Genomic DNA, 57671 nt, shown 5'->3' with positions numbered 1-57671 from the left:
CCGGGTGGAGGTCCTCGTCGTCGAGGCCCACGCGGAGGCCGGCACGATCCCGCCGGAGGTGGTGGAGCCGGTGCGCAAGGCGCCGCCGCCGACGCCGGAGGCGGTGCACGAGATCGAGGCGGTCACGCAGCACGACGTGATCGCCTTTCTGTCGGCGTGGGCGGACAACACCGAGCCGCGGGAGGCCGCACGGTACGTCCACTTCGGGATGACGTCGTCCGACCTGCTGGACACCGCGCTGGCGCTGCAGCTGGTCGAGGCCACCGACATCCTGCTGGAGAAGGCCGACCGGCTGGTGGCGACGCTGCGCGACCACGCGCTGGAGCACCGGGGGACGCTGCGGGTCGGGCGGACGCACGGGATCCACGGCGAGCCGGACGTGTGGGGGCACCGCGTCGCCGACTTCGCGTTCGCGATGGCCCGGTCCCGGGACCGGCTGCGGCGGGCCCGGGAGGCCGTGGGCGTCATGGCCATCTCGGGCGCGGTCGGGACGTACTCCAACATCGACCCGGCGATCGAGCTGCACGTGGCGCGGAAGCTGGGGCTGCGGCCGGCGGACGTGTCGACGCAGGTCGTGATGCGGGACGGGATCGGCGAGTGGGTGTCGTCTCTGGCGATCATGGCGACGGTGTGCGAGGCGATCGCGCTGGAGGTGCGGCACGGGCAGCGCACCGAGGTCCGGGAGCTGTGGGAGCCGTTCGGGAAGGGCCAGAAGGGCTCCTCGGCGATGCCGCACAAGAAGAACCCGATCATCTCCGAGCGGCTCGCCGGGATGGCGCGGATCGTGCGGGCGCAGATCGTCCCGGTGCTGGAGGGCATCCCGCTGTGGCACGAGCGCGACATCTCGCACTCGTCGACGGAGCGGATCGCGCTGCCGGACGCGGCCATCGCGCTCGACTACATGCTGAACCTGACGAACCGCCTCATGTCCGGAATCGTGGTGGACAAGGCGCGTATGAGGGAGAACCTGGAGTCGACCGGCGGTCTAATCTACACATCGACGGTGCTGCTGGAACTGGTCGAGGCGGGCATGTCGCGCGACGACGAGGCGTACCCGCTCGTCCAGAAGGCGGCGATGGAGACGTGGGAGACGGGGACGCCGTTCCGCGAGACGCTGCGCAAGCACGCCGCGGAGGCGGGCCTGGCCTTGGACGAGGAGCGCCTGGACGAGGTATGCCGACCGGAGCGCTTCGTCGAGCGGCTGGGCCCGGTGTTCGACCGGCTGGCCGCGCTGAGCTGACGAACCGCCGGGCCCGCTCCGCGGGCCGAGCCGACACGGGCCGGGCAGACACGGCGCCGGCCACGCCGAGCCGACACGAGGAGGGGCCTTGACGGGGACCCTGACCGAGCTGAACGCCTACCCGCTCAAGAGCGGCGGCGGGACCGCGCTGCGCAGCGCCGAGCTGACGCCCAGGGGCCTGCGGTTCGACCGCGAGTTCATGCTGGTCCGCCCCGACGGGCGCTTCCTGTCGCAGCGGGACCTCGCGCAGATGGCGCTGCTGCGCCCGTCCTACGACGGCGAGGTCCTCACGGTGGGCTTCCCCGGCGCCGCGCAGCTCGTCCACAAGGCCGTGGACGACGGCGAGGTCCTGGACGTGACCGTCCACCGCAAGGAGTGCCAGGGCATCGACCAGGGCGAGGAGGCCGCGGCCTGGTTCTCCGAGCTGCTCGACACCGAGTGCCGGCTGGTGCGCTTCACCGGTCACCGGCCGACGTCGCGGGGCGGCGGCGAGGTGATGTTCGCGGACGGGTATCCGCTGCTGGTCATCTCCGCCGAGTCCCTGGCCGACCTCAACGCGCGCCTGGACGAGCCGCTCCCGATGAACCGGTTCCGGCCGAGCCTCGTCATCGAGGGCCTCGGCCCGTACGGCGAGGACGACGTCCGCCTCCTGCGCGTGGGCGAGGCCGTCATCGAGATGGTCAAGCCGTGCGCCCGCTGCCTGATCACGACCACCGACCAGGAGACCGCTGAGCGCGGCCGTGAGCCCCTGCGGACGCTCGCCGCCTACCGGACCCGGGACCGCGGCATCCAGTTCGGCTACAACGCCGTCCCGCGCGCGCTGGGCACTCTCGCGGTCGGCGACGGGATCGAGGTCCTCGAAGCCCGCTGACCCGCCGCCCGGCCGGGCGGTTCCGCATAAATGATCACGTTTGCCGCCCCTGGGCGGGACGCCGCCCCTAGGCTCACCTTGGGAAATTTCCTGGGGGAGTGCGAACTTTTTGCGCCGAGCGAAGGTCTCACCAAGCAGACTGACGCCAGCGTGCCGCGGCCGGACGGCACATGTCCGGTCCGGTGGTTTACTGGGGTCGCGTTGGCGCAGAGGGGGGACACCGTTCGGCGCGCCGGCCCTCGTGCTCCCACTTGATGGCAGGCACCTACCCGCACCCGAGAAGGAGTAAGGCGGCATGAGCATGGGCCACGAGGTTCGTTACCGCGTGCGCGGCGGCAGGCGGCTGCACGGCACGGTATTCATCCAGGGGGCGAAGAACGCCGTCCTGCCGATGATCGGTGCCTCGCTGATGGCCGCCAAGGGGCGCACCGTCCTGCGGAACGTCCCGATCATCGAGGACGTGCGGCGGGCGGTGGAGCTGGCCCGCGCCGTCGGGGCCAAGGCCGAGCTGCACGAGACCGAGCGCACCCTCGTGATCGACGCGTCCTCGCTGAACAGCCCGGTGCTGCCCGCCGAGATCGCGTCCCGTTTCCGCGGCTCGTTCCTGTTCGTCCCGGCGCTGCTGCACCGGCTCGGGGAGGCGGTCATCGAGGGCGTCGGCGGCTGCAACCTCGGCAGCCGCAACCTGGACTTCCACTACAACGGCTTCAAGCGGATGGGCGCCACGGTCACCGAGCACGTGGCCGACAACGGCGACGGCATCATCCACATCAAGGCCGGCGACCTGCGCGGCGGGACGCTCTACTGCGACACTCCCTCGCACACCGGCACCGAGAACCTGATCATGGCGGCGGCGCTGGCCCGCGGCACCACGCTGATCAAGAACGCGGCGCTGGAGCCGGAGGTGCTGGACAACATCGCGATCCTGCAGGCGATGGGCGCCAGGATCAGCGGCGGCGGCACCGGGTTCGTCACGGTCGAGGGCGTGGACGAGCTGACCGCCGTCGAGCACACCGTGATGCCCGACCGGATCGACGCCGGCGTGTTCGTGATGGCCGCCGCGATCACCGGCGGCGACCTGAACCTCGTCGGCGCGACGCTGGAGCACCTCGGCGTCGCCGCCGACAAGCTGGAGCAGATGGGCGTCGAGTTCCGCCAGCAGGGCGCCGTCCTGCAGGTGCACCGCGACCGGACGCTCCGCCCGATCAACGTCATCACCGACGAGTACCCGGGCTTCGCCACCGATCTGCAGTCGCCGATCATGGCGCTGTCCTGCCTCGCCGAGGGCCAGTCCTACATCTACGAGCGGATCTTCGACGGCCGGTTCAAGCTGGCCGGCGAGCTGGCGAAGATGGGCGCCGACATCGAGGTGGACGGCAACCGCGCGAAGGTGAACGGCCCGCGCGCGCTGCGCGGCGCCGAGGTGGAGGCGCACGACCTGCGCTGCGGCAGCGCGCTCGTGCTCGCCGGCCTCGCCGCCGAAGGCGAGACGACGATCACCTCGGCCTACTACCTCGACCGCGGGCACGCGCACACCGCGGAGCGGCTGTCGCAGCTGGGCGCCGAGATCGTCCGCGAAGCGGAGTAGCGCCGCGCGGCGGGCGGAGTAGCGCCGCGCGGCGGGCGGAGTAGCGCCGCGCGGCGGGGCCGCGAACGGCCGAATGTGGCCCCGTCCTGACCAACTCCGCGTTCGCACCTGACGGGGCATGTAACGCCGGGGCCGGAATTTTCAGAGCTTAGAGTTACGGGACAACTACGCAGCGGTGCGGCAATGCGCCTCGCGAGTCGCCGATCCGGACCGCTGACCTGGGAAGAAACCCCATGGAACGCTCCGGATCGGATGGCCCGTAACCCGGTAAATAATCACCGAGCCTGATCATCGCGGGCCGCGGGACGGATCGTTCGTCTTTCCGGCGCGGCCGGCGTCGACTCGTCCGGATTTCGGCCCGCAGGTAAACCAAACCGGTACTCCAGGGGTCCTTCCTGTACGTGAGAGCGTCAGGAGGGGCCCCGAGCCGTGTTTTGGGGTCTTGCCTTTCAACTTCGGACATCCGAAGATGCTACATCGAGACTGCCCGAATGGTGACAAATTACTGACCAGGGGGTCGCGTAGGTTACTTTTTCGCCGCACTCTTGATTCGATTTCGCGTCTGGGTGTCACATCTCGTCACCCTGACCCGATCTCCCGGCGGAGGAGCCTTCCTCCGCTTCTCGGCAGGTGGGGCTGCGGGAAGGCGATCGCGGCGCCGGGTCAGGAGGCAGGGGCGACGAGCCCATGGAGTCAACCGTTGGGCGAGACGTGCGCGAACAGGTGGCCGGGGCGGCGCCCCCGCCGAGAGGACGGACCGGAAGCGAGCGAGCATCGATGACGGCGGCACGGACGGGGTCGGTCACGCCCGATCTCACAATCGGCGTCGTGGGCCCCCACGACCTCGTTGAACGGGTCATGCTGATGGGCCACGGCCCCACTCCGGTACCGAGCCGGCTCGTGGCCGCCGCGTACCGGGACGAGCAGGAGGCGGCCGACAAGGTCGTGCGGCTCGGCTCGGGCGTGGACGTGTGCCTGTTCGCGAGCCCGGTCCCCTACGACTTCGCCCGCAAGGCCGGCGTGCTGACGATGCCCGCCACGTACGTCCCGCTGAACGGCGCGGCGCTGCAGGGCGCGCTGCTGCGGGCGTCCCTCGACGAGCGCTTCGACCCGGCCCGGGTCAGCATCGACGTGCTGGGCCGCGCCGAGGTGGAGGAGGCCTACTCCGAGATCAACCTCGGCACCGAGCAGGTGCACCTGCGGGAGGAGGCCGCCGGGCCCGGCACGCTCGCCGCGTTCCACGAGCGCCTCTGGCGGCGCGGCGCGACCACGGTGGCGATGACCTGCGTGCACGCCACGGCCGAGCGCATGGAGATGGCGGGCGTCCCCACGATCCGCGTCCGCCCGACGGGCGCCGCGATCCGCAGCTCCCTGCAGACAGCCGCCCTCCTGGGCGCGCACCACCGGCTGGAGGAGTCCCAGCTCGTCGTGGTCCTGGTGGACGTCCCGACCCTCCGCGAGACGCCCCGCCGCGTGACCCCGCGCTACTGGCGGGACGAGCTGAAGCTCGCGCTGCACCGCGTCCTGCTCCAGGAGGCGCACCGCATGAACGCCTCGGTCTGGCCGCTGGACGACCACAGCTACCTGGTCATCGCGACACGGGGCTCGGTGACGGCCTCCACCGAGGGCTTCCGCACCCCGCCGTTCGTGGAACGCGTCCGCGAAGAGCTGGGCCTGGCCATCGAGGTGGGCATCGGCATGGGCCGCACGGCCCACGAGGCCGAGAACCACGCCCGCGCCGCGCTGGCCCGCTCCCAGAGCTCCCAGCGCGCCCAGGGCTTCGCGCTCGACCGCGACGGCCGCGCCCTGGTACCGGCCCCTCGCACGCCGCCGCGCACGCAGCCCCAGGCCAAGCCGAAGGGCCTGGAGATCCTGGCCCGCCTGGCCGACAAGCTGGGCGACCAGGAGCAGCCCCTGATCGTGGACGCGGAGAACGCCGGCAAGATGCTCGGCGTGACCCCCCGCACGGCCCGCCGCCTCCTGCGAACCCTGGTCGAAGAGGGCCTCGCCTGGCCGCTCCCGCCGAACCGCACTCCGCAGCCGGGCCGCCCCCGCCAGCTCTACCGCCTCATCGTGGAGAAGCTGGGCCCCGCGAAGGCGGGCTAGGGCGGAGACGGGCCGGGAGCCTCGCGGTGCCCTCCGAGGCCGGACGCCCGCGCGCCCGGCCGCGGCCCGGGGGACGGGTCAGTTGCGGTGGGGGAAGGACTTCGCCACCGCCAGGAAGGCGTCGTTCTCCTCGGGGGAGCCGATGGAGACGCGGGCGCCCTCGCCGGCGAAGGGGCGGACGCTGACGCCCTGGGCGTCGCACGCGTCGGAGAACTCCATGGTCCGGTCGCCGAGGCGCAGCCAGACGAAGTTCGCCTCGCTCGGCGGGACCGTCCAGCCGTCGGCGAGCAGGGCGCCGCGGACGCGGTCGCGCTCCTTCACCGTCCCCTCCACGCGTTCGAGGAGCTCGTCGGTGGCCGCCAGGGACGCGACGCCGGCGGCCTGCGCGACCGAGTTCACGCTGAACGGCAGGAACGTCTTGCGGATCGCACCGGCCACCTCCGGGTGCGCGACGAGGTACCCGATGCGCAGCCCGGCGAGGCCGTACGCCTTGGAGAACGTGCGGAGGATCGCGAGGTTCGGGCGGTCGCCGTAGAGGGTGAGGCCGTCCGGGACCTCGTCGTCGCGGACGTACTCGCGGTACGCCTCGTCCAGGACGACCAGGCAGTCGGCGGGCACGCGGTCCAGGAACGCCTCGATCTCGGCGCGTCGGACGACGGTGCTCGTCGGGTTGTTCGGGTTGCAGACGAAGACCAGCCGCGTGTTACCGGTGATCGCGTCGGCCATCGCGGCCAGGTCGTGGGTCTCGTCCTTCAGCGGCACCTGCACGCCGGTCGCCCCGGAGAGCGACACCAGCAGCGGGTACGCCTCGAACGACCGCCACGCGTAGACGACCTCGGCGCCCGGCTCGGCGACGGCCTCCAGCAGCATCTGCGTCATCCCGACGGAGCCGCAGCCCACCGCGACGTGGTCGGCGGGGACGCCGCAGAACGACGCGATCGCGTCGGTCAGCGCGGTCGCGTTGTTGTCGGGGTAGCGGTTGACGTTCCGCGCCGCCTCCGCGATCGCGTCGACGACCGACGGCAGCGGGCCGTACGGCGACTCGTTGGACGACAGCTTGAACGAGCGGCCCTCCGGTGACACCGCGACCTTTCCGGGCTTGTATGCCACGAACCGGTCGAGGACGGAGCGGAAGCGCGGAGTGGTTGCCTCGGACACCGTTGTCCTCCAGATCGCACATGGGGGTGATGACCCCTCAGCCTACGCAGCGTCCCTCATCATCCAGCAAACGGCCACGATGCGGACGAACTCCCAGTCCCGCGGGTCGTCGGGCCACCAGCCGCGGTTGAAGGCGTCCTCGGCGAAACCGTGCAGGTACTCCATGAGCTCCGTCTCGCCAGGGCTGCCCAGCTCGTCGCGCAGGGTCGCCACGTGCTGGTCGACGGCCGCCGCGAGCCCGGGGGAGCCGGCCATCTCCGCGACGCCGGCGGCGCCGATGTCGCGGACGAGCGGGCCGAGCGCTTCGTCACCGTTCATAGGGGCCGAAAATAGCAACCGACCGGCGGTGGTCGCGACGCTCGCCCCCCAGGCCGCGGGCCTGGGCGGGGTCACGGCCGCGGGCGCAGCATCGGCGGGCGCAGCTGCTCGGCGTCGCCGCGCCGGTACAGCCGGGCCGGGCGGCCGCCGTCCCGCGTCGTCGTCCGGTCGGTGGGGATGAGGAACCGGTCGGCGCCGGTGACCTTCCGGTGGAAGTTCCGCGGGTCGAGGCTGGTGCCCCACACGATCTCGTAGACGCGGCGCAGCTCGGCGACGGTGAACTCGGGCGGGCAGAACGCGGCGGCGAGCGAGGTGTACTCCAGCTTCGCCCGCGCCCGCTCGACCCCGTCGGACAGGATGCGCCGGTGGTCGAACGCGGCCTTGTCGTGGTGGAGCAGGTCGTCCACGGCCGTCCACAGCACCTGCGCGCGGCTGGACGCGGGCAGGTCGGGCGCCAGCCCCAGGTAGGCGACGCTCACCACCCGCTGCCGGGGGTCGCGGTCGGGGTAGCCGTAGGTCGCGAGCTGCTCCAGGTGGATCCGCACGTCCGCGAGCCCGGCCCGCTCCGCCATGAGCCTGGACGCGGCGACGGGGAGGTCCTCCTCCAGCTGGATGAACCCGCCCGGCAGCGACCACGCCCCGGCGTAGGGCGGCCGGTCCCGCCGCCACATCAGCGCGCACAGGCGCTGCTCCCGCACGGTGAGGACGACGAGATCGACGGAGACGGCGAGCCGCGGCACGGACATGCATCGAACTTAGCGTCAGCCGGCGGTCCCCAACGCCAAGAAGGCCCGGCCGGGCGGCCGGGCCTTCGTCGGGTCGGGGGTGTCAGCCGTCCTCCTTGGGCGCCTCCACCGGGACCGTCGCGGCGGGGACGCCGTTGTGGCCGTTGGCGGCGGCGCCCTGGGCGCCGTTCAGGTTGGCGAGGAGCTGCCGGGCGACGCCGAGGCCCGTGCCGCCGAGCGTGAGCGCCTTGGCGAGCATGTCCTCGACGCCCTCGGCGCCGTTGAGCACGACCATGTTGTCGACGTTGCCGAACACGCCCGCGCCGGCCTCGACGATCTGCGGCCACTGCTCGGCGAGCTGCTGCGCGATGACGGCGTCGGTGTTCTTCGCCAGCGCCTCCGCGCGGGCCTTGATCGCCTCGGCCTCCGCGAGCCCCTTCTGCCGGGTCGCGTCCGCCTCGGCCTCACCGAGGATCCGGGTGGCCTCCGCCTCGCGCTGCGCGCGCAGCTGGATCTCGGTCGCCGCGGCCTGGGCCTGCGCGATGCGCTCCTCGCGCTCGGCCTCGGCCAGCTTCACCTGCTCGTACGCGCGGGCGTCGGCCGGCTTGCGGATCTCGCTCTCCAGCCGCTTCTCGGTGCGCTCGGCCTCCAGCTCGGCGTTGCGGGTCTCCTTGAGGATGACCTCCTGCCGGGCCTGCTGCGCCGCCTGCTGGACCTGGCCCTCGTACTCGGCCTTCTTGATCTCGGTGTCGCGGATGACGGCGGCGTTCTGCCGCTCGGTCTCCTGCTCGCGCTCTGTGGCCTCCTGGTTCCTCTCGGCCTCCGCGATGCGGGCCGCGGCGGCCACCTTCGCGGCATGCGGACGGCCGAGGTTCGTGATGTAGTCCGTCTCGTCGTCGATCTCCTGGATCTGCAGGGAGTCGACGACCAGGCCCAGTTTGCTCATCTCATCGGCGGCGGAGCTGCGCGTCTCGCTCGTCAGCCGCTCCCGGTTGAGGATCAGGTCCTCGACCGTGAGGTTGCCGATGATCGAGCGGAGGTGGCCGGTGAACAGCTCGTGGATCGCGCCGTCCATGGACGACTGCTGCTCCAGGAACCGCCGTGCCGCGTTGGCGATCGACACGAAGTCGTCCCCGACCTTGTAGATCACGACGCCGCGCACCTTGACCGGGATGCCCTGCTGCGTCACGCAGTTCACCTCCAGGTTGGCGGCCCGGCTGTCGAGCCGGAGGCGCCGCGCGACCTGGAAACCGGGCAGGACGGACGTCCCCTTGCCGGTCACGATCTTGAATCCGAGGCTGTCCACGCCGTCGATCGGCTTGGATCTGGCGCCGAGCCCGGAAATGATCAGAGCCTCGTTCGGCTCCGCGACCCGCCAGACCATCTTGAACAAGATGATCAGCACGATGACGGCGACCACGACACCGATCGCCACGGCGACTACGGGCATACGGCCTCCTCTTCAGATGTCAGTGCGCGTTTCCCCTCAGACGCACGGGAGGCGCGTTCGGTTCTCGGCGCGGATGGCCTGTTTGCGCCACCTTCCGCAGGCCGGGATCGGCGGGCCGGGCTCACTGGGGCAGTGCGGGCGCCACGTACACCGTCCGGGGCGGGTGGTGCTCGACGACCACGACGATCGTTCCCACGGCGATCTCGTCCTGCGGGTTCACGGGGTGCGCGTAGAACGCCTCGACCCCGCCGCGGACAGGGATCATGACCTCCCCCACGAGCCCCGGCCCTATCCGGCCGGTGACCCGCCCTTCTTTACCGATCAATGAGACTCCCGGGAGAACGGCGCGCCCGGGGCCGCGTCCCGCGACCCCGTGTAAGCCGAACCGTATCCGCTGATCCGCCGCGCTCGCACGGCCGGTTCACGGCAGGACGCGTTCCGCCTGCGCGTGCGCCTCGCGCGCGAGGCGCTCGGCGTCCTCCCGGGTGACGGACGGGCCGAAGACGCTGACGGTGGCGAGGTAGTGGCGGCCGCGGAACACGACGTACCAGGTGCGGGTACGCGCGGCGCCGCTGGTGGTGGAGACGCCGACCGTGCGGGAGCCCTCGCCGATGTCGCCGCGCGGCGTCTGCACGACGCGGTGCTCGGCCCAGTGCGACCCGACCTTGGTGCGGAACCGCAGGCAGCCGGCCGGTACGCGCGCGTTGATCTGCTTCTCGGCGTCGGCGGGGGACATGCCCATCAGCGTCTCGGTGGCGGTCTGCCCGGCGCTCCCGGTGAACGAGACGAGCGCCGCCGGGACGTCGCCCGCCACGGCGCCGCCGGGCCGGGCCCTTCCGCACCGCGGCTTGTCGAGGGTGGTCTCCCGCTGCAGCCTCGCGGCGTTCTGGATGGCCTTCAGCGACCCGTACTCCCCCGAATCCGGTTCCCCGGCCCGCCGGTACCCGGGCGCCTCCCCGAGCAGCGCCTGCGCGAGCTGGTCGGAGGTGTACCCGATGCCCGCCACCTCGGCGCGGGCGGTGCTGTGCACCTCCCGGGCGCGTTCGCCGCCGCCGCCGCACGCGCTCGCACCGGCGGCCGTCACCAACAGGACGATCGGGAGAAACCTGTGCACCATGGCCGCGACATTACGGCCCGCTCCCCGTCCCGGCCCCCCGGCGACACGCCCCCGGCGGCAACAGTTCCGCGCGCGGCGGCCGGAGCCGGAGGCCCGCGCCGCGGAGGGCTCCGCTAGCTCTGCTCCGCGCGCTCGTTGTACTCGCCGGCGTAGTCCTGGCCGGACATCTTCTGGATGGTCTCGACGATCTCGTCGGTGATCGCGCGGCGCGCCTTGGCCGGGGGCAGGTCGCGGTAGTGGGAGAAGTCCATCGGCGGGCCGATGCGGACGGTGGGCCGGGGGCCGAAGACGCGCGGGAACGCGGCGCCGATGGGCTGGATCTTCTCGGTGCCCTCGAGCGCGACCGGCAGGACGCGGGCGCCGGATTCCAGGACGAGCCAGCCGACGCCCGTCCGGCCGCGGTAGAGGCGGCCGTCGGGGGAGCGGGTGCCCTCGGGGTAGATGGCGAACGCGCCGGCGTTCTCGAGGACCTCGGCGGCCTGTTCGAGGGCGCCCATCGCGGCGCGGCGGGCGCCGCGGCGGACGGGGACGTGCCCGAGGTTGGTCAGGAACCAGCGGACGAAGCCCTTCTTCAGCCCGCCGCCCTCGAAGTAGTCGGCCTTGGCGATGTAGGTGACCGGGCGGGGGACGGCGAGCGGGATGATGAAGCTGTCGATGAACGACAGGTGGTTGCTCGCCACGATCAGCGGCCCGTAGCTCGGCACGTTCTCGCCGCCGACGACGCGGGGCCGGAATAGCAGCCAGAGGATCGGCCGCACCACGCGCGTCATGAACGTGTAGAACATCCAGCCTCCCGAATTTCGCCACCGCCACTGTAACCTCTGCGCCGATCCGGGCCGGAGTCAGCGTCGGCCTTTCGCGCCGGGAGGCCGGTAAGAAATGGCCCAGCCGCAGGTCAAGGGTCGGCCGAGTGAGATTGGACGCCATTTCTTACCATCGGGTAAGTTTCTCTTGAGTAAGTTATTGCCCCCGTTTCCCGGATGTCCCCGGACGCATCCGGACGGCCCGGACGGCACGTCGGGTAGAGTCTGCACGGGGGACCGGCCGGGCGCCCGGGAGGCGTTACGGTCCGGGGCGCGGGCCGCGTGCCCGGTCCCTATTCCCGGTGAGAGCTTGGAATGCGGGCACGGGTGCGCGATCCTGTGGAGTCACCTGAGATGGCCGGGTACCACCGGAGTGGGGCGTGAGGTGACCATGGACTTCGACATCAGCCTGATGCGCGACGACCGCTGCACGGTCGTCCGCGTCCAGGGCGACATCGACGTGGTGTCCCGGACGCGTTTCGAGGAGACCCTGTTCGAGGTCGTCGACACCGGAGAGCCGATGGTCGTCGACATGCGCGAGGTCACGTTCTGCGACTCCACCGGCCTGAACGCGCTCGTCGCCGCGAACCGCCGCGCGCGCGAGCACGGCGGCCACATCGCGCTGGTGGCGCTCCCGCCGCGCGTGCAGCGGGTGTTCCGCATCACCGGGATCGACAAGTTCATCCCGATCTACGACACGTTGCGCGAGGCGATCGTCGCGTTCCCGTCCACCACCACGCCCTGACCTCAGGTACAGCCCTCGAACTGCGGGACGCTCGTCGTCAGCTTCAGCCCCGACTTGCCGAACCACTTGGTGAGCAGGCGCTGCGCCGTACCGTCCTGGTACATGGCGGTGATGGCGCGGTTGACCTCCTCGCAGCCCTTCAGGTCGCCCTTCTTGAGGCCGACGCCGTACTTCTCGTCGGTGAACGGCGCGTTGATCATCCGCCCGGGGCGGCCGGCCGCGAACCCCGCGAGGATGAGGTCGTCGGTCGAGACCGCGTCGAGCTTCCCCGCCGCGAGGGCGTCCATGCAGGCCCCGTAGGTGCCGACGGTGACGGGCTTGGCGGCGACCTTGCGCTCCTCGATGACGCGGCGCCAGGAGTTGGAGCCGGTCACCTCGCAGATCCGCTTGCCCTTGAGGTCGCGGACGTTCCTGATGGACGCGGCGCCGGCGCGGACGAAGGTGTCCTGGTGGGCGACGTAGTAGGGGCCGGCGAAGGTGACCTTCATCTTGCGCTTCGCGGTGATCGAGTAGGTGGCGACGATCATGTCGACGGTGCCCTTGGCCAGCGCCTCCTCGCGGACCGACGAGTTCGTCGTCTTCCACGTGATGCGGTCCTTCGGCACCCCCATCTTGCCCGCGATGTAGGTGGCGACGTCGACGTCGAAGCCCTCGTACGTCCCGTCCGGGCGTTTGACGCCGAGAGCCGGCTGGTCCGCCTTCACGCCGATGACCAGGGAGCCCTTGTCGGCGACGGACTCCTCCTCGGTGCCGCCGAGGCTGCAGCCCGCCAGCACCGTCGCGGTCAGGACGGCGGCGGTCGCTCGGGTGGCGCGCATGGTCTCTGCTCTCCTCCGGTCAGCGGAACTCGGCCAGCCGGGGACGAACCCCCGCGAGGATCAGGAGCGCGATGACGGCGGCGGCCGCGGGCGGGACGGCGTTCCAGCCGCGCAGCCCGCCGTCGGCGTCCCGGATCGCCTCGTCGAACGCGTCCTGGTGGACGGCCGTCAGCGCGCTGAGCGAGGCGTCGAACGCGCCGAAGTCGCGGATGGCGCCGGACGTCCGCCCCATCCGGTGGTCGATCGCCCCGGCGCGGTTCCCGGATTCGGCGAGCTGCCGCATCCGCTGGTCGTTGCGCTGGACGGTCCGGTACGCCTGGAGCGTCTTCGCGAGCGCGTCCGCCTCGCGGCCCTCGTCGACCGTGCGCGCCTCGTCCCCGAAGAAGCCGAGGAACGGCACGGCGCCCTGGCCCGGCTTGTACGGGGCGACCTTCTGCTCCAGGCCCGCGTAGTAGTTCTCCAGGTTCACCGGCTTGTCGCCGAGGTCCGGGTAGATGACCGACAGCGACTTGTCGAGGTAGGTCTGCTCGTAGGTGTCGGCGCGCCCCGGGTCGAGGAGGTAGCGGCTCTCGTCGGCGAACGCGCTGTGGCTGATCGCCCGCGCCCGCGACAGCTGGAGGATCGAGTCGAACCCGTCCTCCTTGGCCTTCCTGATGTGGCCCGCGTGCGCCGTCAGCAGGCCCGCGCCGACGGCGGTGAGGACGACGGTCGCGAGCGTCGCCAGCACCAGCGCCGGGTTGAGGAGGCGGCGGAACGTCCGGGCCAGGTACAGCTGCGTGGCGATCAGGAGCAGCAGCGCGACGAGGCCGGTGACGGCGACCCAGGTGCGTCCCGCCAGCACCGCCGACCGCTTGACCTCGTAGGACTGCCGGACGTGCGCGCCGCTGTCGAGCGTGATGTTGTACGCCTTCGGCAGCAGCTGCAGCTTCATCAGGTCGGTCGCCTGCCGGTACGCGTCGATGACCGGGCCGGGCAGCTCGCCGGGCGCGTGGTTCGACTGGGCGTCGAGCTGCATGGCCTGGCCGACGAGCCGCTCGTACTTGCCGAGGCCGTCCAGCACCTCCTGGACGGTCTGCTTCAGCGCCGGGTCGCGCCCGGCGAGCTGCGCGGCCTGCACCGCCGCGGCGTCCGCCTCCGCGCGGCGCTTCTCGTACACCCGCAGCGACTCGTCGTAGCCGATGCCGAGGCCGTGCTCGCGCCCGATCAGCAGGATGCTGGACACCTGGGCGTCCATGTCGCTGAGCGCGAAGTACAGGGTGCCGGTCGCGACGACCTGCGGGCCCGCGTCGTGCCCGATCGTCTGGACCGAGTCGCGCGCGTTCCCGATCGCCACGGACAGCACGGCGAGCAGCGCGACCAGCGCGGCCAGGCACAGCACCACGTGCGCGCGGATGCGGCCCGGGATCGTCTTCAGCCAGCGGCCGCGGAAGAACGTCCGGAGCCGGCCGCCGCGCTGCCGCCGCGGGACGGGCGCGGCCGGTCCGGGCACGGCCGGTCCGGGCGGATCCGGCGTCCGGGGAGCGGGAGCCGCCGGCTGCGCGGGACTCATCGTCATGGCGGGCCTTCCTGCAGGGACAGCGTGATGGTCGTCCAGGCGCCCACGTGGATGCGGTCGCCGTCGGCCATCGGGAGCGGCGCGTTCACCGGGATCGGCTCGGTGCCGCCGTTGACCGTCGTGCCGTTCGTCGAGCCGGGGTCGACGAGGTTCCAGGTGCCGTCCGGCTGCGCCAGCAGGACGGCGTGCAGATGCGACACCCCCGGGTCCTCGGGCGGCGCGCTCAGGTCGATCTCCGGCACGATCCCGCGGGACGCGCTGCGCCTGCCGATGCGGACCTCCCCGCCGCGCAGCGGGACGCGCCGCTCCGGGCAGTACGGCGGGAACGTCAGGCCCTGGGCGCCGGGCCCGAGCTCGGCGACGACCGAGTCGAAGTAGGCGCGGTCCGCCGCGACCAGCGCGTGCGGGCCGGGCGGCGCGACCGGGGCGCTGCCGGTGCGCGGCTGCGGCACCAGCGGCACCGCGTGCGCCGCGCGGTCGATCGCCAGCTCGACCGTGTACATGGTGCCGGTGTCGAAGTCGTACCCGTCGACCTCGCAGAAGCGGCCCGAGCGCGGCGTCCCGCAGTGCGGGCACGCCGGCGCGCCGCCGGGCCCCGGCTCCGCGGCGGGCGCACCGCCGATGAGGTCGCCGCACACGTCGCAGTAGTCGGCGGCCTCTGAGGCGTGCCCGCTCGGGCAGATCGGCATGGGCCTCAGCCCCCGGGCCTGTCGTCGTCGGCGTGCCGGGTCCGGACGGTGCGGACGGAGCGGGTGTCGAGCGACATCTCGTCCGCCTTCGACACGTCGCGTTTCAGCCGGACGGTGCCGGTCGCCTCGTCGACGACGTCCACGACGCGGTCGAGCAGCCCGGAGATCTGCTCGTTGCCGACCTCCCGGGCGAGGACGACGGCGCGGCCGAGCCGGGCGGTCGCGCGGTCCTCGTCGCCTTCGCGGCGCGCCTCCAGGCCCTCCTGGATCGCCTCGGCCAGCTCCGACTGCCCGGTGTGGATCGCCACCCGCTTGTTGATGCGGGTCGAGCGGGCCTCGTCGTCCGTCCACTCGGCGAGGACGTTCCCGGAACCGAGGACCTGCTCGCCCGCGAGGAGCTTCACCCACGCGGCGCGCATCTGCCGTCCCACGTCGCCGGGCGGCACCTCGACGCACAGGTGGTACTCGCGGATCTCGTTCCCCCACGCGCCGAGCGGGTAGTCGCCGGTCTGCGGCCCCGACTCGACCCGGCGGCCGGTGAGGTCCTCCACGGCCGGGACCATCTGCTTGAGGAACCGGAGCCGCGCCTGCTGCGGCGTCCACACGCGCAGGGCCACGTCGGCGACCTCCTTGCTCATCGCGGCCCGCGTCATCGCCAGGAAGTCGGCCTCCAGGTCGGCGGGGTCGGGGACGTCCAGGAACCCGCCCAGCAGCGCCGAAGTGATCTTGCGGAGCTCGGCGACGTCCCAGTCGGTGCCGACGCCGCGCGCGTCGCAGAGGAACCGGCCCTCGCACACCCGCAGCGCGGCCTCCAGCTCCTCGGGGGTCTCGTGCTGGTTCTTGCCGTCGGTGAGCAGGATGGCGTGCCTGACCGCGTCGTCGTGCCCGGTGAACAGCCGCTCGGCGAGCCGCAGCCACGACCCGATCGCCGTCCCGCCGGCCGCCTCCAGCCGCCCGATCGCGTTCACCGCGCTGCGCCGGGACGTCTCGTCCGCCGCGACGAGCCGCTCCCCCTGCGGGTAGACCATCCGCGGCCGGTTCGCGCCCGCGACCACCGCGAAGTGGACGCCGTCGCGCAGCACGTTCACCGCCGCCCGCGCGGCCCGCTTGGCCGCGGTCATCTTCCCCCGGTACGACATCGAGCCCGACGTGTCGATGAGGATGATCTCCGCCGCGGGGGCGCCGCCGCCGCCCGAGCCGCGCGCCGTCACGGTGACGATCGCGTGCATCTCCCGCCCGCCCGCCGGAAGGTAGGCGTTCTGGTCGACGCGGACGGTGAACTCCGGAAACCCGCTCATCTGCCCCGCTCTCCACCCCGCGGCGGCCAGGGGAGCACCGCCGCCGTGACATTGTCGTGCCCGCCCGCGTCCAGCGCCGCCCGCAGCAGCCGCCGCGCGGCGCCCATCGGGCCGTCCGCGCCGCCGAGCGCCACGACCGCGAGGTCGGCCGCCTCCGGCAGGTCGTTCCACAGCCCGTCGCTGCACACCACGACCAGCCCCGGAGCGTCCGGGCGGAACGCGGCGACGTGCGGCTCGACGGGCCCCGCGTCGGCGCCCAGCCATGCCGTGATCAGGTGCGCCCGCTCGTCGGCCCACGCGTCCGCGGCGGTCATCGCGCCCTGCTCGATCATGGCCGCGGCCCACGAGTCGTCCCGCGTCAGCGGGCGCGAGCCCGTCTCCGCGAGCCAGTAGGCGCGGCTGTCGCCGACCCAGCCGACCGTGACGCCGGCGGCGTCGGCGACGGCCGACGCGAACGTGCAGGCGGGCGACGCGTCCGGGTCGTGCGCGAGCGCCGCCACGACCTCGGCGGCCCGCGCGACGGCCGCGCGGGTCGCGCCCCGCGGGTCCATGCCGGCGGACACGCGCCCGGTGAGCACGGCCAGCGCCGCGTCGGCGGCCCGCCGCGCCGCCTCCGCCGACCCCGGCGCCGTCGCGACCCCGTCGCACACCACGGCGCACGCGCCCCGCGGCAGCGCGGCGATCGCGAACGCGTCCTCGTTCCCGGTGCGCCGCAGCCCGCGGTCGCTGACCGCCGCCCCGGCCTCCCCGAGATCGGTCTCGGCGTGCTCCCGGCCGCCCGTCTGCCGCAGCCCGCAGTGCTCGCAGAACCCGTCCGCCCCGACGGCCGCTCCCCCGCAGTCCGCGCATCCGACCGCCGGGGCGGGCGCGGCGGACGAGGTTCCGCCGGGGTGGGGCGGCGGGGCCGCGGGGCGCGGGGCGGAGGGGTCGGGGGTGCCGCAGCGTTCGCAGAAGCGGTCGCGGTCGTGGGCCGGCTCGCCGCAGGTGGGGCAGGCGGTGGCGGGGGCGCGCTGGTCGGTGCTCATGGTCAGAAGAGCGTCCTCGGGCGGACGGCGTTGGCGCGCTTCACCATCGCGTGCCGGTGCCCGGCGTCGTCGGCGAGCTTGGCGAGCACGCGGTAGGTCTCCTCCAGCCTGGCGCGCAGCGCGGGCTCGTCCAGGTCGGTGCCGAGGATCTGCTGCCGGAACCCGGCCGGGACCGGGGTGCGTTCGGCGCGCAGCCAGCCGAGCGCGGCCTCCAGGACCTCCGCGGTGAACGCGGCGGCGCGCTCGGTGTCGAGGCGCAGCGACGCGAGGCGGCGGCCCGCCCCGATGAGCGCGGCGGCGTCCAGCTCGCCGGGGCTGCGGCCGCGGACGGCGGTCGCGACGGCGGCGAGCTGCGCGGCGAGGTAGTGGCTGGACACGCGGGGCACCGAGTCGAGGACGCGTTCGGCGGCGGCCCGGTCGCCGGCGGCGAGGCAGGAGCGGGCCAGCCCGAACGCGGCGCTGACGTGGGTGGGGTCGGTGCGCCAGACCGTCTCGTAGAAGTGGCTGGCGTTGCCCATGTCGTCGAGGGTCTCGTAGCAGAAGGCGAGCGCCAGCTTGGGCGCCTGCTCCCCCGGGGCGAGGTCGTACAGGTCGTTGAAGACGGCGACGGCCTCCTTGGCGCGCCCGCCGGCGAGGGCGCGGACGCCCCGGTACCAGTCGACGCGCCAGTCGTCCGGGGCCTCGGCGGCGATCTCCTCCAGGAGCCGCGCGGCGCCGCCGAGGTCGCCCAGCAGGATGCGGACGCGCAGCAGCGCCAGCCGCACCTCGCGCGACGCGACCGGGGCGGAGCCGAGCGCGGCGGCCAGGTCGCCGGGGTCGCGGGCGGTCAGCCCGGCGAGGAACGCGGCGGCCGGGTCGAACGCCGACACCAGCGGGACGGGCAGCGCCGCCGCCGCGGCGGGCGGCTCCAGCGGCGCCAGGATGGCGGCGCCGTCGAGCGCTGCGCCGTCGAACGCGGAGACGATCTCGGCGCCGGCGGTGTGCTGCTCCGGCCCGAACAGCGGCGACGGCGCGGGGCGCGGCTGCCCGTCCTCGGCGGACAGGACCTCGCGCAGCACGCCGGTGAGCTGCTCGGCCATCTCGGCGGCGCTCTGGAAGCGGCGGGACGGGTCGGGGTGCGTGGCGCGGCGCAGCAGCCGGTAGTACGACTCGTGCCGCTGGAACAGCGGGACCTCGTCGCGGGGCGGCAGGCTGCGCAGGTGCCGCCCGGTGTAGCCGCGGAACGGGAAGCTGAGCACGGCGAGCGCCCGGCCCACGGTGTACAGGTCGGACGTGACGGACGGGCCCTGCGAGCCGATCTCGGGGGCCTGGTAGCCGGGCGTCCCGAAGATCGGGCTGTCCGCGTCGAAGGCGCGCCGCACCCCGCCGAGGTCGATCAGCTTGAGCTGCTCCTCGGACTGGATCGCGTTGTCCGGCTTGAAGTCGCAGTACAGCAGCCCGACGCCGTGCAGGTAGCCGAGGGCGCTCAGCACCTCCAGCCCGTACGCGATGACCTGGCCGAGCGGCAGGGACGCGTGGTCGCCCTGCTCGGCGCGGACGCTGAGCAGGATGTCCTTCAGGGAGCGCCCGCCGACGTACTCCATCACGATGTAGCCGGAGTCGCCGTGCCGGACGAAGTTGTAGATCTTGACGATGTTGGGGTGCTCGACCTCGGCGAGGAACGCCCGCTCGGCGGTCGCGGCCGCGAGGGAGTCGGCGTCCCCGGTGTCGAGCAGCCCCTTCAGCACGACCCACCGCTCGCTCACGTTGTGGTCGCGCGCCAGGTACACCCAGCCGAGCCCGCCGTGCGCGAGGCAGCCGAGCACCTCGTACTGCCCGCCGACCAGCTCGCCCGGACGCAGCTTCGGCGTGAACGAGAACGGGTGCCCGCAGCTGCGGCAGAACCCCTCGGTGCGGCCCGGTCTGCCGTTGCGGCTGCGCCCGACCTTCTCGTCGCAGCGGCTGCAGAAGCGCCGGTTCTCCGGCACCTCCGGGTTCTCCATGATCGCCGAGGCGGGGTCGCGGGCCGGGACGGGCGGCACCTCGACGAGCCCGGCGCCGAGCATCCCGCGCCTGGTCGAGCCGCTGGAGCCGGTGCCCCGGGTGCCGCCGCGCGACGCCGTCCGGCCGGACCCGACCGTCCCGCGCCCGCTGCCCGCCGAACCGCCGGACGTCCCGCCGGGCGCGTCGCGCCCGCTCGGCGCCGGCTCCCTGGTCGTCGGGGGCGCGAAGGGCGTCTGCCTGGTGGGCGGGGCCGGGGCGGGGATGCGCGCCGGCGCCGCCCGCGAGTACCCGGCCCGCGCTCCCCGGTCGCCGACGTGTTCGCGCACCGGCAGGACGGGCGCCCGCACGGGCGACACCCGCCCTTCGGGGTACGGGGGCTGCTCGACGGCGCTGGACGGCGGGGCCGCGCCGGCCGACGGGTCGGCGGGCACGGGCGCCGGGGCGGGCGCCATGCCGCAGACGTCGCAGAAGCCGTCCGCGTCGATGTGGCCCGCGCATCCGGGCTGGGTGCATCGGTTCATCGCCGCGTCCCCGTCTCGCTCTCGCTCGCCCTGATCACCCGCTGGAGCTCCGCCAGGATCGCGGTGGCCCGGCGCAGGTCGCAGGGGGCCGTCCACAGCACCTCGCGGGCCTCGCCGTACAGCGCGGTGAGCCGCTCGTCCTCGATCAGGCCGAGGCGCGCGGCCTTCGCCCGGTACGCCTCCAGCCGCCCGCGCAGCTCGCCCCGCCGGTCCAGCAGGCCGGCACTGAGACGCAGCTCCCCGCGCGCCCGTTCCAACGCCTCCTCGGCGGCGCGCTCCAGCTCGGCGAAGCGGCCCGCCATCTCCACCCAGCGGCCCGCCTCGCGGAGCCGCTCGAGCGCGGCGAGCCGGTCGCGCAGGGCGGTGCCGAGCCCCTCGGACGGCGCCGGCAGGTTCGGCGAATGGATCTTGGCGAGGACGGTCTCGTACGTCTCGCGCGCCCGCCGCTCGGTCTGCTCGGTCTCCTCGATCACCGCGGTGACGCGGGCGACGAGGCCGGGGTACTCGTCCCGCATCCGGGCGACGCCGGCGAGCTCGTCCCCGACGGTCCGCAGCGCGGCGCGGACGCGGTCGAGCCGCCCGGTGTCCGGATGCCCGTTCTGCATGAACGACAGCGGGTCGGTGCGGACGAGCCGGCCGAGCGCGGTCAGCTCCCGGCCGACCCGGTCGAGTTCCGGGTGGCGGGTGCCGTCCAGCGTGTGCGCCAGCCGGGTCGCCTCGCGCCAGCTCTCCTCGGCCTCCTCCAGCGGCAGCAGCAGCGCCGTCCAGGCGGAGTCGGCGGCGGCGACCTCGCGGGCGACGAACTCGAAGGCGTCGGACATCATCGCCACCGCCTCGTCCAGCGTGATCCGCCGCTCCTGCGGGCCGAGCAGCGTGCGGTGCTCCAGCGGGATCTCCCCGTCGGGCAGTTCCACCGAGCACCCCGACAGCAGCCCCGACAGCTCCGCCAGCGTCGCCGGGTCCGGGCGCGGGGACCGGCCGCGCAGCTCGCACGCCGCCTCCAGCACCCGCTGGTAGGCGTCGAAGATCTGCCACAGCGTGCCCAGCCGGGACCGCGCGTCCTCCCACCGCCGCCACGTCTCCCCGGTGAGCCGGGCGCCCTTCAGCAGCCGTATACCCGGTTGGCCCTCGAGTTCGACGAGCGAGGCGGAGATGCGCTCGCGCTCCTCCCGGAGCTTGCGCAGGGCATGGTCGACGCCTTCACGGCTCATGGGCGCGGCGGCCCCGGCCCCGCTCTGGTCCAACGTCTGCCCCGCGATCGCTTCTCCGGTCCCCCCGCGCATGTCCCGATGGTGGGCCGGTCTGGGAGCACGGACCGGTCCACTATGGGACGTACGCTCTCATACAAGTGTGATCCGTGACACTAACCGAGACAAGGTGCTTTCGCCCAGGGCCGCGCGCCTCCGGCCCCTCCCGCCGCCGCGGGCGGTGCGCCGCGCGCGGCGATGTGAGTACCGGTGTGAGTACCGACCCGTACCCTCTCCCCCGGGAACGTCGTTGTTCCAAGCGACGTTACGACAGGTAGTTCGTTCACGAGAGGAGTGGTGAGTCCGCGGTGTCGGACCCCAGTCATAGACCCGGTGCCCCGTGCTGAGCGCGGCACTGGGCGTACTCGCGGTGATCCTCCTCACCGCCGCCACCGGATACTTCGTCGCCCAGGAGTTCGCCTACGTCGCCGCCGACCGCGCGACCCTGGAGCAGGCCGCCGCGCGCGGCGACACCGCCGCCCGCCGCGCCGTCAAGGTCATCAGCAGGGTCTCGTTCATGCTGTCGGGCGCCCAGCTCGGCATCACGATGACGACCCTGGTCGTCGGCTTCATCGCCAAGCCCGCCCTCGCCGAGCTGATCCGGCCCCTGCTCGAAGTCGCCGGCGTCCCCGCGGGCGCCACGGGGGCGATCGCGCTGGCGACGGGCTTCGTGCTGGCCACGCTCATCCAGATGCTTCTGGGGGAGCTGTTCCCCAAGAACCTCGCGCTGGCGCGCGCCGAGTCGCTCGCGCGCGCTCTGGCCGCGTCCACCCTCGTGTACCTGGCGGTCGCCGGGCCGGTGATCCGGCTGTTCGACCGGTCCGCCGAGCGGCTGCTGCGCGCCGTGGGCGTCGAGCCCGTCGAGGAGCTGCACAGCGGGGCGACGCTGGAGGAGCTCGGCGACATCATCGGCAAGTCGCACAGCGCCGGGCACCTGCCCGCCGACCTGTCCCGCCTGCTGGAGCGCGCGCTGTCGTTCGGCGAGCTGACCGCGGACGAGGTCATGGTGCCGCGCCCGCAGGTCCGGACGCTGCCGGCGACCGCGACCGCCGCCGACCTGATCGCGCTGATCCGCGAGACCGGGCACAGCGCCTACCCCGTCTACGGGACGGAGGTCGACGACGTGGTCGGCGTCGCGGGCGTCCGCGAGGTCGCCGACGACACCCTCGACCCCGCCACCCCGGTCGGCGAGATCGCCCGGCCCGCGCTGCTCGTCCCGGGCAGCCAGCCGCTGTACGGGGTGATCGAGCACATGCGCGAGTCCAGGCAGGAGTTCGCCTGCGTGGTGGACGAGTACGGCGGCCTCGCCGGCATCCTCACCTTCGAGGACGTCGCCGAGGAGCTCGTCGGGGAGATCACCGACGAGACCGACGGCCTGGCGGAGGCCCCGACGTCCGGGCCGGACGGGTCCTGGGTCGTCGACGCCGGCATGCGCATCGACGAGGTCGGCCGCCTCACCGGGCTCGACCTGCCGGAGGGCGACGCCTACGACACGCTCGGCGGGCTCGTGATGGCGGAGCTGCGTCGGCTGCCGTCCGCCGGCGACCGCATCACCGTCGGCCTCGACACCGGCTCCGTGGAGCTGGAGGTCGTGAGCGTGGCGCGCCGCGTCGCCGAGAAGATCCGGATCAGGACCGCGACCGTGCCTGCGCCGCGCCCGCCGGCGCCGCCGTCCCCGTCCTCCGCGGTGGAGGTGCCGTGAACCTGCTGCCGTCGCTGCTGATCACCGTCCTCCTCCTGATCGGGAACGGCTTCTTCGTCGCGGCCGAGTTCGCGCTGGTCGCGGCCAACCGGCCGCAGCTGGAGCGGGCCGCGGCCAAGGGCAGCCGCCCGGCCGTGGCCGCCGTGGCCGGCGTCCGCGAGCTGTCGCTGATGCTCGCCGGGGCGCAGTTCGGCATCACGATGTGCTCGCTGGGCCTCGCGATCGTCACCGAGCCCGCGTTCGAGCACTTCCTGGAGCCGCCGCTGCACGCGCTCGGCGTCCCCGAGGCGGGCGTGAAGGCCATCGCGCTCGGCACCGCGCTCGCCGTCGTCACGTTCCTGCACATGGTCGTCGGGGAGATGGCGCCGAAGTCGTGGGCGATCTCCCACCCGGAGCGGTCGGCGCTGATCCTGGCGCTGCCGTTCCGCGCTTTCGCGAAGGTGTCCCGGCCGATCCTGTCGGCGCTGAACGCGGCGACGAACGCGCTGCTGCGGCTCTTCCGCGTCACGCCGAGGGACGAGCTGGACAGCCACACCGACCCCGCCCGGCTCAGCCACCTGGTCGGCGAGTCGCGCCGCCTCGGCCTCATCGGGCGGCGCGACCACGAGCTGCTCCGCCGCGCCATCTCCGCGCGTGAGGCGACCGTCGGGCGCCTCGTCGTGCCCGCCACGTCGGTCACCACGATCGGCGCCGACGCGACCGCCGCGCAGATCCGCCGGACCGCCACGGCCAGCGGCCACAACCGGCTGCTCGTCCGGTCCGGGGACGGCGCGATGACCGGGATCGTGCACGTCCGGGCCGCGATCACCGAGCCCGACGGGGACCGGCGCGCGGACGAGCTGGCGCATCCGGCGCCCGTCCTGACGGCGGAGACGACCGTCCTGGACGCGGTGAGCCGCATGCGCCGGGACCGCGCCCAGCTCGCCGTGGTGAACGACGAGCGCGGCGAGTTCGCGGGCATCGTCACCCTGGACGACCTCCTCGCGGAGCTTCTGGCGACGAACCCGCACTGACGCAGCGCGCGTACCTGCGACAACAGCGCAGTTGTCGAGATGCTGCAACGGGATTCGTGGTCCATCGTGGACCCATGAGCGGACACGGGCACGGGCACGGACACGGGCACGGACACGGACACGGGCACGGGCACGGGCGTCTCCGGCACGTCCTGCGGCCGCACTCCCACGAGGCGGCCGACAAGGTGGACTCGGCCCTGGAGGCCAGCGCCCAGGGCATGCGCGCGCTGTGGATCTCGCTGGCCGGGCTGGGCGCGACCACCGTCCTCCAGGCGGCGGTGTTCGCGTTCACCGGCTCGGTCGCGCTCCTGGGCGACACCCTGCACAACGCCGCGGACGCGCTGACAGCCGTCCCGCTGGGGATCGCCTTCGTCCTCGGCAGGCGTCCCCCCACCCGCCGCTACACGTACGGCTACGGCCGCGCGGAAGACCTGGCGGGAGTCGTCATCGTCGTGGCCATAGCCGCGTCCTGCGTCGTCGCCGGCTACGCGGCCGTGGACCGCCTCGCCCATCCACAGCCTGTGGACCACCTGCCCGCCGTGGCCGGCGCCGCCCTGATCGGCTTCCTGGGCAACGAACTCGTGGCCCGCTACCGGATCCGCGTGGGCCGCCGCATCGGCTCGGCGGCCCTGGTCGCCGACGGCCTCCACGCACGAACGGACGGCTTCGCGTCCCTGGCGGTCCTACTGGGCGCGGGCGGCATCGCCTTGGGCGCTCCTTGGGCCGACCCCCTGGTGGGCCTGCTCATCACTGCCGCGATATCGGTCGTCCTCTGGCAGACGGCCCGCGAAGTCTGGCGCCGCCTCATGGACGCCGTGGACCCGGCCCTGGTCGACCGCGCCGAAACCGCCCTGGCCTCCACCCCTGGCGTGCTCGCGGTGGGCGACGTCCGCCTCCGCTGGATAGGCCACAGCCTGCGCGCAGAGTGCGACGTCGTCGTGGACCCCGGCTGCACCCTCGTCCGAGCGCACCAGGTGGCCGTGGACGCCGAGCACAGCCTCATGCACGCCCTGCCGCGCCTCTCCGGCGCCCTCGTCCACCCCGACCCCGAGTCCCGCGACGGTGAAGATCATCACGCAGCCCTCGCGGGCCACCGCTGATCCCCGGTCTGTGAGACGTTAGTCCCCGGCAGATGGGGAAATACGGCCTCGGACGGTCGATCTGGGACGGGATGACGTCGTGAAGCAGCCGGCAGAGACCAACGAACCTGAGGGCACGGGCGTCACTGCGGAACCCGAAGACGTCCAGGACGAGGTCGACGTCCGGGCAGGGTTGGAGACCATGCCCATCGAAGGCGAGGGATCCACCCCCGCTCTGGGAACGGACGAAGTCGACTGGGGCGGCCCCGAGCTGGTCGAGAGCATCTACGGGCCGCTGACCGAGTTCTACGAGCAGATCGACGCGCGCCTCAGAGAGGCGCCCCAGGAGTTCTCACCGGTCGGCTGGGCCCCGCACATCGCGGCCCTGCGGGCCCTGCGGAACCAGCAGGTCGCGGGCGACTGGGAGGTACTCGCCCGCTTCCTGGTGGCCCCCGGCTCACTGGACGAAACGGACGCCTTGCGCCTGATCCACGTGGCAGAGGGCGGCGAGGCCGACGCCGCCCGAAAGGTGATCAAGGAATTCGCGGCGTCGGACGAGCGCGCCCTCCTCATCGCCCCCACCCCCGAGCAGGCCGCCGAACTGCTGCGCGGCATCGAGGACGACCCCGAGATCTTCTCCCTGCTGATCGAGACACGCCCGCAGACGGCGGAGTCCCGCTCGGTGGAGACACAGGCTCTGCCCCCCGTCGAAGAGCCCCCGCCCACGACGGAGACGACAGCACCACCGCCGCTACGAGAGCCGGGTTCCCAGGGAACGATCGAGTTCAAGCCCCTGACCGCTCCGGAAGAAGCCGGGAGCCCGTCCGCCGAGACGAGACTCGAACCCCTCCCCGCACTACCCCCGGACCAGGAAGACGACGAAAGCGCGTCCGCCGTCACCCGCGTCGAACCCATCCCCGCGCTGCCTCCCGAGGCGGGCGGAGACGACGACGCGTCCAGCGCAAGCCCAGGCGAGCAGCACCCCCAACAGCCGACCGAAACGGGAACAGACGAGAGCGCATCCGCCGCCACGCAGGTGCAACCGATCCCCGCGCTTCCCCCCGAGGCGCCGGACGGAGGCGAAGGGGCAACCGCTCCCGAGGCAGGTGAGCAGCCCCACGCGCTGAGCGAGACAGACGAGAGTGCGTCTGCCGTCACGCGGGTTGAGCCGATCCCCGCGCTGCCGCCGGAGACCGGGGGAGAAGAGGACGGCAACACGTCTTCTGGGGGGCACGGCGAGGCCCTCGCGGCTCCGACGCCCGAGGCTGAAGGCGATGAGAGCGCATCTGGTGTGACGCGGGTCGAGGCGGTTCCGGAGTCTGGAGCGGAGGCGGCCGAGGGCGGGGCCGGCGGCGCGCCGGGGGTGTCGGCGCCGGAGACCCGGGTGCGGTCGGCGGCGCTGCGGCCGGTCGGGGAGGCGTGGCGGCGGGCTTGGGACACGGAGGTCCGGCTGCTGCGGCGCGGGTTGATGTGGCTGGAGCAGTGGCCCCGGGACGCGGCGGCGCTGCATGCCGTCCGGGCTGAGCATCTGCGGCGCGGTGAGGAGCTGGAGGCCGAGAAGGCGGCGCTGCGCCGCGGCATCGAGGAGGCTCGGAACGCGGCCGCGGAGGGGGAGCGGGTCGCCGCCGAGGCCGAGGCGGAGGCGGAGCGGCTCGCCGCCGTCCAGGAGGAGGCCGAGGCCGAGCTGGTGGAGCCGCGCGCGGAGGCGGACCGCCTGAAGGAGGAGGCCGACCGGGCGGCGGACGAGGCGACCGCCATGACCCGCACGGCCGACGCGTCCTACGCGCGGTGCGTGCAGCTGGACGAGCGGGCGAAGACGGCGCAGGCGGAGCTGCAGGGTGCGCGGGAGGCGGAGGCGTCCCTCACCGACGAGCTGGCACGGGCGAAGGAGGCGCTGCCCGCCGCGGCGGAGGAGGCGCACCGGCTGACGGCGGCCGACGCGGACGCCGCGGCCGAGGGGCACGCCGCCTACTACCGGCTGGTGTCGGCGGAGTCGGCTCTGGCGGCGGCGCGCCGGAAGATGACGCTGGCGCAGCGGCTGCACGTCGCGTCGCCGCCGGCGGAGCTGCGCGGCCTGCGCGCCGAGGTCAAGGCCCGGGCGCGGGAGGCGGACGAGGCGGCGAGGCGCGCGCGGGAGGCCAAGGACGCGGCCGAGCACGCGGAGCGGGTGCGCCGGGGGCTCGCGTCGTTCGTGTCCGAGGGCGGGGCGCGGCTGCAGCGGGCGCGGGAGGCGCAGGAGCGGCTCGGCACCGAGCTGACCTGGCTGGCGACGGAGCGGGAGAAGGCCGGGGCGGAGCATCAGGAGCACGCGCGGCGGGCGGCGGAGGCCGTCGAGCGGGCCAGGGAGGCCGGCGTCAGGGCGCGGGCCGCGCAGCAGGCGGCCCAGGAGATCGAGGACCGGGTGACCGCCGCCCGCACGTCCCGCGAGAAGCTGCTGGCGGCGGCCGAACGCGCCCGGGCGGACGCGGAGGCCGCGGCGGCGAAGGCCGCCGAGCTGGCGGACGTGCTGGAGCGGCGCACGGCGGAGGCCGCCGAGGAGATGGCGGTCCTGGAGGGCGACGTGGAGACGGCCGCGCGGACCGAGGCGCGGACGCGGGAGAACGTCGCCGAGATCTGCGGCGCCGACCCCACCGAGGACCCGGAGGCCGTCCCGTCCCACCAGCGGCGCGCGATCGCCCGGATCGAGCAGCTCACCGGCTACATGGAGGGCGGACGGGCGGTGGAGGGCGATGTCCTGCTCCGCACCGCGGACATCGTCGTCGGGACGCCGCTCGGCGCCGCCCTCACCGGCTCCGGCCAGGAGTTCGACGTGCTGATCGTCGCGGACGCGGGGGCGCTGACGGACGCGGAGTTCCTCATCGGCGCCGTCCGGACGCACCGCTGGGTGCTGATCGGCGCGCCCGGGTCCCGTCCGCCGGAGTACCGCGAGTACGCGGGCGGGCCGTCCGACCGGCTGGAGCGCGGCCCGTTCGAGCGGGCCGCCGTCGCCGCGGACGGCTAGCGCGAGCGTTCCGTTCAAGACCGGCGGCGGCGCGGCGGGCGACACTCCGTCCATGACCGAGCAGACCTTCACTCCCGCGCTGGGCCGTTTCGGCCTGCCCCGCCTCTACGATCCGGTGATCGCGCTGACGCGGGAGCGGCTGTGGCGGAGCATGCTCGCCATGCACGCGGCGGTCAGGCCCGGCGACGTGGTCGTGGACGTCGGCTGCGGCACCGGTTCGCTGGCCCTGCTGCTGCACCGCGTCGAGCCGGACGCGCGCGTGATCGGCGTCGACCCCGACCCGGAGATGCTCGCGATCGCGCGGCGCAAGGCGGGCGCCGCCGCGGTCGAGTGGCGCACGGCCACCGGGGACGCGCTGGCGGACGTCGTGGCCCCGGGGACCGTCGACACCGTCGTGTCCAGCCTCGTCCTCCACCAGTGCCCGGTGCCGATGAAGCGGGCGATCCTGGTCGCGATGCTCGAAGCGCTGCGGCCCGGCGGCCGGCTGGTGATCGCCGATTTCGGGCGGCAGCGCACCCCGGCGATGCGGCTGGCGTTCCGCCTGGTGCAGCTCGCGGACGGGCGGGAGAACACCCGCTTCAACGCCGACGGGGCGCTGCCGGGGCTCATCGCCGGGGTGGGCTTCCGCCGGGTCCGCGAGACCGGGAGCGTGTCAACGGTGAACGGCTCGATCTCCATCTACACCGCGCGCCGCGCCTGACGCCCGCAGGGCCCGGACGGCCTCCGCCGGGGTGAGCCCCATCATCCGCCGCATCTCCCGGGTGAAGTGCGCCTGGTCGGCGAAGCCGCCCGCGAGCGCGGCCTCGCTCAGCGTCCGCCCGTCGCGCAGGGCCTCGGCGGAGCGGGCGAGGCGGCGCCAGACGCGCCAGCGCGCGAGGGGCATGCCCAGCTGCTCCCGGGCCAGGGCGCGCAGCCGCTGCGGCGAGAGGCCGGCCTTCGCGGCGAGGACGGGCATCGGGGCGGGTTCGTCCATCAGCGCGCGCATGGCGTTCAGCAGCCGTGCGTCCAGTTCGCCGGACGGGCGGCCGCCGGCGGCGCGGACGTCGTCCTCCCGGAGGCCGCGCAGACCGGGGGCCGGGGCGACGCCGGCGCCGCAGAGGGGGCGCAGCCGGTCGGCGAACGCGCAGTGCGGTTCGATGAAGAAGGTGCGCAGCGCCGGTGCCGCGTGCAGCCGGTGACCGGCCATCGGCGGCACGAGCAGCGCCGGGCCGCTGTGGCGGGTCCCGGACGCGTCGTCCATGGCGACATCGCCGCCCATGCCGATGGCGACCTGGAAGGCGGCGTGCCGGTGCACGCCGCCTTCTGCCGCGGGGCCCTCGTAGAGGGCGTAGCCGTCGCCTATGACGAAGCGCGCCGGCGTTCCGTCCACGATGGGGCTCCCACCCGGCTAGTCCCTAGTCGTCATCGTCGTCGCCGGGGAGGAAGAGGTGCAGGAGCCAGCCGACGACGCCGACGACGATCGCGCCCCAGAAGGCGGGCCAGAAGCCGTCGACGTGGAACGGCAGGTCGAGGCGCTGCGCGACCTCGCTCGTCAGCAGGAGCAGCAGCGCGTTCACGACGAGGCCGATCAGCCCCAGCGTGAGGACGTAGAACGCGCAGCCGAGGGTCTTGATGATCGGCTTCAGGACGGCGTTGATCAGGCCGAAGATGACCGCGACCGCGATCAGCGTGGCTACGCGCCGGCCGGTCGTCTGGTCGCCGAGGGAGATGCCGTCGAGCAGGACCGTGGCGACCCAGAGGGCGGCCGCGGTGATGCCCACTTTGAGAAGAATCCGCACACCACGATCATGGCGGAAGCACGGTGCGCGCGGCATCCCTCCACGTGACGATTCGGGCGGACGCCGCCGTCATCACCGCGTACTACTACTCGTTCCGCTCGAAGAAGGGGGAGGCGGCGGGCGTCCGCGGCCGGCCGCCCGCGACGCGGACGCCCTGGACGCCGGACGAGGCGGGCTCAGGCCGCGGCTGCGCACCGCGCCGGCCGGAGCCCTGCCGGACGCGGGCGAGCTCCCGCTCCAGGCGGCGCTTCTCCATCTCCAGCGTGGTCAGCGACTCCTGGTGCTCCTCGCGCAGGTCGCGCAGGTCGCGGCGGTTGCGGATGCGGCGGGCGGCCCCCGTGAAGGTGAGCATCAGGCCGAAGACGAGGACGACGGCCACGGCCGCGCCGGCCAGGAACACCTGCCACTCGCTGTTCAGGCCCGGCACGCTCTGGCCGAAGACGACTAGGTGGGCGCTGTCGGTGTTGTCGAGGACGACGCCCGCGCCGGCGGCGACTGCGGCGGCGACCAGGAGAAAACCGAGGAACACCATGGGCAGATCTCCTCTGCAGTGACTCCGGAGGGGGAACGGAGGGTCACCACGATGCCAGACTGAAACGGGATCATGTCGCATTCGCGGCATAAATCCGGTACATCTGCCCGGCCGGACGCGCACGGTTCCGGCCCCGCGACCCCGGGTAGTGGACCGGCAATCGCGCAGAGATCACTGGAGGGGCCCATGTCCGTGCAGGCCATCGTCTTCGACCTGGACGGGGTGCTGATCGACTCGGAGCCGGTGTGGGAGGAGGTGCGCCGCGCCTACGTCGCCGAGCACGGCGGGCGCTGGCTGCCCGACACCCAGGACCGGCTGATGGGGATGAGCACCGAGGAGTGGGCCGCCTACCTCGCCACCGACCTCGTCGACGGCGTCACGGCGGAGGACGTCGCCTACGAGGTCATCGACCGGATGTCGCAGCGGTACGCGAACGGGCTGCCGCTGCTGCCGGGCGCGGTGGAGGCCGTCCGCCGGATGGCCGCCTACCGCCCGCTGGGCCTCGCCAGCTCGTCCCCGCGCGCCCTCATCGACCTGGTGCTCGGGGAGATGGGGGTGGAGAGCCTGTTCCGGACGACCGTGTCCACCGAAGAGGTCGACCTCGGCAAACCGGCACCGGACGGGTACCTCGCGGTCGCCGCGCAGATGGAGGTCCCGCCCGGCGCGTGCGTCGCCGTCGAGGACTCCAGCAACGGGCTCCGCTCGGCGCACGCGGCCGGGATGACGGTGATCGCGATCCCGCGTCCGGCGCATCCGCCGGCGCCCGACGCGCTGGAGCTCGCCGCCCACGTCGCGTCCGGCCTGGACGAGGTCACCCCGGACCTGGTGGAGGCCGTCCACAGGTGAAGGTTCCGGGGACGGGTGACGGAGGCGGTTCATAGTATGGGCCGATGACTTCCCCCGAGACGCTCGACGCGCTCCAGCGCGTGTTCGGCTACGACTCGTTCCGGGACGGCCAGCGGGAGATCATCGAGCACGTGGTCGCCGGCGGGGACGCGCTCGTCCTGATGCCGACCGGTGGCGGGAAGTCGCTGTGCTACCAGATCCCGGCGCTGGTCCGGAAGGGCACCGGCATCGTCGTCTCGCCGCTCATCGCCCTCATGCAGGACCAGGTGGACGCCCTGCGCGCGCTCGGCGTCCGGGCGGGCTTCCTCAACTCCACGCAGGACTTCGACGAACGCCGCGTCGTCGAGGCCCAGTTCGTCGCGGGCGAGCTCGACCTCCTCTACCTCGCGCCCGAACGGCTGCGCCTGGCCGCGACCGTCGAGCTGCTCGACCGCGGCGACGTCTCCCTCTTCGCGATCGACGAGGCGCATTGCGTGTCGCAGTGGGGGCACGACTTCCGCCCCGACTACCTGACGCTGTCCGGCCTGCACGAGCGCTGGCCGGACGTCCCGCGCATCGCCCTCACCGCGACCGCGACCGAGGCGACCCGCAACGAGATCGCGTCGCGCCTCCGGCTGGAGGACGCCCGCCATTTCGTCGCGAGCTTCGACCGCCCCAACATCCAGTACAGGATCGAGCCGAAGACCGACGCCAAACGCCAGCTCCTGCGCCTCCTCCAGACCGAGCACAAGGGCGACGCGGGCATCGTCTACTGCCTGTCCCGCAACTCCGTGGAGAAGCACGCCGCGTTCCTCACCGAGAACGGCATCGAGGCGCTCCCCTACCACGCGGGGCTGGACGCCGAGACCCGCGCGGCGAACCAGGCGCGCTTCCTCCGCGAGGACGGGCTGGTCATCGTCGCGACCATCGCGTTCGGCATGGGCATCGACAAGCCCGACGTCCGCTTCGTCGCCCACCTCGACCTGCCCAAGTCAGTCGAGGGCTACTACCAGGAGACGGGGCGCGCCGGCCGCGACGGCCTCCCGTCCACCGCCTGGCTCGCCTACGGCCTGCAGGACGTCGTCAACCTCCGCAAGATGATCGACGCCGGCGAGGGCGACGCCGCGCACCGCCGCCGCCAGAGCATGCACCTCGACTCCATGCTCGCCCTCTGCGAGACGGTCGAGTGCCGCCGCGTCCGGCTCCTCGACTACTTCGGCGAGCCGAGCGAGCCGTGCGGCAACTGCGACACGTGCCTGAACCCGCCCGAGACGTGGGACGCGACCGTCCCCGCGCAGAAGGTCCTGTCGGTGATCGTCCGGCTCGACCGGGAACGGCGCCAGAAGTTCGGCGCCGGGCACATCATCGACATCCTGCTCGGCAAGCGCAGCGCGAAGGTCATCCAGTTCGACCACGACACCCTGAAGTCCTTCGGCGTCGGCACCGAGCTGCGCGAGGCGGAGTGGCGCGCCGTCATCCGGCAGCTCCTCGCGCAGGGCCTCGTCGCCGTGGAGAGCAACCACGGCACCCTGCTCCAGACCGACGCGAGCGCCGACGTGCTGCGCGGCCAGCGCAAGGTGATGATGCGCCGCGAACCCGAACGCACCGCCACGAAGGCGGCCAAGACCGCGAAGGCGGCGAAGGCGCCGGTCGACCTGCCCGCCGAGGCGATGGCCGTCTTCGAGCGCCTCCGCGCCTGGCGCGCCGCGACCGCCAAGGAGCAGGGCGTCCCCGCCTACGTCATCTTCCACGACGCCACCCTGCGCGAGATAGCCACCGCCCTCCCCGCGACCCTGGCCGAACTGTCCCGCGTGAACGGCGTAGGCGAGAACAAACTCGCCAAGTACGGCGAACAGGTCCTGGAAACCCTCGCCGACCCCGCCTGACGACGGAGCCGAGCGCTCCCGCGGGTCGGCCGGCGCTGCCGAGCCGGTACCGGGTCAGGGTTTCAGGCTGGTTTCGCGGGCCGCGCGGTGGCCGGACTCGACGGCCCCGTCGATGTAGCCGGCCCACCGGGTCGCGGTCTCGGTGCCCGCCCAGTGGAGCGGGCCGACGGGGCGGCGCAGGGACGGGCCGTAGCGCGTCAGGGTGCCGGGCGTCGCGAAGGCGCCGTAGCAGCCGCGGGAGTACTCCTCCTCCGCCCAGTCGCGCTCGATGTAGGCGATCGGGTTCTTGGCCCGCGGGCCGAAGTAGGCGGTCAGGTCGGCCAGCACCCGGGCGCGGCGGTCCTCGGGGGACAGGCGGCCGGCGATGTCCGCGTGGCGCCCCTCCAGGAAGCCGACGATGACGCCCGGTCCGCCGCTCTGCGGCGTGTTGTCGAAGGTGACGCCGAACGGGCGGCGGTCGCTGGTCACCTGGCCGCTGAACCCGTCCGCGCGCCAGAACGGCTCGTCGTACGCCACGTTCACCTTGATCACGCGCCCCATCGGCATGCGCTGGACGAGCTGGTCGCGGTCGCCCGGCAGACCGGGGCTGAACCGGATGCGGGCGGCGAGGGGCGGCGGCACCGCGATGATCGCGCGGCGCGCCCGGACCTCGCGGCCGGCGGTGCGCAGCCGGACGGAGTCGTCCGTCCACTCGATGTCGGTGACCGGGGAGTTCAGCGCGATCCGGTCGCCCAGTTCGGCCGCCAGCGCGAGCGCGATGCGCTGCGAGCCGCCGGAGACGCGGTCCTGCTGGGCGCCGCCGGTCGTGTCGATCAGCGGGTCGAGCCCGCCGGCGGACGCCATGTAGAAGCCCGCCCACAGCGCCGACATGTCGCCGGCCTCGGCCGAGAAGACCGCCTGCGTGATCAGGCGCATGAACGCGCGGCCCCCGCTCGTGCGCATGTTCCGGCGGATCCACGTCTCGAAGGTCTGCTGGTCGAGCCTGGCGGCGCGGCGCGCCGTCCACGGCTCGTCCGCCGGGATCCCGCGCACCAGGCGCGCGACGCGCAGCTGCGCCTGCGCGATGTCGGCGAGCGTGAGCGGGGACAGCCGGGGGATGCGGCCGGTGTACTCGCCGCGCGTCCGGCCCAGCTCGGCGATGTGCCGCCCCTCGTCGTAGGTCGGGTAGGTGGTGAGGCCGAGCTCCTCGATCAGCGCGAGGACCCTGTCCTGGCCGGGCCCGACCCACTGGCCGCCGACCTCGATCGGTTCCCCGCCGGGCAGCTCGCCGTTCAGCAGCCGCCCGCCGACCCGGTCGCGGGCCTCCAGGACGACGACGTCGTGCCCGTCCCGGACGAGGTCCCGCGCGGCGACCAGCCCGGCGGCGCCGGCTCCCACGATCGCGATGTCCGCCATGTCCCTCCCATGCACGACGCATCTGACATACACCTTGTATGTGTTATACATGCCGCATGGAGCACGTCAAGACCCGGCGGGAGCGGTATGTCGAGAGCACGCGCGCCGCGCTCCTCGACACCGGCCGCCGGTTCTTCGCCGAGCGCGGGTTCCACGACGTGTCCGCCGAGGAGCTCGTCCGCGACGCCGGGCTCACCCGCGGCGCCCTCTACCACCACTTCGCCGGCAAGCAGGGCCTGTTCGAGGCCGTGTTCGAGGAGCTCGAGGCGCAGGCGGCCGAGCGCATCACCGCCGCGATGGCCGCCGACCGCTCGCCGGAGGCGAAGGCGGCCACCGGGATCCGCACGTTCCTGGAGATCTGCTCCGACCCCGAGTACCGGGAGATCGTCCTGCTGCAGGGGCCCATCGCGCTCGGCTGGCAGCGCTGGCGCGAACTCGACCAGCGCTACCTCGGCACCATCCTCACGGACGGCCTGACGGCGCTGCTCGGCGAGTCGGGCCCGCACCCGATCGGCCTCACCACGGCCGCCTTCTACGGCGCGCTCACCGAACTGGCGCTCTCGGTGGCGGACGCGGAAGACCAGGCGCAGGCCCGCGACCAGGCACTCCACCTGATCAAGACCCTCCTCGCCGCCCTCCGCTGAGCCGCCCGTCCCGGTCCGCCCGGACGGGAGCCCGCAGCCGGCCCGGAGGCGACTCTCAGGGTTCTCTCAGGAACGGGGACGGGCTTCTGCCAGACGCATGCGGTTGCATGTCCACCATGCGAACCAACCGCAAGACCATCGCGGCCGGCCTGGGCGCGGCCGGCCTCCTCGGCGCCGGCCTGTACCTCGCCGTCCCCGCGTTCGCCGCCGACCCCGCCCCGTCGCCGACCGCCTCCCCCACCGCGAAGCCCGGCCACCCCGGCCACCCCCGGATGGGCCGCCCGTTCCGGCAGGGGCGCGCCCTGCACGCCTTCCGCGGCGTCCACGGCGAGGCGACCCTCCAGCGCAAGGACGACTTCCACGTCGCCGCCTGGCAGCACGGCCAGGTCACGTCCGCGTCGGCCACCGGGGTCACCGTCCGCAGCGCCGACGGCGTGTCCTGGACGTGGACGGTCAACGCCGACACGCGCGTCCGCAAGGGCGGCGAGAAGGCCGACCTGAAGGACCTCGCCAAGGACGACAAGGTCCTCGTCGCCGGCGAACGCTCCGGCGACACCCGGACCGCCCGCTTCATCCGCGTCCCCCCGCACCGCTGAGCCCCGGCCGCCGCGGCGACGCCGGCACGTCCGGGCGCGGCGCCGCGCGTCCCGGGGCGCCCGGACGCGGGACGCGGGCGGTACCTTCGGCGTGGAGCACGTCCAGCGGGAAAGGGGCCGATGAGCGAGAGCAGGCGGGTGCTCGTCGTGGACGACGAGGCCAACATCCGCGACCTCATCGAGGTCGCGCTGCGCTTCCACGGCTTCACCACCGCCACCGCCGCGACCGGCGAGGACGCGCTGCGCGCGGCCCGGCGGGAACGGCCCGACCTCGTCCTGCTGGACGTCATGCTCCCCGGCATGGACGGCTTCGAGGTGTGCCGGCGGCTCCGCGCGGACGGCGACCAGGTCCCGGTCATCTTCCTGACCGCGCGGGACACGCCGTCCGACACCGTCACGGGCCTCACGCTCGGCGGTGACGACTACGTCACCAAGCCGTTCTCGATCGAGGCGCTGATCGCGCGGGTGCACGCGGTGCTGCGCCGGGCCGCCCCGGCCGCGTCCTCGCCGGACACCGTCCTGCGCGTCGCCGACCTCGAACTGGACGAGGCGCACTGGACGGTCCGGCGCGGCGGCGTCGACGTCGACCTGTCGCCGACCGAGTTCCGGCTGCTCGCCTACCTGATGCGGAACGCGGGCGTGGTGCTGTCGCGCGCCCAGCTCCTCGAAGGCGTGTGGGGCTGGGACCACGGCAACCCGCAGGTCGTCGAGACCTACATCAGCTACCTGCGCCGCAAGCTGGACCCGCTCGGCGGGCCGCTGATCCACACCCGGCGCGGGATCGGCTACGCGCTGCGGCCATGACGCTCAACGCCCGCCTCCTCGCCGGCCTGCTCGCGGTCACCACCGCCGGGCTGCTCATCATGGGGCTGGTCAGCGCGCTCGTGCTGAACGGCTACCTGATGCACCGGGTGGACGAGCAGCTGGAGGCCACCCGCGACCGCACCCTGGCCCGCCTGCTGCGCCCGGGGCCGTCCGAGCAGGGGGTGGCGCCGGCGCAGTTCGTGGTGCTGGCCGTCGGCGAGCGGACGGAACGGGTGCGCGTCCTCAGCGGCGACGACCCGGACCCCGGGCGCGCCGTCGCCGCGATCGGGCGGCTCGGCCGGGACGAGCTGGCCGGCCACGCGCGCAGCGGCGAACCGTTCTCGCTGCCCGGGCTGCGCGCCGTGGCCCGCCCGTGGCGCAACCGCTTCGTCGTCGTGGCCGCCCCGCTCGGCGAGATCCAGTCGGCGGTGCGGAACCTGGTGCTGTCGGAGATCGCGACGGGGGCGCTGCTGCTCGCCGTCCTGATCGTCCTCGGACGGTGGCTCATCCGCCGCGGCCTGCTGCCGCTGAACCGGATGGCGGAGACCGCGCACGCCATCACCGCCGGCGGCGACCTGCGCGCCCGCATGCCCGGACCGGGGCAGCGCACCGAGACGGCGCGGCTCGCCGCCGCCATCAACGTGATGCTGGAGCGGATCGAGCAGGCGTTCTGGGCGCGGAGCCGGTCCGAGGCGCGGGTGCGGGAGTTCGCCGCGGACGCGTCGCACGAGCTGCGGACGCCGCTGACGACCATCCAGGGCTACGCGGAGCTGTACCGGCACGGCGCCCTCGGGCCGGACGAGCTGCCCGACGCGATGCGCCGCATCGAGGGCGAGGCCCGCCGCATGAACGACCTGGTCACCGACCTTCTGGAGCTGGCCCGCCTGGACCGCGAGGCGTCGCTGAACCCCGTCCCGACGGACCTGGTCGTCCTCGCCCGGGACGCGATCGCGGACGCGGCCGCCGCCGAACCCGACCGCCCGTTGCGGCTGGACGCGCCGGACGCCCTCATCGCGAACGTCGACGAGGCGCGCATGCGCCAGGTCTTCGCGAACCTCCTCGCCAACGTCCGCGCCCACACACCCCCCGGCACGCCCGCGACCGTCCGCCTGGCCCCGGGCCTGATCGAGGTCGCGGACGAGGGGCCGGGCATGTCGCCGGACGACGCCGCGCGCGCTTTCGAACGCTTCCACCGCGCGGATAAGGGCACCGGCGGGACGGGCCTCGGCCTGCCGATCGTGGACGCGATAGCCGCCGCCCACGGGGGCCGCGCCGAGATCCGCTCCGAGCTCGGCGTCGGCACCGCCATCCGCATCACGCTCCCTCACCCGTGAGCGGCCTCCCCGGACTCGGCCCGGCATGACGGCTTCGGGTCGATCACGTACTCGATCGGCAGGCGCAGGTCGCGCAGCCGCAGCAGCGGCATCGGACGCGCCGTCAGGTTCGTCATGAGCGTCAGGTCGAAGCGCAGCGCGCCGCCGCACACGGGCGTCCGCTCACGGAACCACGCGTCGACGGCCCGCGCCCACCCGTCGAGCATCCGGGTCAGGCCGCCGTCCTTGCGGCCGGCGGCGAGCGGGGCCTGCATCAGCACCGGCAATGTCACCGGGCGCAGGTCCGGGTTCACGGTGTAGTCGTAGACGACCTCGACCTGGACGGCCAGCTCCGGCTCGGTGGTGCGGTCGAGGAGCGCGGCGAACACCGCCTCCAGGTGCGCGCTGAGCGTCCGGTGGACGGGGCGGTCCGGGTCCGCGCTCCCGATGTACTGCACGGGGATGGCGTCCGTGACGTCCACTCCCGGCTGCAGCGGCGCGGCGCTGCGGATCGCGGGCGTGCGGTACACGAACCGCTCGTCGGCGGTGCGTCCCGGTATGGGTTCGCGGTTGCGTTCGACGGTCACGGCCGCGAGGGCGTCCTGCTGCTCCAGCAGGTGCAGCCCCGGCAGGACGAGGGTGCGCCCGGGGATCTCCTGCCCTTCGCCCGCCATGAGGTACTCGCCGTCGCGGCTGTAGTAGTAGGCGTGCCGCCCTTCCTCCCCGGTCCCGTGCTCGTGGCGCTCGTAGCCGGCGATGTCGACCGCCGGCCGGCCGCCTCCGGCGGGCGGGGCGCCCTTGACGGTGACGAGCAGCACCCCGGGCGTCCCGCCGATCTCCGCCGGCCGCTCGGTGATCTCGAACCGGCAGGTGGTGCGGCCGGCGACGGCGCGGGGGCGGGCCGCCGCCGCGAGCCCGGAGTCGGCGACGGTCTCGGCGAGCGTGAGGAACGCGCGCAGCGCCGCCGCCGCGTTCCGCACCTCCTCGCCGTCGCCGGTGCTCGCGTCGACGGGCGCGAGGTAGTCGTCCAGGTCGCGGGCGACGGCCGGGTGGACGGTGGCGAACTCCGCGAGCGCGGCGAACGCGTCCGCCCGCTCCTCGGCGGCGGACCGGTGGTCTCCGACGTTGAACGCGACGTCCGCGATCACCTTGTCCTGCGGGTAGTGGAACGACATCGCGTACGTGAACCGGTAGTCCCAGCCGGTGACCCGGTCGAGCGGGTCGTGCCCGCCGGGGTAGGCCGCGTCCTGGCCCCGCATCGTCGGGCTCTCCGGATAGGCCCGCAGGATCAGCGGCACCGGGAACTCGCCGAGATCCGCCGACAGCGGCCAGGACGGGTCGCGGTCGACGAAGCCGAGCCAGCTCGACGCGCGGTAGTCCGCGATCCCGGGCACCGGGCCGATCTGGTGCTCGATCGCGTTCGCGTCGTAGCGGACGTCCAGGTCGACCCAGGAGACGACCGCGCCGTCCCGCCGGACGGTGTCCGGGGCGCTCACCAGGAAGGCGAGCGGCACGTCCGGCCCGGTGCGCAGCGGGAGCCGCGGCGAGGTGAGCGAGACCGGCGTGCCCGCCCCGCCGTCGCCGGCGGGGGCGGTCCGCTGGACCGCCTCCCCGTACAGCTCCGGCGGCCGTCCGGCGTCCCCGTCCCGGGCGCCGGCGTGCACGTCCGCCTCGAACTGCACGGCGGCGCGCACCGAGTAGGCGTCCGCGAGCCTGGTCAGCAGCCGCTGCCGGAACAGCTCCCGGACGTGGCCGGGGTCGGCGCTCTCGCCCGCGAAGACGGGGATCATCCACGCGGACGCCGCCCGCGCCAGCCGCTCCTTGACGGCCAGCGCCCGGCCGAGGAGGTCCTCCCCGGTGAGCCGGCCCACGATCTGCGCGGCGGCGGTGAAGCGCGGGGCGAGCAGGGAGTCGACGGCGCCGAACAGGGAGCGGCACCAGCCGTCGACGTCCACCTCGGCGAAGTCCTCCCACCGGGACGGCTCCGGTTTGAGGCCCTCGCCGGTCACGTAGTCGCGGATCGGCACGCGGCTGCGGCTCTGCAGCGCGGTGGACATCGGCCTCGGCGCGAACACCACCGGGCCGCCCTCGGACACCCGGTAGGAGATCGGGGCGCCGGGGGCCGTGCCCGCCCGGACCGCCCACACCGTGGTGCCGCCGTCGAGCCCGCCGGTGGCGGGTGCGTGCCGGTCGACGCCGACGGCGACCTTCGGCGTCTGCTCGCCGGTGCGCAGCGCGGCCTCCAGGCGCCGCGCGAACTCGGCCAGCGCGAGCGGCCCGGTGGGGGCGCCGTCCTGGTCCGGCAGCCGCTCCTGGAACGGCGCGACCGGTGTGCTCGTCTCGCGCACGCCGGGCGCGGTGGCCAGGTCGCCGAGGACGGCGCCGCCGGTGCGCGCCAGCCGGAACTCGGCGCGGAGCGGGAAGATCTCCGCCGGGTTCACCGCGTCGCGGTCCAGCGGGAAGCCGATCGGGTGGCTCGCCGCGGGCGGCGGCACGTCCGTCCGGAACCGGGCGCGGTCGTCGAGGAACGCCAGGATCGAGCCGTCTCCGTCGCACAGCCACGCGCGCAGGGCGCGGAGCTGCTCGGCGGTCAGTTCGGCGTCGCCGGTCGCGGACGGGTCGTCCGCGTCGCGGCCGAGCAGCGTGGTGCGGACGGCGCAGGCGATCCCGTGGGGGTCGGCGAGCTGGTCGCGCAGCCTCCGGTAGACGGCGGCGTCGGCGGCGGCGCCGGCGGCGACCCCGGACGTGCGGGCGGCGCCGTCCGCCGGGTAGGCGAACCCCGCGCGGCCTTCGACGGCCTCGCCTCCGGCGGCGCGGCGCAGCCCGCGTACGGCGAGGCGGTACATCCGGCCGTCGGTGAGGGGGGAGACCGTGAGCCGGACCGTGCGGCCGTCGTCGCCCAGCACCGCGGATTCGACGGTGACGGGCTCGCCGGTGTCGTCGAAGACGTAGTTGCCGGTGTCGCCGACCCCGTCGGGGTCGAGGTCCAGCGTGAACGTCAGCTCGACGGTCGTGGCGTCCGGTGCGGCCGCGGCGAGCAGCCCCTGGTAGCGGCTGTCGTCGAAGCTCAGCAGCAGTTCCAGGAGCGGGCCGCCGTCCCCGGCGTCGCGGACCTGCCAGCTGGACGACACCGACGGCCACTGCCCGAGCCCGACCAGCGCGTCGGTGTACCCGATCAGGACGGGCGGCTGGTCGAACGGCCCCCCGCTCCCCGCCACCGGGTCCGTCAGGTCGGTGACCAGCGTGTTCCCGTACACGTCGCACCAGTCGAAGGACACCTGGAGGATGTCCCCGATCGCCTGGTACGGGGCCGCTTCGGCACCGTCCCCGCTTGGCTTCGCGAACCGCGTGTACGGGACGGCCTGCCGGTACTCCCACAGGTCTCTACCGGGTTCGAGTTCGCGCGGCGCCCGGATCTTGTCGTGGTTCGCGGGATCGGCCGGGCCGGTCGCCGGCCCGGCGGGGAGCCCGATCGGGCTCTCCTCGAACGCGGCGTTGCCCGCGACCCGGTAGCCGAGCATGGTGAAGGCGGCCTTCAGGAACGCGTCCGCCCCGCCGTCGCCGGCCCCGGGCGCGTCCTCCGGCACGACGCGGCGCGCGGCGACGGCGGCGACGCCCGGCGGCACGGTCGCGGTCCGCGTCCGGGGCCCGCCCGGCACGGTGATCTCCCGGCCGGTCTCGAACGGGCCGGGCACGTCGCGGTTCGCGGCGGCGAGGGACGCCGCCCCCTGGCCGTAGCCGGCGATGATCTCGCCGAACGTCCCGGAGAACGGGCTCGTGCCGGGGGTCAGCACCAGCCGCGGCAGCCGGATCGCCTGCGGGAACGCCAGCCGGTCGGGCAGCCCGCCCGGCCAGCCGGAGTTGGCGGCGCGCAGCGCTTCGACGGTCGTGCCGAAGCGGCCGGCGACGTCGGCCAGCGCGATGCCGCCGGGCGGCGCCTGGTAGACGCCCTCGTCCACGGTGATCCGGGCGTCCGCGGCGAGCGGCACCCCGGTGTTCGCGGCGACCAGGTCCGCGACGTCGCCGTAGTGCGCGGCGGCCAGGGCGCCCATCCGGGTGTCCGGGGCCGCCGGCACGCGCGCGGGCGGCTCGGGCGGGTCGGCCTCGGCGAAGACGGTCGCGTCGCGGGGCAGGCCGGCGGGCGTGGCGAGGCTGTTCATGTAGGCGCCGACGCGGTTCCGCTCGACGGGGTCGGCGGGCGCGGCGTACAGCACGACGAGCGTCACGGTGGCGGTGTCGCCGCCCGCGAACAGCCGCTCCGGCAGCCCCCGCCCCTCGGCGGCCGCGTCGTAGTAGAGGAAGAAGCCCCCGCCGCGCGTGATGCCCGCCTCCCAGAGGAGCCGGATGAACTCGTGCGGGTCGTTGAGCAGGCGCGGCCCGTCGTCCGCCGCGGCCTGCGGCGCGGGCACCGCGCCGGGCGGGCGGGTGCGGGTGCTGAGGTCGGTCTGCGCGAGGCCCATCGTGACCGAGGGCAGCGTGTCGTTGGCCAGGCCGGTGTCGCCGTCCGCGGCGGGGAAGGCGAGGATCAGCCGGTCCACCGCGGCGGCGTCCGGGTCCTCGCCCCACCGCTCCAGCAGCCGTTCGAGGAGGACGATGTCCCGGTCGTCGACGCCGGCGATCTCGTAGGTGGACCGCGTGGACGGGCTTCCCTCGACCTCCGGCACCAGCTTGACCTGGACGTTCACCGCGGTGGCCCAGCCGTGGGCGGCGACGCCGGACACCGCCGTGCCGCCGGTGGAGTCGTCGTGCCGGCCGAGGCGCACCCGCATCCGCGGATCGCAGGCCCGCACGGAGCGGTCCGGGAGCGCGGTCAGGTCGGCCGGCAGCCGGTACAGCCGCAGCCCCGCGGCGCCGGCGTCCGCCGCGCCCTCCCCGCCGGGCCCGTACGGCAGCGGCACGGGCACCGGGCTGCGCCACGGGACGGACCGGGTGCACGGATAGGTCGCCGGGGCGGTCTCGCACATGCTGCCCGCGCCGAGCGATTCGAGGCCGATGTCCAGCCGGGCGCCCTTCCCGTAGGCGTCGCGGAGCCGCGCGACCCGGTCCGCTTCCGCCGTGCCGGGCACGAGGGCCAGCTCCAGCCGGTCGGGGTCCGCGCCGGCGAAGCGCAGCCAGCCGGGTCCGCCCGAGCGGTCCAGGAAGACGCGGAACGGTTCCCCGGACAGGGCGGGCAGCGGCACCTGCTGCCCGGTGAGCGCGTGCAGGCCCGCGTGCGCGGGCAGCCGGAGCCCGCCGTCCCGCTCCCGCACCCACATGCCCCGCGCCTTCGGCTCGACCGTCCCCGCCGCGGGCAGCCGCATGCCGTGCAGGCAGTACCGCGACGTGAGCGCGGAGATCTGCCGGAACGCGAACGTGCGCTGCGCCTCGGCGATCAGCTCGCCGAGCCGGAACCGGCCGAGGTGCGGGACGTCCAGGTACGGCTCGGCGCGGCCGTCCGCGTCCCGTGCGGCGAACAGGTCGGCGATCTCGGCGTTGGCCGGCTGCTCGCCGAGAAGGGCCGCGCCGACGCCGAAGCGGGCCGCCACCGAGTCCAGCGTCTGCGCGGCGCCGGCGTCCGCGGTGACGTGCCGGAAGAGCGGCACCGCCAGCGTCGCCATGGGGGCGAGGAGACCCTCCTGGCGGAGGACGCCGCCGTCGGCGAGCAGTTCGGCGAGTGAGACGCCGAGGCCCGCGGCGACGTCGCCCAGCACGTCGCCCGGCCGGACCGTGTACGGTGTCCGGTCCGGGAACGGCACGCCGGCGCCGGGCCGCAGCACCGCGCGTCCCGCGTTGCACGCGGCGAGGTCGGCGGCCGTGAACGCGCCGCCGTAGACGTCCCGTCCGGCGAGGGCCGCGAACGTCTCGCCGGCGCCGGACGCGCACGTCACCAGCGGGATGAGGAGGTCGGCGCCGGGGGCGAGCAGGCCCTCCTGGTCGAGCAGTCCGGCGCCGGTCACCAGGTCGGCGTACCGGACGCCGAGCGCGGCGGCGACGCCGATCAGCGTGTCGCCGTCCTGGACGGTGTGCTCGCGCCCGCCCGGCAGGACGATCCGCGCGCCGGGGCGCAGCAGGCCGGGCGCGGCGGCGCCGGCGCCGGCGATGTCCGCGGCGCTCACCTCGTCCTCGTAGCGGCGGGCGAGCGAGGCGAACGTGTCGTCGTCGCCGGGGGTGCAGGTCACGCCGATGGCGATCGCCCGGCCCGGCCGCAGCGGGTGGGCGCCGTTCGCGGCGAACAGGTCGGGGACGGTGTAGGCGGGGACGGCCGGCAGCGGCCCCTCCCCGGCGCCGTCCGCGGGCGGCACGGCCCGGTTCTCGTTGACCCAGCGCACGATGCCGAGCGGGGTGTCGCCGGCGGCGATCGGGTACTTGAACAGGCGCAGCCCGTCCCGGGCGGCCTGCACCGTCTGCCGGGCCAGCAGCAGGAAGTAGTCGCCGAACACCCACTCGGCCATCGACAGCGACTTCTCGGCCACGGCCTCCGCCGCGCCGGCGGGCTCCTCGGAGACGCGCACGGCCAGCTCCGCGAAGTAGCTCCGGAGCCCGGCGAGCGCCTGCCCGCCGATCGCGTTGTAGGACCCGAACGCGTAGCGGGTCGCCGGGGCGTCCCCGTACGCGGGCACGTCGAGGACGAGCGACGGCGGCACGGGCAGGTACGTCGCGTCGGGCTCCGTCGTCCCGCCCTCCGGCGGTGCGTCCGCCGGCCCGCGCACGGTGAGCCGGAACGCGCCGCCCAGGAACCGCTCGACCGCGTCGGCGGGCACGGGCGCCGGGACGGCGTCGCTGCTGACGAGCACCTCGTCCAGCAGGTACGCGAGCTCCAGCTCGTCCACCACCAGGGCGTCGATCTCCTCGGCGGTGCGGGGGCCGTCCTGGATCGCGGCAACCACCCAGCGCAGGACGCCCTTGCACAGGGTCTCGAACGAGGTGTCGCCGGCGGCGCCGTCGGCCGGGCCCGCGAGCATCGCCTCGTGGACGGGCGGCACCGAGTCGATGAGCAGCATCGCCACCCAGCACGGGAACTGCTCGACGGCCCCCGCGTCCCGCGGGTCCGCCCACTCGTCGCGGGCGAGCGCGAGGCCGGGGGCGGCGTAGCCGGTGAGCTCGGCCGGCTCCGCCGGCGGCCGCAGGTTGCCCCACTCCGGCGGACGCGCCGCGCGGGCCGCGAGGCCGGCGGCGAGTTCGCGGCGCATCCGCAGCCGCCGGTCCGCGGGCCCGCCGAGCACCCCGGCCGAGGCGCCCAGCGCGCGGGACGGGCCCCGGTCCACCGTCCGCCAGGGCGGCGTGCCGAGGTTGTCGACCGTGAAGGTCTCCTTGAGCCGCATCGAGAACTTGAAAGTGATCTTGATGGTGAACAGCCCGGCGTCGATCTTGATGCTGGCGGACACGTCGACCGACAGCACCAGGCTGAGCGACAGCGACACGAACGACTCGTAGGCGATCTCGGCGAGCGCGGCGATCCGCACGTCGACGTCGGCCTTCACGACGGAGAAGTCGACCGACCCGTACAGGCGCCCGAGCAGGCCCACCGTGCCGCGGACGAGGAAGTAGTAGCCGCCCTGCACCTGGTCGAGCGCCCCGGAGCCGGCGCGCTCCAGCGCGGACCCCGGCTCGTAGGGGTTCCACTTGCCGAGGACGCCCTCCAGGACGCCCGCGACGGTCAGGCTGAACCCGGCCTTGAGGATGCCGTACTGCACCGACTTGCCGAACCCGGCCTGCAGCCCGAACCCGAAGACGATCACCGGGTTGAACGTCCCGTTGGACGCCTTCGGCACCAGGTCGGTCGTGGCGCTGGACAGCTTGCCCAGGTAGAAGCCGCCCGACCCGAGCAGCGGGATGCCCGGGTAGATGACGGCCTCCAGCGTGAACGACCGCGAGAAGTCCATGTTGCGGGGGAACCCGACGTCGACGAGGAAGTCGCCGTTGGTGTACACCGCGACGGCGAACACCGGCAGCGTGATCGCGTACGCGCCCACGTTCAGGTGCCGCATCTGGTCCGGCAGCGTGATCTCGGCCTGGTACACCCCGACCGCGTCGCTGATCTGCCGGTACATCACCTCCAGCGCCAGCCCCTTGAAGACCTTCGCGGCCGGGCCGTCCAGCGCGACGCGCAGCCCGTACAGGCGCGGGTCGCAGAAGACGACCTGCCCGTCCAGCAGGTAGCCGGCCGGCTTGGCCGCGTCCGGTACGGCCGGTCCGCCCGTCTCGGCCAGACCGCCCGCCGCGCCCTCGAAGCGGAGGATGCCGATGTCCAGGCCCGCCACCCAGGACACGGACCGGTCGAGCCGGACGTCCGGGATCTCGTCCGGCTCCGCGGGCGGCAGCTTCTTCATGGCCTCGATGGCCTTGCCGACGGTGGTCGCCTGGTCGAGTCCGGGGACGTCGATGTGCTGCCCCAGCGCGAGCAGCCGCAGGTCGATGTACTTGCCGCCCTGGCCGGGCGGGGTCGGCGCCGCACCCGGCCTGCTGGTGTCCCACGGGCCGAGGCTGCCCATGTCGCCGAGGGCGCCGTCCCCGACGTTCCACGGGAAGAAGCCGTCCAGCGTCACCATCACGCCCCGGTCCGGGCCGGTGCTCTGGTAGACGACGCTGATGCCGTCGATGCGGGCGAACCCGAGGTCGATCGGCCCGATGCCGACCTTGAACCCGACCTGGTTGCGGGACGTGTCCTTCGGGTTGAAGCGGTAGGTGAGCGCCAGGTCGCCCGGCTTGACCGAGTTGAGGACGTTCCACGGCGGCGCGAGCGCGAACCCGGTGCCGGTGATCCAGGACACCATCGTCTCGATGACGGACCCGAGGGTGGCGCCGGCGGCCAGCCCCAGCTCGGCCGTGTAGTCGCCGGTGTCCTTCTCCGGGCCGGCGACCTTCCCCTCAAGCCCGTTCCAGGTGATGCCGAACGCGTTGACCTTGGGGTTGTAGTCCCACCAGACCCGCAGCCGCAGATCCTCCCACCGCACCTCGCTCTCCAGCCGCGCGAAGCGTCCGGCGGCGCCGGAGCCGAGGCGCAGCCTCCCGGTGAGGGAGGCGTGCGGCAGGAACGGCACGACCCACGGTTCGGCGGTGGCGCCGCCGAACGCCCACGAGCCGTCGCCCGTCGCGATGGACAGCTCCAGGTCGGAGATCCCGTACTTCGCCTCCGTCCGCCATCCCGTGTAGGCGGCGAGCAGTTCGCCCAGCGGGACCGCGCCGCCGGTCTGCCGGCCCTCGAAGCGCCAGCCGGTCTCCTTGGCGTAGAACGCCTCCACGGCCAGCTGGATCTTCGCGGAGTCGGGGAGGATCAGCACCGTCCCGCCGAACCGCCCCTCGACGCCGGTGGCGTTGCCGCGGGCGGCGAACGCGAGGTTCTCGATCGTGAACCACGGTTCGGCGGAGCCCGCCGGGACCGGCCAGTCCGCGAGGACGCCGCAGTCCACGCTCCAGGTCCCGGCGGGCCGGTTGTACTGGAAGTCGAACAGCGTCACCGCGCCGTTGACCGGGACGGACTGCCCGCTCGGCAGGAACAGCCCCACCACGTCGGCGATCCGGACGTGGACGGCGGGGTCGGCGGGCGGCACCAGCGTGCCCAGGAAGATCTGCTCGGGCAGCTGCGCGGTGACCCGCACCGCGCCCTGGCCGAGCGCGAACGTCCCGATGATCTCGAACCGGTTCCGCCGCCGCGGCCCGGCCGGGTCGGCGACGTCGGCGAGGAGTTCCAGGCCGTTCAGCACGATGTTGCCGACGAGCGGCCATGACGCGGTCGTCGCGAACCGGACGGAGAACGACGCGATCTCCCGGGTGTCGGCCAGGTAGCCGATCTGGATGCGCCGGACGGCGAGGTCGGCGGCCGCGTTCAGCGGCGCGGGGAGCGCCTGCGCGAGGTTGACGCCGCCGAGCAGCCCGAACACGCGCGCCAGGCTGGGGCCGGGGGCGGTGAACGACGCGTCGAACGTCCACCGCCCGGCCGCCGGCGGCACGCTCAGCACGACGCTCATCGCGGACCCGCCGTCCGCCTCCGCCTCTCCCGCGGACGCCCCCGCGGCGCCGCCGGGCAGCGGGACGGCGCCGCCGGCGAACCCGGTGACGGCGCCCGCGGGATCGTCCGAGCGCACGATCTTGAGGAAGGAGTCCCGGATCAGGAACCAGGGGGCGCCGGTGAGGCTCCACGACCCCGCCGCGGCGGGCCGCACCTGGATCGCGCCGGTCAGGCCCGCGTCGCCGTCGGTGAACACCAGGTCGACGTCGGAGTCGGGCAGCCCGAGGACGCCGGCGCCGCGGCCGCGCGCCACCACCTTGCCGTCGGCCGGCTCGGCGACCTTCGCGTCCGTCAGCACGAGCGCCGACCCGCCCGCCATGGCCTCGTAGAGCCGCGCGAGGGGGCCGTCCTTGAAGGCTCCGGGCGCCACCGCGAGCTTCCCGTCCGCGCCGAGGTTCTCCTTCAAATCCTTGTAGACCTGCGCGAGGACCGCGTCACCCGTCTTGATGGGGGCGCCGACCAGCGTGAAGTCGGTCTTCTTGTACGCCTCGCTCGTGAACACCCATTGCAGAGCGGCCTGGAGCTTCTCCTCCTGGGGCTGGTCGGCCATGAAGGTTTTGAAGCGCTGGAAGTACTTCTGCAGCGGCGAGTCGTCTTCGTACGCCTCCCCGATGTAGTGGGCCAGATGGTGCGGCGGCACCAAGCCCTCTTGTTCATTCCACAGGCGGTGCTCCTGCCTCAGCACACCCGCGGCGAACTTGGACGAGAGTGCGCTGGAATCCATCAGCGCGTTGAACGGCAGCACCGGGTAGGGGACGTCGGCGAGCCGGAAGTAGGGCTTGCCCAGGGGGATGACCAATCCGGCGGTTCCCGCGCCCTCGAACACCGACGGCAGAGTCGCCTCCGCATAGAGGAGGTCGAACACGGCCTGCGGCAGGCTCTGGAGGTTCAGGATGAGGACCTCGTCGTCCTTCAGCGCGGCGATCTTCTTGGCGATCTCCCCCGCATCGTTCAGCTGCCTCTCGACGAGGACCTTGCAGTCCCCGCCTGGGCACAGGTACTTCTCGGCGAAGAGCCGGACGCTCGCCGGCGACGAGCCGAGATTCTTGCCGGCCACCCACGATTCGAGCAGCTTCCAGCTCGCGTCCTTGATGTTCGCGAGAACGAGGATCACCGTTCCCTTGCGGAACTTGTCCTGCGAACCCTCCTGGAGGACGCGGGCGGTACCGGCGAGGTTGAACAGGATCCCCCCGGGGGCCAGACCGTTCTTCGCGCTGCCCTCACCCACGTTGCTGATGCCGTAGACCGGGCAGAACAGCCGGCCGTCCCGCACGCCGTCCAGGACGGCCTTCGCGGCCTCGACCACCTGCTTCTTCCCCGGCAGCGCGGCGAGCTCGGTCCACTGCTTCTCCGTGAGCGCGATCTCGGGACGGCCGTACAACCGGGCGGCCAGGTGCGTGATCTTCTCCGACAGGTCGACCAGCGGCCTGTCCGGGGCCTTCGGGAAATAGGCGACGCTCGCGCCGGGCTTCCCGCCCTCCTCCTCCCAGCCGTAGGGCTGGAGCACGAGCAGCATGTCGGCGTTGAGCTCGCCGGCGAGCTTCTCGACCTCACCGGACGTGTGGTCGAATCCACCGGTGATGGCGAGCTTGGTCACCTTCCCCGGCGGCTCCCCGGTCTTCTCGACAAGGGTTATCTCGGCCGTCCCGCCGCTCACCGTGAGGCGGAACCCGGACTCCCCCGGCTGGATCTCCGGCAGCAGCGTCCGCAGCTTCTCCAGGATCTCCTTGTTCGGGTAGACGAGTTCGGCCTTCGTCACGAGCTTCCTGGCCACGAACTTCTTCAGCAGCAGCACGGTGGACGCCTGGTGCCCGAACGCCGCCCCCGCCGCCACGTAGAACCGCGGCGTCTCGTCCTTGAAGAACTTGAGAAGCTCCGTGTCCAGCGCGGACGTGCCCCCCTTGTTCTGCGACTCGACAATCTTGATCTGCTGCTCGATCGCTAGTTGCATGCCCGTCACTTCTCCGTGTTCGCGAGCTGCGGCCGGTTCTCCGCGGCGGCCGCCGGACGTTTGGCGTAGAGGGCGTACCAGCCGAGGCCGGCGGGACCGGCGGCGTCCCGGTCCCCGAAGAGCGTGAACCTGGTCGAACCGCTCGGCGGGATGCTCAGCAGGCCGAGGAACCGCAGCGCGATGTCGTCCATCGTCAGCATGAAGCGCCTCTCGTCCGGCGCCCCGGCGACCTGCGCGCGGTCCAGCCGGATCTGCCCGACGGACACCTTCAGGACGTTCTCCAGGCTGAACAGCGTCGCGCCGCCCTTCGTCCCGGGCAGCCCCAGCCCGACCATCACCTCCTGGTCGCCGCCGTCGCCGTCCGCCGTGGACCACGCCGTGACCAGCCGCGCCACCAGCCCCACCTCCCCGGCGAGGTCGCCCGGCGTGCCGAGCTTCAGGTCGTAGGCCAGGCCGAACCACGGCCGGTCCGCCACCCCGGTGAGCGGGGCGCCGGTGACGACGGGCAGGTAGCCGCCGGTCTGCGGCGGCGTGTCCGCGCCGCCGTGGTCGAGGCCGCGCAGGTCGAGCGCGAAGTCGCGGAAGAGGCTGTCGCGGCGCGGCGTGCTCGTGCCGAGGTCGAAGCGCACCTCGCCGAACTCGGACGTCATCGTGCGGCGCGCCGGGGCCGCCGGCGGGAACGCCATCCGGACCCCCAGCCCGGCGAACGCGAGGCCGCGGCGCGGCAGGTCCTCGTCGCCCTCGCCGCCGAAGGACAGCACGTCGAACGGCCGCTCGCCGTCCGTCATCACCTTCAGGTCGAGGAAGCCGGACAGGTCGAACCAGGACACGACGTCCCGGCCCTTCTCGGCGTCACCCGGGTCGCGGGTGGACATCCGCACACCGGTGATCTCCACCTTGCGCACCGCGGCCTTGTCACCGAACCGGAAGGTCGACGGCCCCGTCCCGGAGAGGCTCTGCACGGGCCGCGACCCGTCGTTCTGGTAGTGGCCGCGCAGGACCATGGTGTTGAACGGGTTGCCGCCCTCGCCCATCCCGGCCACCCGCATGCCGAACAGGCGGTTGACGGTGAGCTGCGCCCACGACTCGAACTCCTGGACGGCCGTGTTCTCGAACACCGCGCGCAGGCTCAGCAGCCGGAAGTCGTGCTCCACGCCCTCCGGCGGCGGCACCGGCCGCGCCGTGGCCTCTCCCGGGCCGGGGGGCGTGAACGCCGGGTCGACGTAGTCGATCAGCCCGAACATCGAGCTGTCGCCGACCAGCTCGATCGTCCCGGCCTTCGGGTCGTTGGCCACCTGGCTGATCTCGATGCCGAAATGGTGCGCATGGAACCGGCCCGGGTCGGTGACCCCGGCGACGACGCCCGCCAGGTCGGCGGGGAGCTCGTCGATCCGCATCCGCAGGACGAGGACGCCCGTCCACGCGGGGTCCCGCGCCAGCCTGTTGAAATGCTCGAAGTACGGCTCGGTCCGCGCGGCGGCGTCGGCGAAGTACCTGCGCAGCCATCCGGACAGCACCACCAGCTCGGCCGGGTCCGGCGGACCCACGGGCGGAGCCGGCGGCGAGCCGGAATCCCCGGCCGCGCCGGGGACGATGTCGGTCGGCGCGGCGAACACGTCCCGCTGCGTCCAGCGCTCCGGGTTGCAGACCAGGCTCCCGCCGGGGTCCTCCGGAAGGTACAGGGGGCCTTCGCGGCCCTTCACGATGAGGACGTTGGCGTAGTCGTCGTAGCGGTTGAGGCCGACGTCGGCCGCGAAACGCCAGTCGGCGATGTTCATGGCGTTCTGGAACGTCGCCTCCGCGCCGCACTCACCGCCGCCGGCCCCGGTGAGCCGGCCGAGCCGCGTCGCGTTGGCGGCGACGAGGAACAGCTCACTGGACTGGAACGCCTGCCGGAGTTCGCCGCCCGGTGCGCAGAAGCACATCCGCCGCATCTCCGGATCGCTGTTCTGGCCGAGGAGGACCCGCTCCCAGACGTCGCCGGGGCCGAGCGTGACGAGCAGGCCGGCGGGCGTCGTCACGTTCTTCCGGCCGTCCGCCGCGCCGTCCGGCTGAACGTGCCCGGACGGCGGTTCGCCGATCTCCAGCCGCCGGGTGGGCGCGACCGCCGTCCGCTCGACGGTCTCGATCCGGTCGCGGGACCAGGTGCCGCGCTCCGGGTTCACCTTCACGCCCGCGTACGGGAGCAGCGGGAACACGGTGTCGCCGGGCAGCGCCATGCCGCTGTCCACGTGCACGAACAGGGTGTCGTCCACCCGGTGGGGCGGGTCTTGCCGCCCGTACAGGGCCGCTCCGCGCGGCTGCGCGACGTAGCGGGCGGAGTCGCGGGCGGAGTCGCCGGCGCCGGGGCCTCCGGCGCCTCCGCCGCCGGTGACCAGGCTCGCCCAGGACGTGCGGTACGTGGCGTCCATCAGCGGCGCGGACGGGTCGGTCGGCGGTCCGACGGGAGAGGTCTCGGGGAAGGGGTAGCCGGGCACGAAGGCGGGACGGCGCGGGGTGAAGACGAGCCGGTCGTCCGGGCCGAAGGCCGCGTACTCGGTGCCGTGCAGGCCGCACAGGAGCCGGCGCCCGGCACCGTCGGCGTCCCGCCCCGCCGCGGGCGGGACCTCCAGCGTGAAGGCCCCGGCCGGCGCGGCCTGGAACGGCAGCGGCCGTCCGGGGGAGTCGCCCGCGCCCGGGTTGAACACCAGGCGCGCCGCGTCCGGACGGTCGGCGAGCGGCCCGGGGACGGGGATCAGGCGGATCGCCGCGCCGGTGTCGGTGCGGAACCACGAATCGAGGACCGTCCGGCTCCCGTCGTAGTTCTCCCCGGTGAAGACGAGCGCGGTCCGGGCGGGGAGCACGGCGTTCAGCGTGTCGGCCGGGTCGATGGCGGCCATGAAGCCGATCCGGTCGTCGCTGGAGGGGCTGCTCCCCTCGGCCAGCGGCAGCCACAGCGTGCTGGTGCGGTATGCGGTGCCGGTGGCCGGCACGACGCACTGGAAGCCCCAGCTCCAGTCATCGTGCAGTGATCGCCGCCGGATGTGGGCGCCGAAGACGACGCAGCCGCGCTCGTCGCCGGTGAACGGCAGCTTCGCCAGCGAGATCAGCTGGGCGTCCGGTGCGGCCGGCCCGTCGAAGGAGATCGCCCCGTTACCGCACATCTCCAGCACGTCGCCCTCGAGCCTGAGGGACGCGCCGGCGTGTATCACGAGCTTGAGGTCCCGCACGATGGGCACCTCGGCCCCGCTCGCTATCACCACCCGGCCGTTCGGCGTGATCGGCATGGCGACGTTCGGCGCGCCTTCGATCGCGTCGGGTTCGGGCAGCCAGAAGATCGCCCGGTTCTTCAGGTTCTTGCGCAGGCAATCCACGGCCGCGATGAACCGCTCTATGGCGGCGTCGGTGCCGAGGTCCGGCGCCACGGTGGCGAACAGGAACGAGCCGTCTGCCTTCCGGAGGGCATTCTCGAGGTCGATCTTCTCTTCCGACGCATCGTTCGGTAGCAGGTACCCGAGCCAGCGATGGCTCGGGTCGGGTTCAGGTGGTCCGATGTACAGCCGGGTATCGCGGACCCGCTGGAAGAAGCTCATTGCCAACTGCCTCGGTGGTCGAGCGGCGCCGGCCCATCGGTGCCGCGGCGTGCGGGGCTGGACCGGCCGGCCCGTTCCGCGGGCCGGCCGGGGCGCCGTCTCAGGGCGTGTGGAAGGTCACCGAGCAGGCCAGCGTCGACTGCTTCGGCTTCGTGGCGTCGAACCCGCCCTTGAAGTACCCGAGGATGTAGGACGTCCCGCGCAGCAGGTTCAGGCCGCTCAGCACGCCCACCCCGCTCGCGCTGTTCTCCGGGACCTGCTCGAACCACTTGGGCGGGATCGTGTAGAGCGCCGACGGCGTCTGGTTCTCCCACACCCCGACCCAGTCGCCGTCGCCGGACGGCTGGCTGCCGGGCGGCATCGTGTAGGTGTAGGTGAGCGTGTTCACCATGAACCGCTTCAGGCCGATCCCCGGCGCGTAGGTCGCCGGCTCTCCGTCTCCCATGGCGGGCACGAACACCGTCGCGCAGACGTTCTTCACGTCCGGCCCGACCGCGTAGCCCAGCAGGTAGCTGTAGCCGGAGACTTCGGCGGGGAAGTTGCCGTCCCCGTTCGGACGGTCGGAGTTCACGGGCGCCGTCTTCTTGGGGTCCGTCCCGCGCGGGATGTCGTGGCCGTTGGTCTCCCAGAGGAAGACCTTGTTGCCGTTGGCCTGGGGCCGGTTGCCGGGCATGGTGTCGTACTTGTAGGTGATGGAGTGCGCCTCCACCGCGTCCACTTCGAACCCGGTGGTGACCATGTTCTGGTCCAGCGCGGCGCGCGGGCGCGCAGGAGTCTCAGTCGTCATCCAGATCTCTCCTTGCGAATGGTCGCTTGAATCGGTCGGGAACCGCCGCCGGAGCGGCGGAAGATCAGCCGGGGGTACGGAACGTGCACATCGCCGCCGCGCTGGTGCGGCTCTTTTCCATGAAATAGATGAGCGTGTGAACGCTGTCGGGATCGAGGGAAAGCCCGTCCATTACAAGGTTTCCCTCGCTGGCGTTGCCGGGTTTGGCCCGCGCCAGCGGTTTCGGTGCGTTGTAGGGGCTGGCGAGGCCGCGCCAGAGCCCCACCCAGTTCCCGTATCGCCGGGGCAGGTACCCGTACAGCGTGCGGTAGCCGATCACCAGCTTCTGGAGGCTGATCTCGTCCGCCGCGATGGTCACCGAGGACGGCGCCGTGACCGCCCGCGCCGGCGGAAGCGTCACGTACGTGCAGGCGTCGGTGACCTCGGGGCCGGTGCAGTAGGCGATGGTGTAGGGCTCAAGAGTGACGTTGATCTTGAGGTTCTGCGTGCCGGCGGAGACATCGGATTCGACGGGCTTCCGGTACTCCGGCTTGACGCCCCAGGGGACGACGAAGCTCTCCCAGATCGCGAAGAAGTTCTCGTAGGAACGCGGCCGGTTCGCGAGCAGGGTCACATATTCGACTTCGATGTTCTTGCCGTCGCTGTGGGTGATCCTGATACTGCAATGCCCGGGATCCCGTTCGGTGGCCTGGGACGGCACCGGACGCGCAGCAGACCTGCGTCCACGCAACTCTTTCACCCATCTTTTCGGGTCGCGGTTGTTTTCCACCGGGCTTCCTCCCCGGCGACCGCCCGTCACAACTCACCGGAAAAGCAAAATGTGGGCTCGAAAGAGGTCAAGCACGCGCGGCGGTGCACCACAGGACGGGGCGGGGCGCGGTGGGCAGTGCGCGGGGCGGCCGTGTGCCGGGTGGCCGCTCCCACTGAGCGGGACATCGCCATGCCGGGGGCGGGGGCGTCCTGCACAGTCGGTCGGACATCACCCCGGAGCCTCTGAGGGAACCGCGCATGGCCGGCTGGAGTCATCGGTACGCGAAGATCAACGGCCTCGACGTCCACTACGTGGAGCAGGGGACGGGGCCGCTCGTCGTCCTCCTGCACGGGTTCCCGCACACCTGGTTCAGCTGGCGCCACCAGATCGGGCCGATCACGGACGCCGGGTTCCGGGTCGTGGCGCCCGACATGCGCGGCATGGGGCAGACGAGCGGGCCGCCGGACCACCGCGAGTACGCCCCGGACCGGATCGTGGCCGACCTGACCGGCCTCCTCGACCACCTCGGCGAGGAGAGGGCGGTGTTCAGCGGCCTCGACTTCGGGCTGTTCGCCGCCTACGACCTCGCCTACCACCGCCCCGAGCGCATCGCGGCGATCATCGGGCTGGAGAACCCGTTCTTCACGCCGTCCGACGAGCCGCCGCTGACGCTCGCCGCCCGGCAGGCCGAGCGGCACTTCAACCACATCCACTACTTCGTCGCGTCCGGCACCGCCGACGACGACCTCGCCGCCGCGCCCCGCGAGTTCCTGCGCAGGCTGTTCTACGCGCTGTCCAGCGACTACCACTACCTCGACGTCTGGCGGCGGCCTCCGGGGACGCCCTACATCGACGCCCTGCCGGACGCACCGCCGCTCCCGTGGCCGTGGCTGACCGAGACGGAACTGGAGTTCTACGTCGCCGACTACAGCCGCAGCGGCTTCACCGGCGGGCTGAACTGGTACCGCGCCATGGACCTCTCCTGGGAGTACCGGAAGTCGTACGCGGGCCGGAAGAACCCCGTCCCGTACTACTTCATCGGGAGCGAGCAGGACACTGACCTCGAAGGCTGGCACGGCCCCGATCCGCTGAACCGGCTGGACGAGCATTACGCGGATCTGCGCGCCGTCCGGATGATCGAGAATGCCGGGCACATGATGCAGATGGAGAAACCAGGCGAGACGACCGCGGCGATGCTGGAATTCCTTGACGGGAGGAACGAATGGGGCTGACCGCGAATCGGGTGGCGGTCGTCACCGGGGCGAGCCGCGGCGCCGGGAAGGGAATTGCGCTGGCCCTGGGCGAGGCCGGCGCGACCGTCTACGTCACCGGGCGCACGCGCACCGAGGGCGAACTCCCGGGCACCGTCTTCGCCACCGCCGAGGAGGTCACCGAGCGCGGCGGCACCGGCGTGCCGGTGATTTGCGACCATTCCGACGACGATCAGGTCGAGGCTCTCTTCAAGCAGGTCGGGCGCGAGTCCGGCAGGCTCGACATCCTCGTCAACAACGCCTTCACCATTCCCGACGGGCTGGCCCGCAAAGGGCCGTTCTGGGAGAAGCCGCTGGCGCTTCAGAGCATGTTCGACGTGGGAATGCGCTCGGCGTACGTGGCGAGCTACTACGCGGCCCCGCTGCTCATCGGGAGCGGAGCCGGCCTCGTCGTCAACACCTCGTCCTTCGGCGGCCGCTGCTACATGCACGGCCCCGCCTACGGCGCGGGGAAGGCCGCCGTCGACAAGATGGCCCACGACATGGCCGTCGACTTCAAGCCCTACGGCGTCGCCGCCGTCTCGATCTGGATGGGCCTGCTGAAGACCGAGCGGAACAGGGCGCTCTTCGAGGGCGTCCCGGAGCGCTACCGGTCGTTCGCGGCCGGCGCGGAGTCCCCGGAGTTCACCGGACGGGTGATCGACGCCCTCGCCCGCCACCCCGACCGGATGCGCTGGACGGGCCGGGTGCTCATCGGCGCCGAGCTGGGCGAGGAGCTGGGCGTCACCGACATCGACGGCCGGACGCCGCGCTCGCACCGCGCCGTGCTGGGCGATCCGCCGGCCTTCAGCGACGCCGTGGTCGACTGACCACCTGTTGTCTAGCCCGTCTAATAACAGCCGCCACACGCGTCCGATCCGCCCCCGCAGTGACCGGTCACACCCTTACCACGCCTTGTCGATAATTCGCACTGCTAAATTAAACTCTCGGCCCCCTGGGCAAAGGCACCGTGGAGGGCGGGCAAAGCACCGCCATGAGGGCGGAGGCATCACCCCATATCGATCAGTTCGGAGAGCACCGAGAAGGCCCCTACCCTCCCAATTCAACTTTGACGACATGGCTTTGCGATGATACGTCGGGAATATCCAGCGAACAGGGTCCTGACCGGACGGGCCAACGGAGTTATGATCCGAAACGGGACCGGCCGGATATCGGTCGTCCCCGCAGTTCAGGGACGCATCTGACGCGGCCGGAAACGCGCCGGATGCCTGGCATGACGGTGAGGTCGGATCACTATGGGACGACGTTCCCGCCGGTGCGGCCTTCCCCGACGTCCGTTGTCGCATTCCTTCGTCCATCCCTGCCCGGCCCGTACGAGACCGAGCGAGACACGGCGATGGGACTCCACCGAGGAGGCACCATGACCCACGTCGAGCAAGAGTCGACCCCGCAGACACCGCCCGCCGCCGCCGACCCCGCCCCGCTGGGTCTCGCGGCCTTCGCCCTGACCACGTTCCTCCTCTCCGCCAAGAACGCCGGCTGGACCGACGGCACCGACGCCTGGCTCGGCTACGCGTTCGCCTACG

41 protein-coding genes (2 of these 41 only partly in view) are annotated in these 57671 nt (G+C 73.4%); 19 read left to right on the top strand and 22 right to left on the bottom strand.

What is annotated here, in order from left to right; translation table 11 throughout:
• The 4 genes from purB to ABTW95_RS03660 form a co-directional block, all read left to right on the top strand.
• On the top strand, window positions 1–1240 hold the 3' portion of the coding sequence (gene purB / locus ABTW95_RS03675) for an adenylosuccinate lyase (RefSeq protein WP_500224272.1). The gene continues 71 nt to the left of window position 1, outside the view; the window shows 1240 of its 1311 coding nt (coding positions 72–1311); its start codon lies beyond the left edge, outside the window; it ends in the stop codon at window positions 1238–1240.
• A gap of 88 nt (window positions 1241–1328) precedes the next feature.
• Entirely contained in the window at window positions 1329–2111 is a 783-nt protein-coding gene (locus ABTW95_RS03670) for an MOSC domain-containing protein (RefSeq protein ID WP_396452244.1), read from the top strand.
• A 301-nt stretch (window positions 2112–2412) separates the two neighbouring features.
• Window positions 2413–3699: a UDP-N-acetylglucosamine 1-carboxyvinyltransferase gene (gene murA, locus ABTW95_RS03665; protein WP_396452251.1), complete on the top strand. Its 1287-nt coding sequence runs from the start codon at window positions 2413–2415 to the stop codon at window positions 3697–3699.
• Between the two features lie 777 nt (window positions 3700–4476).
• On the top strand, window positions 4477–5805 hold the full coding sequence (locus ABTW95_RS03660) for a transcriptional regulator (protein WP_396452242.1): 1329 nt from the start codon (window positions 4477–4479) through the stop codon (window positions 5803–5805).
• Window positions 5806–5883: 78 nt separating this feature from the next.
• Here ABTW95_RS03660 and hisC read toward each other — a convergent pair whose 3' ends face one another.
• The 7 genes from hisC to ABTW95_RS03625 form a co-directional block, all read right to left on the bottom strand.
• The gene (hisC, locus tag ABTW95_RS03655) at window positions 5884–6963 is read right to left on the bottom strand and encodes a histidinol-phosphate transaminase (protein WP_396452241.1); all 1080 of its coding nucleotides are present in this window, start codon (window positions 6961–6963) and stop codon (window positions 5884–5886) included.
• 42 nt (window positions 6964–7005) lie between these two features.
• Entirely contained in the window at window positions 7006–7281 is a 276-nt protein-coding gene (locus tag ABTW95_RS03650) for a DUF6401 family natural product biosynthesis protein (RefSeq protein WP_396452239.1), read from the bottom strand.
• Between the two features lie 71 nt (window positions 7282–7352).
• A complete protein-coding gene (locus tag ABTW95_RS03645; RefSeq protein WP_396452238.1) occupies window positions 7353–8027 on the bottom strand; it encodes an NUDIX hydrolase in 675 nt (224 codons plus the stop codon).
• Window positions 8028–8109: 82 nt separating this feature from the next.
• The gene (locus ABTW95_RS03640; protein WP_500224269.1) at window positions 8110–9456 is read right to left on the bottom strand and encodes an SPFH domain-containing protein; all 1347 of its coding nucleotides are present in this window, start codon (window positions 9454–9456) and stop codon (window positions 8110–8112) included.
• Window positions 9457–9577: 121 nt separating this feature from the next.
• On the bottom strand, window positions 9578–9781 hold the full coding sequence (locus ABTW95_RS03635; RefSeq protein ID WP_500224265.1) for an NfeD C-terminal domain-containing protein: 204 nt from the start codon (window positions 9779–9781) through the stop codon (window positions 9578–9580).
• 96 nt (window positions 9782–9877) lie between these two features.
• On the bottom strand, window positions 9878–10573 hold the full coding sequence (locus ABTW95_RS03630) for a hypothetical protein (RefSeq protein ID WP_500224262.1): 696 nt from the start codon (window positions 10571–10573) through the stop codon (window positions 9878–9880).
• Between the two features lie 113 nt (window positions 10574–10686).
• Entirely contained in the window at window positions 10687–11358 is a 672-nt protein-coding gene (locus tag ABTW95_RS03625; RefSeq protein ID WP_396448176.1) for a lysophospholipid acyltransferase family protein, read from the bottom strand.
• Window positions 11359–11767: 409 nt separating this feature from the next.
• Between ABTW95_RS03625 and ABTW95_RS03620 the strand changes: the two genes are divergently transcribed.
• On the top strand, window positions 11768–12121 hold the full coding sequence (locus ABTW95_RS03620) for an STAS domain-containing protein (protein ID WP_396448175.1): 354 nt from the start codon (window positions 11768–11770) through the stop codon (window positions 12119–12121).
• A 2-nt stretch (window positions 12122–12123) separates the two neighbouring features.
• Here the strand turns inward: ABTW95_RS03620 and ABTW95_RS03615 are convergent, their stop codons facing one another.
• From ABTW95_RS03615 to ABTW95_RS03585, 7 genes are read right to left on the bottom strand one after another with little or no spacing between them, the layout of a single operon-like run.
• Window positions 12124–12939 carry a glutamate ABC transporter substrate-binding protein gene (locus ABTW95_RS03615; RefSeq protein WP_396448174.1) on the bottom strand — a complete coding sequence of 272 codons (816 nt, stop codon included), beginning with the start codon at window positions 12937–12939 and terminating at the stop codon, window positions 12124–12126.
• A gap of 19 nt (window positions 12940–12958) precedes the next feature.
• Entirely contained in the window at window positions 12959–14494 is a 1536-nt protein-coding gene (locus ABTW95_RS03610) for a GlnX family signal transduction membrane protein (protein ID WP_396448173.1), read from the bottom strand.
• Window positions 14491–15183: an FHA domain-containing protein gene (locus ABTW95_RS03605; protein WP_500224250.1), complete on the bottom strand. Its 693-nt coding sequence runs from the start codon at window positions 15181–15183 to the stop codon at window positions 14491–14493. Before ABTW95_RS03605 ends, ABTW95_RS03610 begins: the two co-directional genes overlap by 4 nt.
• 5 nt (window positions 15184–15188) lie before the next feature.
• Window positions 15189–16481, bottom strand: a complete 1293-nt coding sequence (locus tag ABTW95_RS03600) for a vWA domain-containing protein (RefSeq protein WP_500224244.1) — start codon at window positions 16479–16481, stop codon at window positions 15189–15191.
• A complete protein-coding gene (locus ABTW95_RS03595) occupies window positions 16478–17506 on the bottom strand; it encodes a protein phosphatase 2C domain-containing protein (RefSeq protein ID WP_500224242.1) in 1029 nt (342 codons plus the stop codon). The genes ABTW95_RS03600 and ABTW95_RS03595 overlap by 4 nt, the downstream gene beginning before the upstream one ends.
• 2 nt (window positions 17507–17508) lie before the next feature.
• Window positions 17509–20010, bottom strand: a complete 2502-nt coding sequence (locus ABTW95_RS03590; RefSeq protein ID WP_500224239.1) for a serine/threonine-protein kinase — start codon at window positions 20008–20010, stop codon at window positions 17509–17511.
• Window positions 20007–21293, bottom strand: coding sequence for a hypothetical protein (locus ABTW95_RS03585; RefSeq protein ID WP_500224237.1), 1287 nt, complete (start codon window positions 21291–21293; stop codon window positions 20007–20009). Before ABTW95_RS03585 ends, ABTW95_RS03590 begins: the two co-directional genes overlap by 4 nt.
• 304 nt (window positions 21294–21597) lie before the next feature.
• Between ABTW95_RS03585 and ABTW95_RS03580 the strand changes: the two genes are divergently transcribed.
• From ABTW95_RS03580 to ABTW95_RS03560, 5 genes are all read left to right on the top strand, one after another.
• A complete protein-coding gene (locus tag ABTW95_RS03580) occupies window positions 21598–22959 on the top strand; it encodes a hemolysin family protein (RefSeq protein ID WP_396448167.1) in 1362 nt (453 codons plus the stop codon).
• A complete protein-coding gene (locus ABTW95_RS03575) occupies window positions 22956–23972 on the top strand; it encodes a hemolysin family protein (protein ID WP_396448166.1) in 1017 nt (338 codons plus the stop codon). Before ABTW95_RS03580 ends, ABTW95_RS03575 begins: the two co-directional genes overlap by 4 nt.
• Before the next feature lie 74 nt (window positions 23973–24046).
• The gene (locus ABTW95_RS03570) at window positions 24047–25072 is read left to right on the top strand and encodes a cation diffusion facilitator family transporter (protein ID WP_500224232.1); all 1026 of its coding nucleotides are present in this window, start codon (window positions 24047–24049) and stop codon (window positions 25070–25072) included.
• 79 nt (window positions 25073–25151) lie between these two features.
• Window positions 25152–28052, top strand: coding sequence for a coiled-coil domain-containing protein (locus ABTW95_RS03565; RefSeq protein ID WP_500224230.1), 2901 nt, complete (start codon window positions 25152–25154; stop codon window positions 28050–28052).
• 52 nt (window positions 28053–28104) lie between these two features.
• Window positions 28105–28752, top strand: a complete 648-nt coding sequence (locus ABTW95_RS03560) for a class I SAM-dependent methyltransferase (RefSeq protein ID WP_500224227.1) — start codon at window positions 28105–28107, stop codon at window positions 28750–28752.
• On the opposite strand, the gene ABTW95_RS03555 is transcribed toward ABTW95_RS03560, so the two are convergent.
• The 3 genes from ABTW95_RS03555 to ABTW95_RS03545 all read right to left on the bottom strand — a co-directional run bounded on the left by ABTW95_RS03555 (window position 28705) and on the right by ABTW95_RS03545 (window position 30362).
• Window positions 28705–29421 carry a helix-turn-helix domain-containing protein gene (locus ABTW95_RS03555; RefSeq protein ID WP_500224224.1) on the bottom strand — a complete coding sequence of 239 codons (717 nt, stop codon included), beginning with the start codon at window positions 29419–29421 and terminating at the stop codon, window positions 28705–28707. The two genes, ABTW95_RS03560 and ABTW95_RS03555, sit on opposite strands and share 48 nt — an antisense overlap.
• A gap of 25 nt (window positions 29422–29446) precedes the next feature.
• The gene (locus ABTW95_RS03550) at window positions 29447–29830 is read right to left on the bottom strand and encodes a phage holin family protein (protein WP_396448161.1); all 384 of its coding nucleotides are present in this window, start codon (window positions 29828–29830) and stop codon (window positions 29447–29449) included.
• A gap of 85 nt (window positions 29831–29915) precedes the next feature.
• Window positions 29916–30362, bottom strand: coding sequence for a hypothetical protein (locus ABTW95_RS03545; protein ID WP_396448160.1), 447 nt, complete (start codon window positions 30360–30362; stop codon window positions 29916–29918).
• A 186-nt stretch (window positions 30363–30548) separates the two neighbouring features.
• Between ABTW95_RS03545 and ABTW95_RS03540 the strand changes: the two genes are divergently transcribed.
• Window positions 30549–31208 carry an HAD family hydrolase gene (locus tag ABTW95_RS03540; RefSeq protein ID WP_500224221.1) on the top strand — a complete coding sequence of 220 codons (660 nt, stop codon included), beginning with the start codon at window positions 30549–30551 and terminating at the stop codon, window positions 31206–31208.
• A 44-nt stretch (window positions 31209–31252) separates the two neighbouring features.
• On the top strand, window positions 31253–33073 hold the full coding sequence (gene recQ, locus ABTW95_RS03535; RefSeq protein ID WP_500224219.1) for a DNA helicase RecQ: 1821 nt from the start codon (window positions 31253–31255) through the stop codon (window positions 33071–33073).
• Between the two features lie 54 nt (window positions 33074–33127).
• Here recQ and ABTW95_RS03530 read toward each other — a convergent pair whose 3' ends face one another.
• A complete protein-coding gene (locus ABTW95_RS03530; protein WP_500224216.1) occupies window positions 33128–34468 on the bottom strand; it encodes a flavin monoamine oxidase family protein in 1341 nt (446 codons plus the stop codon).
• A gap of 56 nt (window positions 34469–34524) precedes the next feature.
• Between ABTW95_RS03530 and ABTW95_RS03525 the strand changes: the two genes are divergently transcribed.
• From ABTW95_RS03525 to ABTW95_RS03510, 4 genes are all read left to right on the top strand, one after another.
• The gene (locus ABTW95_RS03525; protein WP_500224213.1) at window positions 34525–35112 is read left to right on the top strand and encodes a TetR/AcrR family transcriptional regulator; all 588 of its coding nucleotides are present in this window, start codon (window positions 34525–34527) and stop codon (window positions 35110–35112) included.
• Between the two features lie 116 nt (window positions 35113–35228).
• On the top strand, window positions 35229–35708 hold the full coding sequence (locus ABTW95_RS03520) for a hypothetical protein (RefSeq protein WP_500224212.1): 480 nt from the start codon (window positions 35229–35231) through the stop codon (window positions 35706–35708).
• Between the two features lie 120 nt (window positions 35709–35828).
• A complete protein-coding gene (locus ABTW95_RS03515; protein WP_396448154.1) occupies window positions 35829–36512 on the top strand; it encodes a response regulator transcription factor in 684 nt (227 codons plus the stop codon).
• On the top strand, window positions 36509–37846 hold the full coding sequence (locus ABTW95_RS03510; protein ID WP_396448153.1) for a sensor histidine kinase: 1338 nt from the start codon (window positions 36509–36511) through the stop codon (window positions 37844–37846). Before ABTW95_RS03515 ends, ABTW95_RS03510 begins: the two co-directional genes overlap by 4 nt.
• Here ABTW95_RS03510 and ABTW95_RS03505 read toward each other — a convergent pair.
• From ABTW95_RS03505 to ABTW95_RS03490, 4 genes are all read right to left on the bottom strand, one after another.
• Window positions 37837–49764, bottom strand: coding sequence for a LysM peptidoglycan-binding domain-containing protein (locus tag ABTW95_RS03505; protein WP_500224210.1), 11928 nt, complete (start codon window positions 49762–49764; stop codon window positions 37837–37839). The genes ABTW95_RS03510 and ABTW95_RS03505 overlap by 10 nt on opposite strands.
• A 5-nt stretch (window positions 49765–49769) precedes the next feature.
• The gene (locus ABTW95_RS03500) at window positions 49770–53336 is read right to left on the bottom strand and encodes a hypothetical protein (RefSeq protein WP_500224209.1); all 3567 of its coding nucleotides are present in this window, start codon (window positions 53334–53336) and stop codon (window positions 49770–49772) included.
• A 100-nt stretch (window positions 53337–53436) separates the two neighbouring features.
• On the bottom strand, window positions 53437–54123 hold the full coding sequence (locus tag ABTW95_RS03495) for a hypothetical protein (protein ID WP_396448150.1): 687 nt from the start codon (window positions 54121–54123) through the stop codon (window positions 53437–53439).
• A 64-nt stretch (window positions 54124–54187) separates the two neighbouring features.
• Window positions 54188–54892 carry a hypothetical protein gene (locus ABTW95_RS03490; protein ID WP_396448149.1) on the bottom strand — a complete coding sequence of 235 codons (705 nt, stop codon included), beginning with the start codon at window positions 54890–54892 and terminating at the stop codon, window positions 54188–54190.
• 239 nt (window positions 54893–55131) lie between these two features.
• Between ABTW95_RS03490 and ABTW95_RS03485 the strand changes: the two genes are divergently transcribed.
• From ABTW95_RS03485 to ABTW95_RS03475, 3 genes are all read left to right on the top strand, one after another.
• The gene (locus tag ABTW95_RS03485) at window positions 55132–56106 is read left to right on the top strand and encodes an alpha/beta fold hydrolase (protein WP_500224207.1); all 975 of its coding nucleotides are present in this window, start codon (window positions 55132–55134) and stop codon (window positions 56104–56106) included.
• Entirely contained in the window at window positions 56097–56954 is an 858-nt protein-coding gene (locus ABTW95_RS03480) for an SDR family NAD(P)-dependent oxidoreductase (protein ID WP_396448147.1), read from the top strand. Before ABTW95_RS03485 ends, ABTW95_RS03480 begins: the two co-directional genes overlap by 10 nt.
• A gap of 551 nt (window positions 56955–57505) precedes the next feature.
• Window positions 57506–57671, top strand: the start of a protein-coding gene (locus ABTW95_RS03475) for an acetate uptake transporter (protein ID WP_396448146.1). 470 nt of this gene lie beyond the right edge of the window; the window shows 166 of its 636 coding nt (coding positions 1–166); the start codon lies at window positions 57506–57508; its stop codon lies off the right edge, out of view.

It is taken from the genome of Spirillospora sp. NPDC127506 (genome assembly GCF_040302145.1).
Lineage (GTDB): Bacteria > Actinomycetota > Actinomycetes > Streptosporangiales > Streptosporangiaceae > Spirillospora.
Note: the sequence above shows the minus strand (reverse complement) of the source record. Positions and strands in the feature narration are given on the sequence as shown.

Coding starts and splice junctions, on each gene's coding strand:
- murA (WP_396452251.1), top strand. CDS start 2,413: ATGGGCCACGAGGTTCGTTACCGCGTGCGCGGCGGCAGGCGGCTGCAC.
- ABTW95_RS03660 (WP_396452242.1), top strand. CDS start 4,477: ATGACGGCGGCACGGACGGGGTCGGTCACGCCCGATCTCACAATCGGC.
- ABTW95_RS03650 (WP_396452239.1), bottom strand. CDS start 7,281: ATGAACGGTGACGAAGCGCTCGGCCCGCTCGTCCGCGACATCGGCGCC.
- ABTW95_RS03645 (WP_396452238.1), bottom strand. CDS start 8,027: ATGTCCGTGCCGCGGCTCGCCGTCTCCGTCGATCTCGTCGTCCTCACC.
- ABTW95_RS03640 (WP_500224269.1), bottom strand. CDS start 9,456: ATGCCCGTAGTCGCCGTGGCGATCGGTGTCGTGGTCGCCGTCATCGTG.
- ABTW95_RS03630 (WP_500224262.1), bottom strand. CDS start 10,573: ATGGTGCACAGGTTTCTCCCGATCGTCCTGTTGGTGACGGCCGCCGGT.
- ABTW95_RS03625 (WP_396448176.1), bottom strand. CDS start 11,358: ATGTTCTACACGTTCATGACGCGCGTGGTGCGGCCGATCCTCTGGCTG.
- ABTW95_RS03620 (WP_396448175.1), top strand. CDS start 11,768: ATGGACTTCGACATCAGCCTGATGCGCGACGACCGCTGCACGGTCGTC.
- ABTW95_RS03615 (WP_396448174.1), bottom strand. CDS start 12,939: ATGCGCGCCACCCGAGCGACCGCCGCCGTCCTGACCGCGACGGTGCTG.
- ABTW95_RS03610 (WP_396448173.1), bottom strand. CDS start 14,494: ATGACGATGAGTCCCGCGCAGCCGGCGGCTCCCGCTCCCCGGACGCCG.
- ABTW95_RS03605 (WP_500224250.1), bottom strand. CDS start 15,183: ATGCCGATCTGCCCGAGCGGGCACGCCTCAGAGGCCGCCGACTACTGC.
- ABTW95_RS03600 (WP_500224244.1), bottom strand. CDS start 16,481: ATGAGCGGGTTTCCGGAGTTCACCGTCCGCGTCGACCAGAACGCCTAC.
- ABTW95_RS03595 (WP_500224242.1), bottom strand. CDS start 17,506: ATGAGCACCGACCAGCGCGCCCCCGCCACCGCCTGCCCCACCTGCGGC.
- ABTW95_RS03590 (WP_500224239.1), bottom strand. CDS start 20,010: ATGAACCGATGCACCCAGCCCGGATGCGCGGGCCACATCGACGCGGAC.
- ABTW95_RS03585 (WP_500224237.1), bottom strand. CDS start 21,293: ATGCGCGGGGGGACCGGAGAAGCGATCGCGGGGCAGACGTTGGACCAG.
- ABTW95_RS03570 (WP_500224232.1), top strand. CDS start 24,047: ATGAGCGGACACGGGCACGGGCACGGACACGGGCACGGACACGGACAC.
- ABTW95_RS03560 (WP_500224227.1), top strand. CDS start 28,105: ATGACCGAGCAGACCTTCACTCCCGCGCTGGGCCGTTTCGGCCTGCCC.
- ABTW95_RS03545 (WP_396448160.1), bottom strand. CDS start 30,362: ATGGTGTTCCTCGGTTTTCTCCTGGTCGCCGCCGCAGTCGCCGCCGGC.
- ABTW95_RS03540 (WP_500224221.1), top strand. CDS start 30,549: ATGTCCGTGCAGGCCATCGTCTTCGACCTGGACGGGGTGCTGATCGAC.
- recQ (WP_500224219.1), top strand. CDS start 31,253: ATGACTTCCCCCGAGACGCTCGACGCGCTCCAGCGCGTGTTCGGCTAC.
- ABTW95_RS03530 (WP_500224216.1), bottom strand. CDS start 34,468: ATGGCGGACATCGCGATCGTGGGAGCCGGCGCCGCCGGGCTGGTCGCC.
- ABTW95_RS03525 (WP_500224213.1), top strand. CDS start 34,525: ATGGAGCACGTCAAGACCCGGCGGGAGCGGTATGTCGAGAGCACGCGC.
- ABTW95_RS03520 (WP_500224212.1), top strand. CDS start 35,229: ATGCGAACCAACCGCAAGACCATCGCGGCCGGCCTGGGCGCGGCCGGC.
- ABTW95_RS03515 (WP_396448154.1), top strand. CDS start 35,829: ATGAGCGAGAGCAGGCGGGTGCTCGTCGTGGACGACGAGGCCAACATC.
- ABTW95_RS03510 (WP_396448153.1), top strand. CDS start 36,509: ATGACGCTCAACGCCCGCCTCCTCGCCGGCCTGCTCGCGGTCACCACC.
- ABTW95_RS03505 (WP_500224210.1), bottom strand. CDS start 49,764: ATGCAACTAGCGATCGAGCAGCAGATCAAGATTGTCGAGTCGCAGAAC.
- ABTW95_RS03500 (WP_500224209.1), bottom strand. CDS start 53,336: ATGAGCTTCTTCCAGCGGGTCCGCGATACCCGGCTGTACATCGGACCA.
- ABTW95_RS03495 (WP_396448150.1), bottom strand. CDS start 54,123: ATGACGACTGAGACTCCTGCGCGCCCGCGCGCCGCGCTGGACCAGAAC.
- ABTW95_RS03485 (WP_500224207.1), top strand. CDS start 55,132: ATGGCCGGCTGGAGTCATCGGTACGCGAAGATCAACGGCCTCGACGTC.
- ABTW95_RS03480 (WP_396448147.1), top strand. CDS start 56,097: ATGGGGCTGACCGCGAATCGGGTGGCGGTCGTCACCGGGGCGAGCCGC.